Source organism: Planctomycetota bacterium (assembly GCA_039182125.1).
Lineage (GTDB): Bacteria > Planctomycetota > Phycisphaerae > Tepidisphaerales > Tepidisphaeraceae > JBCDCH01.
In genome coordinates this window covers 1-40,787 of record JBCDCH010000033.1, presented here as the reverse complement: position 1 = coordinate 40,787, position 40,787 = coordinate 1, and the positions used below count along the sequence as shown (strand labels likewise).

The window sequence follows — 40,787 nt, the reverse complement described above, 5'->3', positions numbered from 1 at the left end:
GCGAGTGGCCTCCGGTTGCGGGGCACCCCGGCTACTGATTGATTACGTCCATGGAGTCGATCACCTTTCAGCAACGCCTGATCCCGCCGAGCCAACTTCGGTGGAAGCGCTTCATTTGGACGATCGGCTTTATCGGAGCGGGCGCGTCTGCTTTTGGCTTTGCGTCGCTGACCCGCGTCGTGTCTCCTCCTGATGAACCCGCAACGGCAGCCGGCTTCGCTGTGGGGGTTCTGCTCCTGTGCACCATCTTCGCCGTCATCGGACTCGGCATCAACGCGTACATCTGGTGGTCCGAGCGCACCGACAAACCAGCGCGCAGAGCGACCATTACCTTCGACGCGAACGGATGGCGATACCTACGCGGCGATGCTGAAGCTGAGCAAATGGATTGGTGGCCGCATACACGGGTCAGCATCCACCGGAAAGGCTCCGCCGATCGCATTCGACTGAGCATCGAGGGGACAGGTTCGTATGGCACGAACGGGCGGCAATACTGGGTCGAGTTTGTGCCGCCGAAGGGCCTAACCCTCTCGGCCGTGCGATCGCAGATCGGCATTTGGATCGCCCAATCTGGCGATGCTCATCCACCGAGTCTAACCGCCATCAAGCACTGCCCGGCATGCGGGTATCGCCTGGACGTCCCCCGCCGGCTGTCACGTCCGGGCCGCTGCCCCGAATGCGGCTGGACATTCACCACGGACACGATCGTTCTGCGCGGGTTCGCCGGTCGAACCTACAGCAGGCGCATTGGCGTCAAAACACGCAGCCGGCTCGTCGACCGGGGTCTGCTCGCGCTGTCTGCGATTGCACTTTTGGGAGGAATGGTTTTGCTCGCCTGGCTGTTGGGTCAGGTCGGGCGAACGGTTGACGGCCTACACCCGCTCATCCGGCAGACCTGCTTCGCGTTTGTAGTCGTTGGCTTTGTCTTGGTGATGCTCTGGGCGCTGGTCGTGGCACTCCGCAAGGGAGAAACGGCCAACGAGAAGCGGGATCGAAAAGTCGCTTCCGCCGACAGGCCGGTCGGATCCGATGGTGTGGTGCTCACGCCCGAAGGTTTTCGGCAGTTTCGTCGCCGACCAAGCTGGCCCCAAAACGATGAACGCGTCAGCCGAATCCGATGGCCCGGCTGGCATGCGCGGCCTGTCCGCTATCCCAACGGGATGACGCGCTTGTGCGTCGATCGACCCACACCTTCGCCCGTAGGTCGCTGGCTGCGTCGGATGCAGCGACGCGTACCGCTTTGGTCATGGTTCGTTCGTCGACCGGTCGACATCGCCATACCGCTCTCCCGTACCGAGCACCGCAAGCTTCGTCGACGGCTTCGCGCGTTCGATCGGAAAACCCGGTCATCGGGTGATTAAGCGGCGACTTGTTACCATTGCACTTGTGTCGACGGAACCGAGCAGGACGAGTCGCTTTGGTCGATTTCTGATCGGCTTCGGCGCGGTGCTCTGGGCGACGCTCGGCGAACGCGTCGTCGGATTGCTGTTTCTCATTGCGGCTCTTGCGGGTGCGGTCGCGGTGGGGTTGCCGATCTCGATGCTCGCGGGGGTGCCGGTCAGCTGGATCACGTTGAGCATCGTCGGCGGTTGCGTCGCGGTCGCCACCATCGCCGGCTGGGCCGGGCTGAAGCTCTCGAACGCTGTTTGATTCAACGCAGGCATTGCCGCTTCAGTTCGCCTCGAAGAAGTCGGTACCGTTATCCTGCCGGCATGCCTGCCGCCAAAGTTGCCTGCCGCACGCCGACGCCGGGGAAGACGCCGACGAATGTTGATGCGCACAAGTTCAACTTGGTGCGTGACGCGATCCTCGATGTGCTACGGGAGGCCGGCGACGACGGGGTGGCGTTCATGGCGGACCTACCGGACGCGGTGGGGGCTCGCCTGACCGAGGACATCGGCAGCGTCGGGTGGTACACAACGACGGTGAAGCTGGAACTCGAAGTCCGCGGCGAGATCGAACGCGTCCCCGGGTCGAAGCCGCAGCGGCTTCGGCTGGCCGTTAGTTGAGCACGCCGTAGGCGATGATCTTGCCTTCGGGCAACGGTTTGCCGCCGGCTTCTTCGAGGCTGACCGCGACGGCGAGCTTGGCGCCCTGCGTTTGCGGCAGCGGGCCGCTGAAGATCGCATCACCACTGGCACCCATACTCACCATGCCCAGGGACGTCGGGGGCTGGCCTTCGGTGAGGATCCACAACTGGTACGTTTCGCTCGGATCGGTCGGCGCGAATCGGGCCAACGACACCTGCACGCGCTCGGCGTCTTCGTCGACATGCGCTCGTGCCACGGCGTCGGGCGAGAGCGAACTGGTGCTGGCCAGTTCGGCCGTCCGCACCGTCGGCGACATGGCCATGCGGAACTGGTCGGTCATCGCGTCCAGTTGTTCCTGCAACCGCGCGATCTGCTCGGCGCTTGCCTGGTTCGCGTCGATCAGGTCTTGAACCTGAGAGCGTGCGTCGGCGAGGGCTTGGCGTTGTTCGACGAGCCGTTGGTCGTTGCCGCGGGCCATGGGCGCGAGTTCTTCGATCTTTCCTTTCTTCTCGGCGACCTCGGCCTCGAGCGTGCGGATGTGCGGGGCTTGCCAGAGCCAGACGGCCAGCGCGGCGATGGCCGCCGCGGCGGCGGTTCCGACGACATTCCGCCAGTTCACGAAACGGCGTGGCACGTCGGCGGCGCGGCGGGCATCCAGTGCGTCGGTCGCGGCCTCGATCACCTCGACTATCGGCGTCGACTCGGCGGTGCCGAGCTTGGCTTCCAGCGCGGCCCATTGCGTGGACGACGGCGCGATCGGATCGACGGCGGTGGTCATAGCGGCGAGAGTCGCGCGGGCTTCGGCCAGCGCACCGGCGGCCGCAGGATGCCCCGACGCGAGCCACTTCTCGGCGGCGGCGCGCTCCTCCGGCTCGGCGAGATCGGCGGCGTAGAGCAGCATCAGATTGTGGAGGTCGTCGCGCGTCATTCGCCGCCCCCCTTTTCTTTGGTCGGACCGGCGGCGGCGCCGTCCGTATCTGAATCCCCGTCTGAACTACGGGTTTCGCCGGGATTGAGACGCGCGTGAAGCCGATCACGCAGGTGCAGCATCGCCCGACGAAGTCGGCCCTTGATCGTTCCGAGCGGCTCGTTGACGCGCTCGGCGATCTGCTTGTGGGTCATCCCGCCGAAGAACGCCAGGTCGAGCAAATGTCGCTGCTGTTCGGGCAGGTCGGCCAACTCGGACTTCACTATGGATCGTAACTCCGTTCGCTCGGCCGACGCATGCGGCGAATCGCCCACGTCGACGACGGAGGCATCAGGCAACCGCTGGACGATGTGGTCGCCTCCGGCGGATTTGCGGTTCATCGACCGGATCCGGTCGATCGACCGACTGCGCGTCAGCAGCAACAGGTACGTCTGCACCGAACCGCGGTCCTGGGTGAACTGATCCGCCTTCTGCCAGAGCTCGAGGAAGACCTCGTTGACCAGTTCCTCGGCGTCGTGGCGGTCATGCAAGAGCCGGGCGGCAATGCCGAGCATCGAAGGGGCGTGGCGTTCAAAGAGCGCACGCATTGCGTTCGCATCACCGTCGGCGACCCGCTTCATGAGCTGATTGTCAGACGGAACGTGCGACAAAATAGCTGACCGGCAAACGCGGTTGAACGGTCGCGCGGTGGGCCGACGCTAACACAGGTCGACATTTGTGTGAACGGGATGAAATCGACCCGACCGAGGTTGATCGAAGAACGAGCGAAAATCCACGGCGTGCGCATCTGCTCCGAACGCATTGTCGTACCCCAACGGAACCCTCAACACCCAAGAAAGAGAGAACATGAAAATGCATTCCATGAAGGCACTTGCTGTCGCCGCACTCGGTTCCTTTGCCACGGCCGGCACTGCGAACGCCGAAGTGATCTACGGCCTCACGACTCAAAACAGCATCGCGATCATCGACAGCACCGCGCCGTCGAACTCCGTGTCGGGCGGCACCATCACCGGCCTGGCGCAGAACGAGATTCTGCAGATGATCGACTACCGCGCCGCCACCGGCGAGATTTACGTCATCGGCAACCAGTCCAACATCTACACCGTCGACCCGGGCACGTTCGTCGCAACGCAGGTCGGCTCCACGCTCTCGACGCCGCTGGCCGGGACCAGCTTCGCGTTCGACTTCAACCCCGCCTTCGACGGCGGCAGCGGTGACCCGACCGACATCGGCCGGTTCGCCCGCATCATCAGCGACACCGACAACAACCGCGTCATCGACGGCAACACCGGCATGTACCTCGGCAGCGTCGAGAAGACCCCGGTCTTTTACGCGGCTGGCGACGTCAACGAAGGCGCGGACCCGAACATCGTCGGCATTGCCTACACCAACAGCGTACCCGGCGCGTCTAGCACCCAGCAGTACGGCATCGACCGCGCGACGGGCTCGGTGGTCACGGTGGCCAACAACGCCGGCACGCTCGTGACCATCGGCGACGGTGTCCTGCCGGTGCCGACCACCAACGAAGCCGGCCTCGACATCTCCGGTGCCAGCGGCATCGCCTACGCCGTGCTGCAGACCGGGCCCAACTCCAACCTCTTCACCGTCGACCTCGGCGATGGCTCGTTCACGCTCGTTGGCGAGTTCGCCTCCGGCGACCTGATCCGCGACCTGACCGTTGTACCGATCCCCGAGCCGGCGAGCGTCGGCCTGCTCGCGCTCGGTGGCCTCGCGCTGCGTCGTCGCCGATAGATCACGATCTCTCTTCGCAACGCGAGCCCGGCGTCAACACCGACGTCGGGCTCGTTTGCGTTAAATGGACGCCCTGATTTCTCGTCCTACCTGTCGCCGCCGAGGACATGTAGTTGGAGTTTGGTGCTCTTGTCGGCACCGTCGTCGTCGCCGGTGATGCGGGTGTAGCTCACGTCTTCGAGGCCCGGGGCGGAGCCGATCCACGTCTTGTCGTCGAGCTTGTCGACCTTCCGCAGGGCCGGCTCGGGGACGGGCTGAAGGTCGGGGCTGTCGGGGCCGTCGTGGCGTTGCAGGACGTTGTAGTACTGATCGCGTTGTGCCGGGACGAAGCCGGCGTCGCGGATGAGTCGGCAGATCTCACGGACCTGCAGCTTGTACGTCGTGCCGGCGGCGCTGACGACGTTCTCCTCCATCATCGCCCCGCCCATGTCGTTGGCGCCGTAGAAGAGCGCGAGCTGCCCGATCTTCGGGCCCATCGTGACCCAACTGCTTTGCAGCGACGGGATGTTGTCGAAGAACAGCCGGGCGATACCGAGCATGCGTAGGTACTCGCTCGCCGCCGCACTGCGGACGACGCGACCCTTCGCGACGTCGGGGTGTTCGAGCGTGTCGAAGTCGCCATGCACGTCGGGGTCGTACTCCTTGGCCCGGCCCAGCGGTACGTTCTCGCGCTGGAACGGCCAGTGGATGAACGCGATGTAGTTGCCCGGCGCGGTGTGGATCTCTTCGGGGCGGACCTGCGACTTCTCGAAGACGCCGGGCAGGCGCGTGATGGCCTGGCGGGTGATGCCGGTGAGTTCCTTGCGTCCCTGCAAGGCGAGGGCGTAGTCCTGCATGATCCGTAAGCGAGCCATGTGGTCGATGCGTTCGGGGACGGTTTCGATGTGCCCGATCATCATCGTGCAACTGCTCGAAAGCCCTTCCTCGTGGGCGACGCGCATGACACGCAGCCAATCGTCGGCGCTGGCCTTGATGTGACCGATCTTGTCACGAGCCCGCTCGGCGAAGATCTCGCCGCCGCCGCCGGGGATCGTCGCCAGGCCGGCGTCCTTGAACTTGCGGATGATCTCCCGCACGTCCATCCCCCAGAACCGCTCGAACTCGATGAACTCCGGCGGGCTGAACGCATGGATATGCACCGTCGGAAACTCGGTGCGAATGTACTTGAGCAGGTCGAGGTAGTACTCGATGGGCAGGCGGTCGTTCATGCCACCTTGCATGAGGATCTGCGTGCCGCCGATCGCGACGAGTTCCTCAATCTTCTGGCCGATCTGCTCGTGGGTGAGCGTGTACGAGTCGTGATCGTCGTGATCACGGCGGAAGCCGCAGAACGTGCATTTGCTGGTGCAGACGTTCGTGTAGTTGATGTTGCGATCGATGATGTAGGTGCGGTAGTCCTCGGGGTGCATCCGCTCGGCCACGACCGTCGCCCACTCCCCCAGGTCCTGCAGCGAGGCGTGCTTGTACAGTTCGTATGCCTGGGCCTCGGTAAGACGGGCGTTGCCGGCGAGGAGCGGATCGATGTCGAACGAGAGCTTGGCCATCGGACCTGAAGTGTACGTTTCACTCGCGCCAGAATCCGCGCGGGGTATCAAGTTTCGCCGGATGTGACAGATGGCCGGGAGTCGCCTCGCCATGTGCCCGGTCAAACCAACTGGTTGCGGGAAGCTTCGGTGATGGCGAAACCTCGACGCGCTTTGCAGCGTTCGTGACAAATCATGGGCATCGGCCGTGTCGGTGCCGTTGGTAAGTTGTTCTCGGCCAGCGCCGACGCTGAGGGTGTCGTTTCCAACCTCGACGACGTCCGCGGCCACACAGGCAACGACCTGCTCATCGGCGGCAACCCCAATGACAAACTCTGCGGCGACGAGGACGACGACACCCTCCTCGGTGGCAACAGCCGAGACTACCTCTGCGGCTGGACCGGCACCGACGACGACGCGGTGGTGTCGGACATCGAGGAGTTGGTGTGAATCACGAAAGCAGGTCTTCGCGCGGGTCGTAGTCCTGAACCTGTCCGGGGACTTCGCCTGTCGGGTCAACCTGCGGCACCTCCGATGGTGCGCCGATGTTGCCATTGACCTCGTATCCCGCGAAGAGGTCTGGGCCACTATCGCCAAAGATGACGTCAACGCCGCCCCAACCGTTGAGCACATCCGCGCCCCCACCACCACGGAGTGTATCTGGTCTTCCGGTCGAGGGAGAAAACTCAGCACCCTTGCCACCGTCGATGCGATCCAGGTCGTTCCCACCGAGTAGCACATCTGCCCCATCCCGACCGGCCAGATCATCTTTCCCGTTGCCGCCGCTGATGTAGTCGTCATCGCTCCCACCCGAGAGCGTGTCGTCACCGGAACCACCGTAGAGGTACTTCCTACCCGAGCGATCACTGCTGGTGAAGGTGTCATCCCCGGACTCGCCGTAGAACCGGACAACCGGCCCACCGATAATCCCACCGGGCGTGCTCGCGTCGTTGAAGGAGGAGATAGCGTCGTTGCCTCCGCCGCCGTAAACCGTAGTCGGCAAGCCCGGCGGGAGATTTCGTAAGCCCAGTACGTCGTCACCTTCGTTGAGGAAAACGCGCAAACCCGTTAGGTCCCCCAGTAGCGGTTCCCCGAGCACTCGATTCGCAGTGCTGATCTTGAGCGTGTTGCCAGAAGCAAGAATGGTCAGCTGGTCGCTCGCGCTTGCAGGATTCAAGCGGGAACCGTCCGATCCAACCACCGTCACAATGCCATCGCGTATCAGCATGACCGATTCACGCGGCTCGTCGCTATTGACATCGTCGGCGTCGGGGTCGGCGAACAAGCGGTCAAACTGTGGATCGAAGTCGCTATCGATTGCATCCTGTAAATCGATCGGGCTGAAGACATTCAATGGGCCTTTGCCGCCGCGAAGTTTGTCAGCCCCCGGGCCACCATCGAGGACGTCGGAATCGAACGAACCACCGTAGAGTTCGTCTTCGCCGGCACCGCCCAGCAGGACATCACGGGCGGAAAAGCCGTAGAGCTCATCGTTACCATCGTCACCAGAAAGCAGATCGCGACCACTGCCGCCAACGATAAAGTCATCGCCGTCGCCACCGTAGATTGTCGCGCCGACATTGAACGACGGGAAGGTTGAAGCAACGCCGAAGTTGTCGTCTCCAGCTTCGCCGTACAAGCGATACCCGCCCAGAGCGCCTCCGGTGTTCGCAATGGAAACGTTGTCGTTGCCGGCCCCACCGTAAAGCGTAAGCCGTTCTCCTAACTTGAGCGTCGTCAACTCGAACTGCAAGTCGAACTGGTCATCACCATCTCCGAGGAAAAATCGATAGCGTCGGACGCCCGTGAGATCGAAGACACGATCAACCTCTCCGGCTTCGCTGAGTGTCGCGGAGTTGTCAGTGATGACGAGGGCGAGAATGTCGGCGTCTGCGGTGCCGCGGATGCCAAACGTTGCCCCATCGACCACCGCGTCCACTGCGAGCAAGCGGCGTGTTTCAAGTACTTCATGGTAAGTGGCCATAGCAACCGTATCGACGCCGCCGATACGTTGCCGTTACCGCACGCCCATGATGATCTCGGCGGTGAGTTGGTCGAGTTGCTCATACGGCAGCCGGGCCTTGGCAAGCTTGGTACGGTCGAGGTCGGCTTCGCGCAGCTTCTTCATGTTGGTCTTGCTGAACTTCGTGCTGATCTTGGTCAGAGCCGCGTCGTCCTGATTGATCTTCTTGAGCAGGCCCTGGATTTCTTTGTCCGCGTTCCAACGCTCGGCTTTCTGCTTGAGGATCATGTACGTCCGCATGCTGCCGTTGGCGAAGGCTTTCACATCTTCGTAGTCGCTCTGGCGGAAGGCGTGGCTGTCGAAGTGGCGCGGGTTGTCGTAGCCGTGGTCTTCGAGGAGTTTGACCAGGTGGAAGGCGTGCTTGTAGTTGACGCTGCCGAAGCGGAAGTCCTGGTCGTAGCGGCCGAACTCCTGGTCGTTGAGGTCGATGTGGAAGAGCTTCTTCTGCTCGATGGCCTGGGCGACGTGGTGGACGAAGTTGAGCCCGGCCATGTGCTCGTGGGCGACCTCGGGGTTGACGCCGCACATCTCGGGATGCTTGAGCGTGGGGATCAGCGCGAGGTAGCTGCCGGTGACGGCGAAGTAGATGTGGCCACGCGGCTCATTCGGCTTGGCTTCGAACGCGAACTTGTAGCCGTATCGCTGGTCCTTCGAGTAATCACACAGGTAGTCGATGCACTCGCGGAATCGCTTGATCGCGTCGACCGGGTTCTTGGCACTGTCCGTCTCCGCGCCCTCGCGGCCGCCCCAGAAGACGTACGTCTTTGCACCGAACTCCTTGCCCAAGTCCATCGCCGCCATCGTCTTCTGCACGGCATACGCACGAATCCTGGCGTTGTTGCTGGTGAACGCGCCGTCCTTGAACACCGGATCGCTGAACAGGTTCGTCGTCGCCATCGGCACCTTCAGGCCATTGTCACGCAACGCCTTCTTGAAGTCCTTCTTAATCGCCTTGGCTTGCTCCGGCGTGGCGTCGATGGGGATGAGATCGTTGTCGTGGAAGTTGACGCCGAAGACGCCTTCGCATTCGCCGAGCAGATTGACGATCTGCCACGGCTCGAGCTTCTCACGCGTCGGTCCGCCGAACGGGTCGGCCCCGGGGTTGCCGACGGTCCAGAGGCCGAAGGTGAACTTTTGGTCTTTCGTCGGAGCGAGCGCGTCTTGGTTGGTCTTGGCCATGCGGGCCAGTTTGGGTGAAACGTTGTTTCACGCAAGGGCTGCTAGAACCGAATCACCTGCAACCGGTTGTTCCCCGCGTCGATGACGACCACGCGACCCTGCTCATCGACAGCGCTGGCCCACGGGTAGGCGAGTTGTCCCAGACCCCGGCCGGCACTGCCCCACACGCCGCGGCTCGCGCCGGTGACGCGGTCGAGTTTCTGAACACGATTGTTGCCGAACTCGGTCACGACCAGGTCGCCGTCCGGATGGATGTCGAGCCCGTAAGGGAAGTTCAGTTCGCCAAGCCCGGTGCCCTGGCTGCCAAGGTTGCGGCGAAAGTTGCCCGCCAGGTCGAACACCGCGATGCGGTGGTTGATCGCATCAGCAACGAACAACTCATCACCGACAATCAGGATCGACTGCGGCCGAAGGAACTGACCATCGTCTGTGCCGCGCGAACCGATGATCCGAAGCACGTTGCCATCAGGATCGAGAACGGTGATGCGGTCATTGCCGCCATACTCGGCGACGTATGCGTTGCCCGCCTCGTCGAACGCGATGTCCGTCGGCAACAGGTACTGACCGGGCTCGTAGCCGTTCGCGCCGAACCGACGCAACTCCTCGCCCTCGGGGCTGTAAATCACCACCCGGCTGTAGTGCGTGTCCGGCACCCAGAGATTTCCGTCCGGCCCGACGCTCAGACCCACGGGCTTACCGGCGTTCCATTCGGGCATCTGCCAATCGACCACGGCGTTGCCGTCGGCGTCGAGCCGCTGGATGTGGGCGGTGCGATCGACGACGTAAAAGCCGCCGGTCACCGGGTCGAACGTGATGGCCCGCGGATACACCACCTGCCCGAGCCCTCGGCCGCGTTCGAGCCAGACCGCCTCGGGTTTATCGCCGTCACAGCCGAGCGCGACAAGCAAAACCAGGATGAACAACCATCGATGCACGTTCCCCATCATTCACGTCCGGCGCCGAGGTAGCGAATGAATCCCGCCGGCAATCAGGGCGAGCATTCCCACCGACACCGCGAGCACGACCGACGCCTCGGTCATCGCACGGTCGTCAGCGATATGCAGCCAGGTCGCCATCCGCGGCGGAAGCGTATCGGGCACGAGCAGCACCGTCGCCTGAATCTCGCCGAGCGACAACGCCGCCGCGCCCGCGGCAGCGGCAATCAGGGTCGTGGCGTGGAGCGGCAGGGTGACGTGTCGCAGGGTCTGCCACGGTGTCGCGCCATCGACACCCGCCTGCGCCTGCAACGCCCGCATCCCCGGCGTCCATGCCAGCCACGCCGCGGCCAGACCGATCCATGCGAACCGTCCCGAATGCGCCAAGACCACCACCGCGTCGCCGCCGTAGATCCAGTCGGTCAACGCCAGCAACGGCCCGGGTATCGGCTGGTTCAGCAGGCGAATCCAAGCGATTGCCAGCCATTGCCCGCCAAGCAGAAACGCCCCGACGGCCAACACCAGCGCGCCCGTGCCACGCGAAACGAGCGCGGTGACACCGAGACACGCGGAAACCAACCCGACGACAACGGCGACGCCGACGCCGTGAAAAAGTGCCGCAAGGTACGGCCGCGGATCAAACACCAGCGTCGGCAAGTTGCACATCAACACCGTGACGGGAAACAACGCGAGCCCGACAACGATCGGCCACCGCCAGCGTCCTCGTCCTGGCTCGGGTTCGGTGACTTCGGTGCTCGTCACACGCCCCCAAAGCACCGCCAAGCCGGCGGCGATCAAAGTCGCCAACACCGTCGGTAGCAGCGTTGCGATCGCCGAGGCCGCCCGTGCGTTGCCGCTGCTCTGCCCCACCGCGACGCCTTCGACGAACGTGCCGGTGTCAAAGACGGTGCGGACGACGGTGGACGTCACGCGAATGCCCGAGGCGTCCCAAACGGCGAAGGTGCCGGTGGCTAGTGCGAACGCAGCCGCTCCGCCCGCGATCGCGGCAGGCAGGAGCAGCCGCGCCGACACACGCCACCGCCCGCCATCGAGCGCCGCCGCGTCCAACACCGCACGGTCGGTCCGCGCGTGCGCCACCGACATCAGCACCGCCGGCACGGGCCACAACCACAGACCTAACGACACGATCCCCCGAGCCACGTCCGGCCAAGACTGCGGCGCGAACGGCCCGACCCAACGCAAAAACTCCGCTCCGGCATACGCCCAGGCCAGGCCGGGCATGGCCAGCGCCACCGCGGCCGCGACGATCCCGACACGCCGATGCATCGTCGGAAAAACCAACGTCGCAATCCCGACCGCGATCAACGCCGCCGTCCCGTTGACACCGAGCGTCCGTAACAACACCTCTCCCCGCCCGCCCGTCGGCCATGCCTCGCACAGTGTCGCCGGCTCCATTATCAACAACGCCAGCGCCCAACCAATCGGCACCGCGCAGCACAGACCGACGATCAACCACCGCAGCGCCAGCATCCCACGCACGAACACGCCCGCAGCCTATCGCGTCAGCCCGGCAGCATCCGCATGATCCGTGTCACCACCACCGCCCGCGCCTCGTCGAGCCGAACCCGATGTTGCCCAACGAACGGCTCCTCGGCGACGATTTGCTCGAAGATGTCCAACCCCGCACGCCATTCCCCGCGGCGGACCAACACCTCGGCGACCGTGTCGCGGATGCTCGTCGAGTCTGGGGACGCACGATGGGCCGCCATGGCCCAGTCGAGCGCGTCGTCGAGGCTACGATCGACCGATCCCGACAACCATGCGGCGCGGTTGCCGATTAATGGCTCGTCGGGCATCTGCTCCAACCAGCCACGCATCGGCCCCATCTGCTCGGCGTAAACCTCGTCGGCCAAATCACCCAGCCCGGCCTCGTCGAACTTGCGTAACCAGAAAATCGTCACGTCCACGGCACCACCGGGCACACGAACCGCCTCGACTGCCAACGGCAATGCGGCGTCGATGTCGCCGGCTTCCCACTTGGCCAGTGCCGCCTGTGTTCGGCGCTCCTGGTAGAGGCTGATGAACCCTTCGATACGGGTAAACCGGACGGTCGGGACATGCAGGTAAATCGCCATGTCGTCGTAGGTCGCGGCCGCCTCGGCGTGTGCCCCAGCTTCGTCCGCCGCGTCGGCGTAGGCGTTGAGAATGTCATAGGACGCGTACTCGAACGGCACTGCCATGCGTCGCGCCGGACCGAGCAGTTCCAGCAACGCTTCGGGGCCGACATCGCCGGCCGCCGCCCTTAGCGCCGGCCCCGGCTCACCGAGCGGGAGCAGCCGCACGAACGCCTCCCACTTCTCCGGCTCGGCGCTCCGCCGGGCCAACTCAAAAGCGATCGCCGCCGCGAGGTCGGCATCCTGCGCCGCGACAAACGCACGCTCCAACGTGCCGACTGCTGCAGCGCCATCTTGGTGGCCGGACAGCGCGAGCAACGCCTCGGCGTTCCCCGGCTCCGCCTCGGCCCACTGCTCGGCCGACGCCAACGCTTGATCGTGACGTTCGTACGCATCCAGCAACGCGAGCTTCGCAATGCCCGGCGCCAGCGCGTCCGCCACCGCCGAGACAACATCAGGCGGCGCGGTCCCCAACACCACGGCCTCGAGCAGTTCGAGCCGCGTCGAGATCGGCATGTCGTCCTCGAACGCCATCCAGTACGCCGCCCCATGAACCGCCAACGGCGAAAGTCGACTCATCATTTCGGCTGCGGCAGCCATGCGTGATTCAGGAACATGCAACGACTCGAGCAGTTCGACGGCCCGTTCCGGCTGGATCTCGTACAACCAAAACAGGAATCGCTCGGTGTCCTCGCTCATGTCGCCGAGGAACGTTGCGTTCGGCCGAGGACGCGCACCGCCGTTGCCGATCGCGGCAAGCCATCGTCGGGCCTGGTCCGTGTCATCGAGCGCGTCGGACGTCCTCAACGCCGCCCAGGCGAGTTGCAACTCGTCCCCACCGCGTGCCGTGAGGCCGACCTGGTTCCGTGCGCGAACCAGCGCTTCGCGTAAGCCCCGCACATCGCCACGTTGTCGCAACAAGCCAAGCTCGTACGCGATGTTCGGCTCCTGCATCGCGAAGGCTTCTTCAATCCGGCCCCCGAGAAACAGCGCGTCGGCCGCATCGTTCGCTCGGAGACCGCGGTTCAGCCCGGCGACCATGTCGGCCACCGCCCGATCGAAGTCGTCCGCGTCGCCCCGCCGATCGGCATCGTGCACCGCCAGCAGTCGGTTGTACGGGAACGGCAACACGTCCAACGCCAGAGCCGCGTCACCGACCCGGTAGCGCAGCATGAACGTCAGCGGGAACTTCTCGGGATCGGTGGCGAGTTTGCGAGCGGTGCGGCGGAGCGGTTCCGGATCATCGCCGGCCTCGAACGTGAGCAGGTGCTGCTTGGCAACGGCCGACACGAATCGCGGCGGGACGGGTTTGCCCGTCTCCGTGCAGAGCACCGCCATGGCGGACGAGGCCTTTGCCGGTTTGACCTCACTGATAAGTTCGAGCAACGCGAAGGCCGAATCGTGATCTCCCCGCTTGAGCATCCGTAGCGTGGCGTTCGGAATGTCGTCTTCCAACAACATTGCGAGCGCGAGGTCTTGGCCCTCGACCACCGACGCGGCAAGCACCGTCGCACCGCCGGGCACGTCCACGAGGCGGCGGGCGGCCCGCTGGCGCTCGTTGATCATGCCCGGTGGAATTGCGAAGAACGCACTCGCCGACTCCAGCAGCGGCGGGGGCATGTCGGGCGTCAGGCCATGATCTAACATGAAACGGATGTGACGCGCCCGGCGACGAACTTCCGGACGCGGGTCATCGAGCCCCCGCTCCAGCCACACCTCGGCTTCGGGGCCGGCAGCCCACAACGCTTGCGTCGCCGACTCCCGCACCGACGGCTGCGGATGGCCCAGGCCGTCGAGCGGCGTCGTTCCGAACAGACCCGTGAGCAGCAAAACGATCAGCACGGGCGAATCGTAACGACCATGCCTAGCAGAGCACCATCAGATATTGCCCGATCGGCTGCCAAAGCAGGATCACCGCCGCCGTGCCGGCCGCGAGGTACGGGCCGAACGGCAGATGGCGTTTGCCCGTGAAAAGCCAGACCGCCCCGGTCAACGGGAGCGCGAAGAACGGCGCGAGGAAAAACGCCACAACCGTCGGCCACCAGCCCAAACACGCCCCCACGCCGACCATCAGATGCACGTCGCCCAAGCCCATCGCCTCCTTGCCGAAGCCGTAGCTGCCGAGGATGCGGATGACCCAGACGACCCCGCCGCCGGCGAGGGCGCCGAGCAGGACGCCGGCGAATGCTTGGGCCCACGTCGGCAGATCGAAGCTTGGCAGGAAGTAGCCGACCGTCGCCGCGAGGATCGGCGGCAGCAGGAACACGATCTCGTGGCGGATCTCCGCACGCACCTTCGACGCCGGCCACGGCTCGGGCGCGTCGTCACCGCCCACCTCGATCGGCGGAGCATCGTCCGCGAAACTCACCTTGAACACACCCGCTTTCAGCAAGGCGATCGACACCAGCAGCCCGACCGTCCCGCCGAACGCGGCGTTGGCCCAAACGCCGTCGATCAGCAGATTCCCCGGCAGGTCCGCCGAGTCGGCCAACACATGCACCAGCAGCCCGACGACACCGACGAAGTACGGCAGCTCCAGCGGGATGATGAAGTGCTCCGCGTCAATCAACGACGCCGCGAGCAGCACCGCGACGAGCAACAGCACCATCACGAGGATCGGCCAGGCGGCTTCGAGCGGCACATCGCCGAGCGTCGTGAAAGCTGTCGTGTTCCCACGGATCGGATCAACCACCACCTCGCACAACGCCGGCCCCAGTCCGAACCGCGTCAACGCCAGCCAGTACCCGAGAAACAGCAGCGCCGTGATGAGCTCGACCAACGGATACCGCACACTGAACGGCGTCTTGCAATACCGGCACTTCCCACCGAGCGACGGCCAACCGAGGATCGGGATGTTATCGAGCGGCCCGAGCCGATGATCACAACTCGGACAATGCGAAAACCCACCGAGCGACTTCCCCACCGGCAGCCGGTAAACGACGACATTCAAAAACGACCCAATGCACGCCCCGAAGGCGAAGACGAAAGCAGCGAGGATGAGGTCGAACGCGGGCAAGGGGGAACAGCGTAGCCAATCTCCGCCACTTGGCGATCGCAGCCCAGCAGCCGGGCGATTACATCGCCCTCGCCGCGACGACTACCGATACAGCCCACGCTCGCCGTCCCACTTCCACCCACGGTGGCTCGGCAGGTACTCCGACCGAAGGTACGCGAGGTGCGCATCATCCTTCACCGGCGAGAGCCGACCCTTCGCCGTCCACCAAGCTGCCCGTCGTCCCCACGCCAAATTCAAGTCTCGCGTCAATCGTAAGCGAATCGACCGCGCGAGAGCAGCACCATCGCGTTCATGACCCCATGCGAAAACGATGTGAAGATGCGTCGGCTCGGTTGCGATGACGAGTGGGGTCGTGTCGAGAAAACCCATCGAGTCCAAGCTCGATTCGATCAACATTCGCTGCATGTCGCCGTTGAGGTAGACGGTCGCTTCGGCTTGATTCTTGCGGTAGGCACCGGCGAGACCTCGGTTTGTCGGAAGAAGTCCGTGTTGCCGATGGGCAAAACCCTTCGGCTTATCGGGCATCCATGTGCCGTAAGCGTGGAGCGTGATCATGCGGCGACGCATCGAGCTCAGTCTCGGTTCGGTCGTTTCCGTGTCAAACGGAGCCGTCGTGGCCAGGGCGATGTAATCGCCCGGCTGCTTGGTGCATTCTCACTGTCGCAGCAACCGCTCGATCTGTGTCACGATGTGCTCGGGGGTGTGGTGGGTCACGTCGATCGTGTGGGTCGCGACGGCATCGTAAAGGTGAAGGCGTTGCTCGAGCACGGTTGCGACTTCACTCGCGGCGTCGGTGCCGTGTAGCGCGGGGCGTTTGAACGTGTCGGTCTCGATCCGGCGGGCGAGTTCTTCGACCGTACATTGCAGATACACCCGCGGCCGATCGGAGAGCTTGAGCATCTCACGGCTCGGCTCGAACGTCACCGCCCCGCCGCCGAGGCTGATGATGGTCTCGGGCATCTGCAACGCCTCACGCAGTGCGTCGCCTTCGCGGTCTCGGAACAGTGCTTCGCCCTCGTCCTCGAACAGTTCGACGACGGTTCGGCCGGCGTCCTGCTCGATGATCGCGTCGGTGTCGACCCAGCCGCAGCCCAACCGCTCGGCCAACAGTCGGCCGACGGTCGTCTTTCCGCTACCGCGATATCCGATGAGAATGGGTCGCATGCACCACAGTAGCGGTCGCCGTCTGCCGAAACGGGCTTGGTTCCCGCCATCGTCCCTTTCGCTACCATTCGGCCATGGACCATCCGATCAAGTACAACCGCGTGTTGCTGAAAATCTCCGGCGAATCCCTCTCGGGCGAAGGCGGCTTCGGTATTGATCGGGACCAGCTCCACAAGATCGCCCAGCAGTGCGTCGACGTGCAGAAGGCCGGCGCGGAGCTCGCGATCGTCTGTGGCGGCGGCAACTTCATCCGCGGTGCCCAATTCACCCAGGACGGCACCTTCCCCCGTACCACCGCCGACTACATGGGCATGCTCGGGACGGTCATCAACGCACTGGCCCTGCAGGAGACGATGGAGACGTTGTACCCCGGCGACGAGATGAGTGTCCGGGTGATGTCGGCAATCAGCATCAGCCGAGTGTGCGAGCCGTTCATCCGTCGCAAGGCGATCCGGCACCTGGAAAAGGGCCGGGCGATCATCCTCGCGGCCGGCACGGGCAACCCGTTCTTTACCACCGACACCTGCGCCGCACTCCGCGCCGCCGAGATCGAAGCGGACGCCCTGCTCAAAGCGACCAAGGTCGATGGCATTTATGACTGCGACCCCAAGACCAACCCCGACGCCAAGCGGTTCGACAACCTCACCTACACCGAAGCGATCGACAAGCGGCTCAAGGTCATGGACATGGCCGCGTTCACCATGTGCGAGGAACGCGAGATGCCGGTCATCGTCTTCGACATGGGCGTTCCCGGGAACATTCTCAAGGTCGTCAAGGGCGAGACGATCGGGACGACGGTGGGGGTCTGAGCTGGTAGGAGGTAGTGCTTGGAACTTGGAGGTGGTACGTTCACCGCCACGAGCAACCAAGCAAGTAACTAAGCTCTAGGCTCTACCAACTAAGGACTTTCCCAACATGCCCCTCGACGACATCCTGCTGGAAGCTGAAGAAGCGATGGACAAAGCGGTGGACCACCTCCACCAGGAACTGCGCGGCATTCGCACCGGCCGCGCTTCGCCCGCGCTGGTCGAAAACGTGCGCGTCGACTACTACGGCAGCCCGACAGACCTGAAATCCATCGCGGCGATCACCATTCCCGAACCGACGCAGATCCTGATCCGCCCGTTCAGCCCGCAGGACGCCGCGGCGATCAAGAAAGCCATCGACGAATCGAACCTCGGCCTCAACCCGATGATCGAGGACAAGCAGGTCCGCCTGAACCTGCCCCCGATGAGCACCGAGCGCCGCAAGCAAATGGCCGCCCAGGTCAAGGACCTCGGCGAGCGCACCAAGGTCAGCCTGCGCAACACCCGCCGCGACGCCAACAAGCACATCGACGCCGAGGAAAAGGAAAGCCTCCTGACCGAGGACGACGCCAAGCACGGGAAGGAAGAAGTGCAAAAGCTCATCGACGAGCGCGAGGCTAAGGTCACCGAGAACGTCAAGCACAAGACCGACGAGGTGATGGAAGTCTGACAACGTCACTCAACGGAGGGTGCCATGAGCGACGACGAGCAACGGACACTCGACGCCTGGGCAGTCGACCGGCTCGGGCTGGGCGACAAAGTACTGGATCGAGCGGCACAGCGTGCCGCCGACGCCGGTTTGCCGGACATCGCCGTCTCGTCGCTGCAGGGGCACGGCCTGACCGTTCTGGCCAAGATTGTCGGTGCTAAGCGAATCCTCGAAGTCGGTACCTTGGCCGGCTTCTCGACCATCTGCCTCGCCCGCGCCCTGCCACCCGACGGCAAGTTGATCACTCTCGAGATCGACCCGACCCACGCCGAAGTCGCATGCGACAACCTCCAAGACGCTGGCGTCTTGGATCAAGTCGAAGTTCATATCGGCCAAGCCATCGACACACTCGCCAAGCTCGATCCGGTCACCGATGGGCCGATCGACCTCACGTTCATCGACGCCGACAAAGAGAACTGCGTCGTGTACCTCGAACACGCCCTGCGTTTGTCCCGCAGCGGCAGCGTGATCGTGGTCGACAACGCCTTTCGCCAAGGCCGGATCATCGACGGCGACACGCCCGACGTGATCGGGATGCAACAACTCTTCGATGCAATCGCGGCCAACCCGCAGCTCGACGCCACCGCCTTGCAAACCGCCGGTGCCAAAGGCCTCGACGGCTTTATCCTGGCTCGCGTCCGTTGACCTGCCTTGCCTGCGACGGCCCGACCGGCCCGCGTATCATCCGACCGTGTCCAAAGGCGTCGAACTTTCGGAGCGACGCCTCGACGAACTTGTCGAGGCGATTTACGGCAAGGACCCCGACGACGGCCAACGCCGCAGCCCGCGAGTACGGACATCGGAATCAGTTCTTGTCTTGCCCTTCGACAACTCGGGGGCGAAGCGTTCGCTAGTCGCCGAGGTCTGGGACCTGAGCCGCGAGGGCATCGCGGTGCTGTTGGACATGGAGCTGACAAAAGGTTCGAGCTTCGACATCAAGGTGCCGCGTGACGGCAAGCGTGATCTGGAGATGCTCTGCGAAGTGCGTCATGTCCGCCCGCACACCGACGGCCGCTACCTCACGGGCGCGGTGTTCGGCGCGAGCTGGTTCACGAGCATGGCGGCGATGATGCAACCGCCACCACTCGCGAGCGGCAAGCGCGGCAAGGACGCGCCCGTCGCGCGGCACGTCCGAAGCCGGGTGGTCGATCCGTGAAGCATCCGACGCTCACGACCGACCGGCTGACACTCCGGCCGCTGGGCGTGTCGGACCGGGCGGAGTTCGTACGGGTCTGGACCGATGGCCGCGAACACTTCCGGCCGTGGTTTCCGGCCGAGCATCTTTCCATGCGACCCGACCGGCTCTTTGACGATTGGCTGAACCGCCTCGCCGCTACGAAGCGCGACCGCAACGGGCTGCGCTACGCCGCGTTCGAGAATGGTGGGCTTGTCGGGTTTTTCCACATCGCCAACATTGTCATGGGCCCGCTGCGTAGCGGATATGCGAGCTGGAACGTCGCCGCCGACGCGATCGGCCGGGGCATCGCCGTCGAGGCGACGACCGCCCTGCTCCGCCATGGCTTTGCGAGTGGATTGCACCGCATCCAGGCCAACGTCATCCCCTCGAACAAACCGAGCATGCGCCTCGCCGAACGACTGGGCTTCCGCCGCGAAGGGCTGGCAAAAAAGTACCTCCAGATCGCCGGCCACTGGCAGGATCATGTGATGTTTGCGATGCTCGCCGAGGAGTTCTCGCCATGAGCCCACCCCCGAGCCAGACCATGATCGCGATTGACCACGTGCAGCTGACGATGCCGCAGGGCGAGGAAGACAAGGCCCGTGCGTTCTTCGCCGGTGTGCTCGGCATGGAGGAAGTACCCAAGCCCAAGCTCATGGCCGACCGCGGCGGTTGCTGGTTCGTCTCCGGCCCTGTGCACATCCACGTCGGCGTCGAAGACGACTTCACCCCGCAACGCAAAGCCCACCCCGCCCTGATCGTGCCCGACCTCGACGCGATGGCCGACACGCTCGCCGACGCCGGGCACCGCGTCGACTGGGACACGCTCACGCCCGAACGCCGCCGCTTTCACACCGACGATCCGTTCGGCAACCGCATCGAGTTCCTCGGCGAAGGCGATGGGTTTACGCAGAAGCCGTGGTGAGCCGCGGATGTCGGACGGTTGATTCGTTTGGTAGCATTCGGCGATGCGAGTTTCATTCGTCTTGGCTTTGTTGGCGTTGATCTTTTCGGGCGGTTGCGCCAACCCCCTCGTCACTGGCTACACCGGGCAGTCGATGCCTGCCCTCGCGGAAGACGCACCGGTGTTGGTCGTCGGGGCGGATGTTCGTAACCCGGTCGCGATGGCGAAGTTCGTCGACGCGATGGATCGTGCGCGTGGTGATCGCAGCCTGCTCGGGACGTCCACCGCGGTGGCGGCGCGTCCGCTGCGGGACAAGACCGCCGCCGACGCCGCCCGTCAGCTCGGTGCCGATGCGGTTTTCTACACCTACGAGTACGTCACCAGCACGATCGAGCGGTCGACATCGTTTGAACACTCCCGCGATCGAAAAGGCAACGTGGACGTCAGCGAACAGACCGACGACACGACCCGCCACTGGTACGAGTACCAGGCGTCGTTCTTTGGGCCTCCGACTGGGCAGTAACCCGTTCCAGATCACCCCTGCGCGCCGACCGTTGGCGAATCGCACATGGCGAACCCCGACTGGAATCCCGACCTGTACCTGCGATTCGAGCGCGAACGTGAGTTGCCCGTGCTTGATCTGCTGCACCGGCTCGCGGACCGCCCGGTGCGACGGGGGGCGGATCTGGGCTGTGGACCGGGCAACTCCACGCGACACCTGCGACGACACCTCGGTGCCGACGCGCGGCTCGTAGGCGTGGATGTGGACGCGGCGATGATCGAGTCGGCCCGGGCGTCGGACGTCGATGCCAAGTGGGTACACCAGAGCATCAACGACTGGGCACCGACGGAGCCGTTCGACCTGATCTTTTCCAACGCCGCGCTCCAATGGGTGCACGGGCAGGACGCCCTGCTGCCCCGGCTGGTCGAATGCCTCGTCCCCGGCGGGCAACTCGCGGCCCAGATTCCGACGCACACGCACACCGCGGTCCATCAAGCGATCCACCAAACGATCGCCGACGGACCGTGGGCGGACGACTTGCAGCACCTCGCCGACACGTTCGAGATTCGCGAGCCGAGTGACTACTTCGACATCCTCACGCCGCACGCCGACGTCGAGTTGTGGGTGACGGAGTACATCCACGTCCTCGACGGCCCCGACGACATCGTCCGCTGGATTCGCGGCAGCGGCCTACGGCCGTTTCTGCAAGCCTTGCGTGACGGTCAACAAGACGACTTCCTGAACGCCTACACGCAGCGCATCCATGCCGCTTACCCGCAGCAAGCCGACGGATCGGTGCTGTTCCCCTTCCGTCGGCTGTTTTTCATCGCCACCCGCGCCGGATGACCGCAACGGAAAAGCCCCGCGTCACAGGACGCAGGGCTTTTCCTACTTGATTGAGATGACCGTCGGTTAGACCAACACCGGCTCTTCGGTCTTGGTCGCCGCCTGCGGCTCGGGGCGGTTACGGAGCACGCCGTCTTCCATGCGGGCACGGATCTTCACCAGTGCCTTGTTCTGGATCTGACGGACACGCTCCTTGGTCACACCGATGATGCGGCCGACCTGCTCGAGGGTGAGCGGGGCATCCTCTTCCTGGGCCCAGTTGAACCGGCGCTTGAGCACGGTCCGCTCGACGTCGGAAAGATCGGCCAGGTTCTCATCCACGATGGTCTTGAGCTCATCGACGCAGTCGTCCTCGACCAGCTCGCGACGAACCTCGTCCCAGTTGGACTTCTCGAGGTCCGGCTCGAACTCGACCGGGAAGCGCTGGCGGTGACGCGAGTGCTTCATGGCGGTCCGACTGAACGCCTTGAGGATCGCCCGGCAGGCGTAGGTGCTGAACTTGAAACCCTTGTCGACGTTGAACTTATCGACGGCCCGGATCAGCGCCATGTTGCCCTCGGAGACGATCTCGGCGAAGTCGACATCGCCAAGACGCGTCCGCTTGGCCATCGCCAGCACCAGCGCGAGGTTGGTGCGGACCAGGTACTCGCGGTAGTGCTCGAACTTGCGGTCCCATTCGACCAACTCGGAGGCGGTCTTCTTGTCCAAGCCCTTACGTTTCACGCGACGCTGGAGGATGCCCAGCTTCTTCTTGGCGTAGTTGAAGCGGAGGAACATGAGCTTCTCTTCCGCGGGCTTCATGAGCTGCGGCTGGCCCAGGTCCTTCTCGCCCTCGAACGCCTCGTCGCGGGTCGGCTGGTACCACCGGGTAAACGGCAGCGCCTTCTCGGAGTCCTCGACCTCGAAGAGCGCCTTTTCCACGCCACGCTGAGCGAATACTTCGGAGTCCATGAAATCGTACTCGATCTCAAGGACACGCTCCGCGTTTGCGCGCAGCAGACGCGGCACAGGATGGGACTTCTTATCTTTGTTTTCAGTGGCCATAGTCTCGGCCTGTTCTTTCGTTTCAGTTGCCATGGGGAGGCTCCTTCTCATCGTCATACGACCGCGTCGTGCGGTCGGTTTTTCACAATCGCGGGTGATGCCGAACGTTCCCGCCGGGCTGGCGAGGACCATTCGTGCCTCACTTGGAAACGTCGGCCGGGCCGGCGTCTGCGAGGTTGAGCGGCGTCGCCCCGCCGAACACATGGAACGGGTCGTCGACTGCTCGAGGATGTAATGGCTCCGCCGATCGGGTCTCGATCTCGGGCCGCCGGGATGGAAAGCGACAACGCTTGAGCACGGCCAAGTTCGGCCATCGGCATCGGCAAGCGTTCACCTACTTCATACACCCTGTTCGGTCGCGGGTTGCATGACCGGTGGGGGCCAAACTGTGTTTTCGCCGCGTGGTGCAAACGACACGCCGGCCCGAAGCCGAATCCATCGTTCTCACATCTTTTTGTCCCAATAGGTGCCTGGGCCGCTAAAAACGGGGCCGCCGGGGCGATCGGGCGTTTCAGATGTGCCGAGCAGCGCTGACAACGCGTCGCGAACTGGCGGACATGCCGCCCGTCGGACTGTCGTTCTGGCCGGGGCAACGACGGAGCCGGCAGTCGCCAGCACACCTCGCCGCACACAGTCAGACCCCCCGAGCCGACCACCGTTAGCAACATCGAGGTTGATAACGCCAGCTGGACCGTTGGGCAGTGCTTCCTTGTGTCGCCAATCGGCCGTCCGAGAAAATACGGGCCTGCCGATTGGCGGGAAGCGGTTGAGCAACATACAGGGCGGTGCGGGCGCGTCAAGGACTATTCACGTCACCGCCAGATTTCTTCTAATTTTCCGTGAGCCTGTAGAATCGGATAGTGCCCCCCGCGAACTCCAATCCTTCTACCGGCCCGAGGTCCGCGAAAGTCGGCGAGCCCAGTGCAGTCGCACCGACTCCGACGGGGGCAACGCCTGTGCCGGCCACGGCCCCCGGAGCCGGCACCCATCGCAAGCATGCCAACCCGCGCCGCTTGCACTTTGGCGGTACGTTCAATCCCATCCATCTGGGACATTTGATCTGTGCCCGGGCTGCCGCCGAGGCGCTCGGCTTTGACAGGGTGGTGCTCATCCCTTCAGGCCGGCCACCCCACCGCGACGACCCGGACCTCGCCCTCGCCGAACACCGCCTGGCCATGTGCAAGGCCGCCGTCGCCGTCGATCGCATGTTCGAGGTCAGTGACGTCGAACTCCGCCGCGACGGTCCCAGTTACACCTACGCCACCGCCGGGGTCCTCGGCGAGACGCTGGGCCTGCCGATCGACTGGCTCATCGGGGCTGATCAGCTCCCGACGCTACCGAAGTGGAACAACGCCGAGCGCCTGCCCGACCGCGTCCGCTTTCACGTCATGCGCCGCCCCGAACACGCGATCGACTGGTCGAGCATCCCTGCCCCGTGGGACGAGTTCAAGCAGCGTGCCGCCCTGACCCCACGCATCGAGATCAGCGCCACGACCGTTCGCGAACGCCTTCGCACCGGCATGAGCATCCGCTACCTCGTCCCCGGTGCCGTGAACGACTACATCAAGGAACACCGGCTGTACGTGGTGTGAGATGAGCTAACGCAGCCCAAACTCCGAAACCGTGCGTTCATCCAACCGACCTTCTGCCACCGCAAGGATGTTCTCGTGGACCGCGTCGAAAAGGAAGCACTCGACAAAAGCCGGGGCATCCTCATCCATCAGCGCAACGACGTAAATCGTCGCTTCCGGCTCATCCAGCGGCCGCACGGCAAACCAAACATGGTCGGGATGACTCCACGCTTGAAACTGGCAGATCAACGGCACGTTGTTTTCGGCAATCGGCACTGCGTCACTTTCGGATAACTCCGCGAATAGGTCCCCGAACCGATGCACTCACTCAAGCCGAGCGTTGGGCGGAGCCCTATCGGCCGATCTCTCTTTGATTGTCGCTTGGTAAGTTTCGACATAGAGCGGATCACGCCACGAGCCCATGCAACTCGGAGCCCAGTCGACCGGCGCGAGCGTCGGTAAGCCTGTTTCGGCATCGAGGTAGACAGTCGTATCGAACTCGACGATCGACCTCGACACTTCCGTCCAGAGCGCGGCGGCTTCGCCACGATCCCAATCCGCATTGGCATTACTGCGGGCATTCCCGACGATCTGACGTCGCTCCTGCCACTGCGTAAATGCCGGGCGAACCTGGGACCAGCCGAACCACCAAATGAGTTGGCCTGTTACAAGCAGTAGCAAGACAACTGCCACCCGCTGGATGAGACGATTAGGCCGTGGTGTCCGCGCGTAGCAGAGGGCTCTCGGCATAGTGGCTCTGACGTGCCATCGGCGCGAAAGTTGGCAGGAATGTCAAGACGTTTCTACACCTCGCTACCCTCTTGCCGTGCCGACGTTTGCCGACATGGTCTACGCCCCGCTGCTTCTCGGGGCGAAGCTACATCCGACGTGGCGGGCCAAGGCGGCCGAAGCGTTGGCGGAGCGGAATGGTGATGTCGCGCCGATCAACGGCCCTTGCGTGTTGATCCACGCCGTCAGCGTCGGGGAAGCCGCGGCGACGGCGGAACTGATACGGCGGCTACTCGCCGAGCAAGACGAACTCAACGTCGTGGTCTCGACGACGACCACGACGGGCTTTGCCCATGTGCAACGGCTCTTCGGCGAAGAGCCACGGGTGCGGTGCGTGCGCTTTCCGCTGGACCTGTCGAAGTACGTCCGGCGATTCCTCGATCGGCTGCGGCCGTCGGTGGTGATGCTGATGGAGCTTGAGGTCTGGCCCAACTTCATCGGCGAATGCCACCGCCGAGGCATCCCCGTCCTCGTGGGCAACGGGCGCATGACGACCAAGAGCTACAAGGGCTACCGCCGACTCGGGCCGCTGGCGAAGCCGATGTTCCGCAAGATCGACAGGGTGCTCGCCCAGGAGGCGACCTACGCCGAGCGGTTCACGGCGGTCGGTTGCCCGAATGTCGAGGTGGTCGGCTCGATGAAGTTCGACACCGCGAGCACCGAAGCACCCGAAGGTGTCGATGAGTTGCTCGAGGTGATGGGCTTGGGCGACGGTCCCGTGTGGGTGTGCGGGAGCACGGGGCCGGGGGAGGAAACGATCGTGCTCGATGCCTACCGAAAACTGCTCGAACAACGACCGGCGTTGCGACTGGTGATCGTTCCGAGGCATCCGCAGCGTTTTGAAGAGGTGGCAGGGATTATCGAGAAGACCGGTTTCTCGCTGAGCCGGCGAACGACACCTGTCGACAATCCGCAAGCGGTCATTCTCGGCGACACGATGGGCGAGTTGCGCAAGTGGTACGCGCTGGCGGACGTGGTACTGGTTGGTCGGACGCTGGTGGACCTTGGGGTGAGTCAGCGTGGCAGCGATATGATCGAGCCAGCGGCGCTGGGCAGGCATGTCGTCGTCGGCCCGTGGACCCAGAACTTTGCGGCAGCGATGACGGCGTTCAAGGAATCGCGCGCGATCCGTACCGTTGTCGGCAAAGACGGTGGCACGCCGTCGGCCATTGCGATCATGGCCGCCGTGGATTGGCCGCTGAGTCACGACGACGACTTTGCCCTGCGTGCCCGACAGGTGGTCCTCGAACAACGCGGGGCGACGGCGAAGCACGTCGAAGCCCTACAAGCCGCGTTGGGGAGCAGCGCAGCTACGATGTAACGAGAATGCATAGCCGCGTTGCTCCGCTGCACGGTTTACTCCGCCACGGTCGTCGCATTGCGAGCTTCGATCGCCAACGCCAGTTCCTCGGCGATCGGCGTCTCACCCGTGAACGTCCCGGCGTAGACCGTCCAACCCCGCCGGCCACGAACGCGAAAATGGTTGCGGGTCGTGTACGTCCCGCCCTCGACCTCGAACACGAGCATGCGCGCCTCGCCGTCCCAGGATTTATCGAGCACCTTGACGTATCCCTGATCGTCTTTCATCGCCGGCTTGAAGCCGAAGTTGAACGCCGCGTTGTGGCCGAACTCGTTGGCCCAGACGTAGATCGGCGGGGTGAAGCGGACGATGCCATAAGCAGTCTTACCGGTGGGGCTGAGCCAGACGTAGTGAATGTAGTTGTCGCCGGTTTTGACGTCGTCGAGTGCCCAGCCGACGGGCGGAGTCGCGACGGCTTCGAGATTGTCGATGTACTGCCCCGCCGCGGTCTGGGTCGCCGCCCGGGTGGCGGCTTGCTGCTGTGCGGTCAGGGGCGGAGCCTGCTTGGAACAGCCGATGACCAGTAGGAGCAAAAGCACAACGCCCCCGCCGCGGATTGACGGGGGCTTGCGGCAGGGACGTTGAGATGTCATGTGGGTACGCGCTCCTCGGCCAAGGCTTAGGTCTCGGCCGAAGTGCTAGGACTTCTTCCCGAACTTGCTCTTGTAGTTGCCGAACTTCTTCTGGAAGCGGTCCACGCGACCGGCGGTGTCAACGAAGGTCTGCTTGCCGGTGAAGAAGGGGTGGCTGGCGCTGGAGATGTCCACCTTGATCAGCGGATACTCCTTGCCTTCGTGCTCGATCGTGTCGTTGGACGGGGCACAGGAACGGCTAACGAACTTGTAGCCGGCACCGGGGTCCTGGAACACGACTTCGCGGTAGTTGGGGTGGATTTCCTTCTTCATGGTGGCTCGCTTTCGGGGACGGCGACGTTAGGCGCAGCCACGGCAACGGACAAGCGTGCCTCATCCACCGCGGCGATGGCGGACGATCTCACCGCTGGCGATGTAGATCACGTCCTCGGCGATATTGGTGCAGTGGTCGCCGATCCGTTCGAGACTCTTGGCGATCAGAATGATCGAAAAGTCCTGGCTCATCCGGCGATCCTTGCCCGCCTGATCGAGGCCTTCGGTGTCGGTGGGCATGCGAGCGAGCATGCTCTGGACGGTGTCGTGGTAGAGCGCGTCGAGCCGCTCATCGCCGTCGATGACGTCCTGAGCAGCCATCTCATCTTGCAGATTAAACGCCCGAACTGCGTCGCCGAGCAACTTCTCCGCGCCGGCCGCGAGTTCACGTAGCGACGGCGGGAGGTCGACGTCCTCACCGTTGTCTCGGGCCTTGATCAATGGCCGGCCGTTGCGGGCGATGTTGACCGCGCAGTCACCGATCCGCTCGAAATCGGCGTTGGCCTTGATGATCGTCGTGAGCAAGCGCAGGTCCGTCGCGGCCGGCTGGAACAAGGCCAGCAGGTTGATCGCCTGCTTTTCGACTGCGACCTCTTCGACGTCGATGCGGGCATCGGCTTTATGAATCTTCTTCACCAGCCCCGGGTCGCCGTCGATCACCGCTCGTACCGCGCGCTCGACCGACTGCGTCACACGGGCGGCCATGCGGGCCATCCGCTCTTGCAGTTCTTCGATCCCGTGATGGAGCATCATCGGCATAGGTACTTCGGTTCCTTCCCCAACGTGCCGGGCCTGCGCGACCCGGTCGCCGAAACCATGCACAAACATCAATGCTTCGTCAAACCAACGCTCATTCGGATTTCGCACCACGCGGACCGAACACCTCGTCGGCCGTCTTCCGCGCCACCCAGCCGACGTGCTCCCGGAGCTTGGAGCAATCGAAGAGGCTGGCCGCGTCATCCGGAACGGCCGGCCCGGCGTAACCGTTGTGCGCCGCGAGTTGGGCCAGCGTGAACGGGCTGACGTTGTCGACCGCGGCGGCGTGGTAGGCCTCGAAGCCGGGTCGCGGCGTTTCGAGCAGACGGGCGAACACGTCGGTCACATCGTCGATCATGATGTAGGTGCCGTACTCGGCGAAATCTTCGATCGGCCGATCAAGGTTACGACGCTGGCGGAACCACCAACTGTCATTACGCACGACGCCCGGCAACCGCAACGCCGCGACCGACAGACCAGCGTTCTGCGCGAGGTAACGGGCGTAAGTTTCGTTGGCGACCTTCGACGCGCCGTAAGGGTTGGGTGGCTCGACCGGGTGGGTCTCGTCGAACGGAATCACCGCCGGCGCGGGCTTCTTCTCATCAGCACCGAAGTAGCGGTACACCTGGCAACTGCTGGTGTAAACGACACGCCCGATGCCGAGATCGGACGCTGTTTGCAACACGGTCGAGCCGGCGGCGGTGTTGCGGGTGAACACACCGGTCGGCGTGTCGCGATACGCATCGGGCAACTCGCCCAGGTGAGCCACCGCGTCCGCGCCTTCGAGCAGCGGCTGAAGCGCGGCACGGTCGGCAAGTTCCACGTATCGCCAAGGGCTCGGCGCGTCGGCCGGCGGCTTGCGCACATCGAGGTTCAACACGTCATGGCCGTCGGCATGCAAACGCTCGACCAGGGCCGACCCGATCCGCCCGCTTCCACCTGTCACGACGATGCGCATGAGTTCACCTTACGCCGATGCTTTGTGTTTGGGCTTGGATCGCTTGGCCAGCATCGGGGCCAGGTACTTGGCCGTGAAGCTCGCCTTGGTCAGCTTGGCCACGTCCTCGGGAGTGCCTTCGGCGATGATCGTCCCGCCGCCGTCGCCGCCCTCGGGGCCGAGGTCGATGATCCAGTCGGCACACTTGATCACGTCGAGGTTGTGCTCGATGACCAGGACCGTGTTGCCCAGATCGGCCAGGCGATCGAGCACGTCGAGGAGCTTTCGGATGTCCTCGAAGTGCAGGCCGGTGGTGGGTTCGTCGAGGACGTAGAACGTGTGGCCCGTCGGGTTCTTGCCGAGCTCGCTGGCGAGCTTGACGCGCTGGGCCTCGCCGCCGGAGAGCTGGGTGGAGGGCTGGCCGAGGCGGACGTAGCCGAGGCCGACGTCGTTGAGCGCTTTGAGCATGCGATGGATCGCGGGGAAGTTCTCGAAGAACTCGCAGGCCTCCTCGATGGTCATCGCGAGGATGTCGGCGATGGACTTGCCGCGGTACTTCACCTCCAGCGTCTCGGGGTTGTAGCGGGCCCCGTGGCAAGCTTCGCACTCGACGTACACGTCGGGCAGGAAGTGCATCTCGATGAGCTTCTGGCCCTGCCCCTGGCACGCCTCGCACCGGCCGCCCTTGACGTTGAACGAGAACCGGCCGGGCTTGTAGCCGCGGAGCTTGGACTCGCGGGTTTGCGAAAACACCTTGCGGATTTCGTCGAAGCTGCCGGTGTAGGTCGCGGGGTTGGAGCGCGGGGTGCGGCCGATGGGCGACTGGTCGATCTCGATGACCTTGTCGACCTGACCGGCGCCGGTGAGCGACTTGTGTTGGCCGGGTTTGACGCGGGAGCCGTAGACCTTGCGCTTGAGCGCGGGGAGCAGCGTCTGGTTGACGAGCGTGGATTTACCGGAGCCCGAGACGCCGGTGACGCAGACGAAGCCACCGAGGGGGAACTTGGCCGAGACGTCCTTGAGGTTGTTGGCTTTCGCGCCTTTAACCTCGATGCACTTCTTCCTGTCGAGCTTACGGCGTTGCTCGGGGGTGGCGATGAACTTCTCGCCGGTGAGGTATTGAACGGTGACCGAGTGGTTCTGCGTGAGCACGCCCGGCATGTCGCCCTGGGCGACGACGTTGCCGCCGTGGGCACCGGCGGCGGGGCCGATGTCGATGAGGTGGTCGGCGGCGCGGATGCAGTCCTCGTCGTGCTCGACCATGAGCACGGTGTTGCCGATGTCGCGCAGGGCGAGCAGCGTGTTGATCAGTCGGTCGTTGTCACGCTGGTGCAGGCCGATGGTCGGTTCGTCGAGGACGTAGCAGACGCCGACGAGTTTGGAGCCGACCTGGGTGGCAAGGCGGATGCGCTGGGCTTCCCCGCCGGAGAGGGAGCCGGTCTTTCGGGCGAGATTGAGGTAGCCGAGTCCGACGTCGTTGAGAAAGCCGAGGCGTGAGGCGACTTCCTTGCGGATCGGCGCGGCGATCAGTTCGCCCTCCTCGCTGAGACGGAGGTTGTCGAAGAACTCGAGCGCATCGACGACGTTCATGCGGGTCAGGTCATCGATGGAATGGCCCGGCAGTTTGGTCGTGTCGCCCTTGGGGGCTTTGGCGGGCTTCTCGCCGGTGCTGTTGAGCCGGACCGAGAGCGCGTCGGTCTTCAGCCGCTTGCCATTGCACTGCGGACACGGCTGCTCGGACATGTAGCTGTTGAGCCGTTGCTTGACGTAGTCGGAATCCGTCGACTCGAAGCGGCGTTGCAAGTTCGGGATGACGCCCTCGAACCGCATGCCCTTCTTGTTGGTGCCGAAGAGCAAGGCGTCCTTCTGTGCCTTGGTCATGTCCTTGAACGGCGCGTGGTAGTCCACGCCGAACTCCCGGCAGAAGGTCCGCAGCACCCGGGCGTAGTAGATGTTCATCCGCTTGCCGTTACGCCGCCAGCCTTCGACCGCGCCGTTCTCCAGCGACAGGTCCGGGTCGGGCACGACCATGTCCGGGTCGAACTTGAACGTCGTGCCCAAACCGTGGCAAGACTCGCAAGCGCCCTGCGGTGAGTTGAACGAAAACAGCCGCGGCTCGAGCTCGGGCAAACTCACATGCGGATGGTCCGGGCAAGCGAAGTGCTCGGAGTAGAGGTGGTCGACCCACTCGCCATCTTCCTCGACGGTGATGATCACGTTGCCGCGCGTGAGTTGCAGGGCCGTCTCGACGCTGTCGGCCAGGCGGGAGCGGATCTCGTCCTTCAGCACGATGCGATCCACCACGGCGGCGATGTCGTGCTTGTAGGTCTTGGCGAGCTTGGGGAAGTCGCCGTCCTTGATGTCGATGATCTCGCCGTCGACGCGGGCGCGGACGAAGCCCTGCTTGACGATCGCGCCGAAGGTTTCCTTATGCTCGCCCTTCTGCTGCGAAACCAGAGGGGCCATGACCATGAGCTTGGTCTTGGCGGGTCGTTTCATCACGTCATCGACGATCTGGCTCGGCGACTGCGAAGAGATCACCCGCCCACATTCCCAGCAGTGCGGAGTCCCCGCCCGCGCGAAGAGCACGCGCAGGTAGTCGTAGATCTCCGTCGTGGTCGCGACGGTGGAGCGCGGGTTGTGCGAGGAGCCGCGCTGCTCGATGGCGATCGTCGGCGGCAGGCCGTCGATGCTCTCGATGTCCGGCTTCTGCAGCTGATCCAGGAACTGCCGGGCGTATGCGCTCAGCGACTCCATGTACTTGCGTTGCCCCTCGGCGTAGACCGTGTCGAACGCGAGCGTCGACTTGCCACTGCCCGAGAGCCCGGTCACGACGGTGAGCTTGTCGCGGGGGATGTCGAGGTCGATCGATTTGAGATTGTGCTCGGCCGCCCCACGGACGCGGATGGATTTGGTCGGATCGGGCGCGCTCGTTGCCATCGGCCCGTACGATAGCGTGGCGAAACCGTACGGCGTAAGTTCGGGTTACCCAAAATGAAAGTTTTCGCTCAAACGTTCGCGTGAGCCGGCTCGGTCTCGATGTCGGCCCGCTCCACGCTCGCGATGCAGTTGTTGTTGCCCATCTGCTCGGCGGTTTCCATGAGCCGCCAAGTGCCGTGGTCATCCCAGCCGGCCAGGTGGTAGCCGAGGCGTTGCAGTTGCGCAAGCATCAACGCCGCCCGGCCGGCCCCGTGGCTGGCGAGGATCAGCCGCGGCTTGTGCTCGGCCAGTGTCTGCTCCGCGCCGGCGAGGACCAGATGCTCGGCCCCCTCGGTGTCGATCTTGATCACGTTCGGCGGCGGGAGCGTCGGGTCCTCGCGCCGCAGATCGTCGAGCGTCACCAGCCGAACGGTGTCGGCCTTGGCACCGAGCCCGAGATTCGCCCGACCGATCGACGCCTCCCCGCCACTGACTTTCGTGAGCACCGCGCTGCCGCCGGCCATGTCATCGACTTGCAGCTCCACGCCCTCCTCGGTCACGTCCCCCACGGCATCGGCGATGACCCGGGCACGCGGCTCGTCGGCGAGGTTCTTCTCCAACAACTGTCGGTTGGGCGTGAACGGCTCGAACGCGATCAGCTTCGCCACGTCAAGCTTCGCCAGCGTGTACCGGGCGTAGTAGCCGATGTTCGCGCCGACGTCGTAAAACGTGTCGCCGGGCCGAGTCATGTGATGGAACAGCCCGAGCACCGGGGCGTGGCCGCGGAAGGGCGTTTTGCCCAGCAGCCAGCGGTGACGCCGCACGGAAAACGTGAACTTCCCGATGTGCGCGACATCGCGTGTGACCGGCAAGTCGGGAGCCATGCGTGCGGCGATGCGGTTGATCCCAAGGCCACGGAGCGTGTTGCGGAGTTTGACGTACAGGTCAGGCATGCACTGCTTCGGGTTCGGCGACCTTGTCGGTCTCTTCCTCGTCTTCGATCTCTTTCGCCGGTTCGCGGTCACGGAGAATCTTCGCGGGGTTGCCGCCGGCGATCTTGCCGTCGGGGACGTTCTTGAACACGCTCGAACGCGCACCGACGATCGCGCGGTCACCGATCGTGACGTTGGGCCCGACGAACGCGTCGGCCGCGACCCACGCCTCGTCCCCGACCGTGATCGGCGGACGCAACAGCGGGAACTCCGGATCGTTGAAATCGTGCGTTCCGGCACACAGGTGCGCGTATTGGCTGATGACCACGCGCTTGCCGATGGTGATCTTGCCGAGCGAGTAGAGGATGGCCGAGTCGCCGACCATGGCGTGGTCGTCGATCTCGACGTTCCAGGGGATCTCGATGTGGGCCGAGGGGCGCACGCGGACGTGCTTGCCGATCTCGGCGCCGAAGAGCCGCAGGAGAAAACGCCGCCAGCCGTACCAGTTGTGAAAGCTCAGGCGAAACGCGGTGCCTTGGGTCGCCATCCAGAGAACGCGTTTGACGTTCTGGCCGAAGGTCCACGGGCTCTTGGCGGCGACGTCGTCGTTGCCCAGCTGCGGAACACGGCGGACCTGCGGGCGATACGGCCGGGTCTGCAGTTGCTTAGCGCCGCGCGACGTGGTGCCGTTGGTGGCGGCCCCGTTGCCGTGGACAGCAACTTCAGGGAGTTCGTCGGGGACGTTGTCGTCGAGCGCGAAACGCCGGTCGGCTTCGGAGATGCGCTGCACCGCGACGCCGCCCTCGCCGGTAGCCAGGCCCTGCTCGGTCCAGATGCCGCTGTCCTTGAGGCGTTTGAGTTCGCGGAACTTGGCGTGGACCATGTGCTCGTACACCGCGATCGCACTGCTCAAGCCCAGGCCCGCGCGGCCGTCAAGGATGCCCAGGCGGATGATGTACATGTAAAGAAATCGCCAAAGCCACGGCAACGGCACCCACGGCATCACCCGGCTCTTGATGAACCGCAAACGCACAATGCGGTTCTTGAAGAAGTTGCCGCCGGGCCAATCCTCCGGCTCGTCGTACATCTGCCGCGCTTCGAGCGTCGAGTAGCGATTGTGCTTTGCGTAGAAGTGCTCGAGCCCGCGGCGGTCCTCGTGGAGCAGGTGCTTGGCGCGGGGCAGGTAGTCGACCGGGCCGTCGACGACCATGTGCTCGTGGACGAGGCGGTCCTCGTACTCGGCGGTGCCGCGCTTGAAGAGGCGCAGGTTCCAACTCGGGTAGTACCCGCAGTGGCGGATGCTCGCCCCGTTGAAGATGAACAGGCGGTTGATGTAGTACCCGGCAACCTCGGGCTTCTCGGCGTTGCCCGATGCGATCTCGACGATCAGGTCCCGCAGCTCCGGCGTCACCGCCTCGTCGGCGTCGATGATCAACACCCAGTCGCCGGTCATCGGCAGGTTCTTGAGCGCCCAGTTCTTCTGCCCGGCGTAGCCCTCCCAGTCGTGATGCACGAACTTGGCATCGAACGACTCGGCGATCTCGCGGGTGCGGTCGGTGCTGCCGGAGTCGACCACGAACACCTCATCGCACCACCCCGCCAGCGACGCCAGCGTGTGGGGCAGGTTCAACTCCTCGTTGAACGTTTGGATCAGGACGCTCAGAGACATCGGCTTGGGCTGGTCATCAACGTTGGGGTCCCCCGCATGCACGCACACACCCTACCACGTTCGTCGGCGGTTAGCGTGGCGAACTTGGGTGGAAGGGCAGGGAGCTGCGCTATACGTGATCAACGAACGACGGCCGAGGCCCGCCACGCAGCCAGGCGTAGGTTTCCGCAAAACGATCCAGTGCCACGGGCCAGGCATATTCCCTTTCCACGACGGTCCGGCCGCGCTCACTCATGGCCGATAACGTCTCGCGTCCAGCACCGAGGGCTTCGCGGAGGACGGGCTCCAAGTTCGTCGCGTCGACCTGCCAGCCGGCGTTTTCCTTGCCGAGCCAGTCCCACGGGCTGTTGGCCGGGGCGATGACGGGGCGGGCGTGGGCGAGGGCTTCGCCGACGACGACGCCGAAGTTTTCCCAATCGCTGGGCAGGACGAACACGTCGGCGGCATTGAACAGCGCGGCCTTTGCGTCGCCGTAGACCGCGCCGGGCATCTCGGCGGGTGCGTCGCCCAGAGCCACGCGGACCTCGGCCATGTGGCCATCCTGATCCGGGCCTGCAAGGACCAATCGCCAGTCGGGAAACTGACCGCGCAGCTTCCGCCACGTCTCGGCCAATCGGAGCAGTCCCTTCTTCCGATCGAATAGTCCGAGGTACAGCAGCGTCCGCTCGCCGGTCATCGGCTCGACCGACGCCGGCACGTCGACGCCGGGCGCGACCACCGCTACCGGTTGCTTTAGCCCGGCGGCACGGATCGTCTCCAGCTCGGCCGTGCATGTCGCGTGAAACGCGTCAACGCTTTCGAGCAGCTTGCGGTCGTAGAGGACACTCGCGATCGCCTTGCGGCCGCGATGCTTGGCGAGCATTTGCGGATAGAGCGAGCCGTGCGGGCTGAGAATGACCGGGGCGCCTGCGTCGCGTGCCCCGCGCAGGGCCGACACGTTGGCGAGCATCCGCAACCCGCCGTGGAGATGCACGACGCCATCCCCAACACGGTCGGCCACCGTCCGCCGAAGCGCCGGCATGTACGCGAACATCCTCGGCCCGCGCCGACGCAGCCGCACCGCCTCGATCTCCCCGGCGTCGTCGAACCCGTCCTCCATCCCGACCACCGTGTCGCCCCGCCGACCGGCAAGATCAAGCACGACACTCCACACACCGCCACCGAGACGGGAGACATGCGGGGTGACGTGGAGGGCGTGCATGGGGGAGCGTTGGTAGTTGGTAGAACTTAGTTGGTAGACCTGCTAGCGAGACCGCAGGACGCATCGAAGCAGGTCTACCAACTAAGTTCTACCAACTACCGACTATGCTTCTCCCCATGCAGCCGGACTTCTGGTCGGAACTTCATGGGGAGGCGTTCGCGGGCGTGCCGGTCTTGGTCACCGGGGGTGCGGGGTTCATCGGGTCGCACCTGAGCGAAGCGCTCGTCGCGCTCGGGGCGGACGTGCGGGTGTTCGACAATCTCAGCGAGGGCGATCGCGACAACCTGCCCGACGGGGTCGAACTCATCGAAGGCGATCTACTGGATGCGGACGCGGTCAAAGACGCGGCGATGGGTCGGCGGACGGTGTTTCATCTCGCCGCGTTGGTCAGCGTGCCGCGGAGCGTGCTGCACCCGGCGGAGTATCACACCGTCAACGCCACCGGCACGCTCAACGTCCTCGAAGCCGCCCGGCTCGGCGGGGTGCAGCGCGTGGTCTACTCCGCCAGCAGCAGCGCTTACGGCGACAGCGAAGTTCTGCCCAAGGTCGAGACGATGCCGCCCGCTCCGCGTAGTCCGTACGCCGCGACGAAGCTCGCCGGCGAGGAGCTGGTCCGCAGCTACGCCCACTGCTACGACCTCGACACCGCGGCCCTGCGTTACTTCAACATCTTCGGCCCGCGGCAGAAGGCCGACAGCGCCTACGCCGGTGTCGTCGCGGCGTTCGCCAAGGCGCTGCTCAACGGCGAGCATCCGAAGATTTACGGCGACGGCACCGCGAGCCGGGACTTCACGTTCGTTGCCAACGTCGCCCACGCGAACCTGTTGGCAGGACGATTCGATGGTCGCCTCAACGGCGGCCTGTTCAACGTCGCCACCGGCGTGCGGCACACGATCAACGCCTTGGCCGAAACCATGGCCCGGCTCATCGGCAAGTCGGAACTCACGCCCGTGCATGGCCCGGAGCGTGCCGGGGATGTGATGCACTCACTGGCCGACCTCGAGCACAGCCGATCGGTGCTGGGGTACGAGCCGGTCGTACCCTTCGATGATGGGATGCGAAAAACGGTCGCGTGGTATGCGGAGCAGTTTGGGAAAACGACTGAAGCCGAGGGATGAGTCTGCGAATCCCCGGATCGTGGCCGGACGCGCGTTCGATCCGGGGATTCGCAGACTCATCCCTCGGCTTCATGCTCACACCACTTTCTTGGCTTTGTTCCAGTAGCGCGAGAATCGTTTGAGGTCGACGACGCCGTCGATAGCCGCGAAGGGTTCGTCGTCGATGACGGCGATGTGGTGCTGCTCGACGAGCTTTTTGTGGGCCGGGTCGGGGCTGCGGAGGGTGACGAGTTTCGCATTGGGCAACTCGTCGACGACCTCGACGCCGGGCAGTTCGGCCAGGCATTGATCGACGAAGGTCTTGCGCTTGTCGGTCCAACCGTTGGCGTTCCACATGAAGACGCCTTTGCCGCCGGTGGCTTCGAGCGCGGGGTTGGTCTCGCGCAGGGCGTCGTCCCAGACGAGGGCGACGTCGCCGCTGGTCGTCTGCTGGCTCGGCTCGACATCGACCTTCCAGTTCACGTTCTGCCCGTCGCCGCCTTCGCCGTTCGTGAAGTAATCGTCGTTGAGCTGTTCGTAGCTTTTGTCGGTGGGGTCGTTCTTGGCGTGGGTGTCGAAGCGGTCGCCGCTGTACTTCACCACGTTGCCGCGGTTGGCAATGTAGGGCTTGTGGCTGAAGGTGCTCGCGACCCACTGCCACGAGAGGCTGTTGCTCGCCTCGTCACCGTCGAGCAGGTGTTCGAGGAACCATTCGGCACCGGCTTGCCATTTCACGCGCCGGGCGTGGACGACGTAGGCGGCGATCCACATGCGGGCGTGATTGTGCAGGTAGCCCGTCTCGTGGAGCTCGCGGGCGAAGTGGTCGACCCAATCAACGCCGGTCTCGGCGTTCAGGATGTCCTCGGGCAACTCGTCCGCATAATCGCCCGGCCCATGCCCGGTCTTCCACGGCTCCAGGTCCTTCCACACCTTGTCGCCCACATGGTCCCACACCCGCTGGTAGAAATCCCGCCAGCCGAGCTCGTTGATGAACTTCTCGACCTGATGCCGTTTGTGGTTCTGCAACGCGTGGTCGCGGCACTCGGCGAGGCTCAGGCAGCCGTGGCGGAGGTAGGCCGATAACCGTGTCGCGTCACCGTCAAGGCCGTTGCGAGTCTTGGCATAACGGACCGGGTCGATGGCGTGCAGGCGCTGCAGGGCGGCCTTGCGACCGCCGGCCAACGGCAGGGAATCGGCTTTGGGTGTGGATCGGGCGTACTCGGGCATCGCCAAACCCTCCCGCAAAGCCAACGCCCGCCCAACGGCGAATCGTGTTTCAATCCTCAAAGAAACCTCTTGCCGCGCCCACTGGGTCGGCTATGCTCCAAGCATTCATCCGTTCAGCCGGATGAACGGATTGACGACATGCCCGCCCTTGCGACGAAAACTTCCGCCCCCGACGCCCTGCTGGGCTGGATGGGCTCGCTCTCGGACCCGACGCGGCTGCGGCTGCTTCGGCTGCTGGAGCGTGAAGAGCTTGGCGTCGTCGATTTGTGCGATGTGCTGCAGATGCCCCAGTCCACCGTCTCGCGGCACCTGAAAGTGCTCTCAGACCAAGGCTGGCTCCGCTCACGCCGACGCGGCACCACCCGGCTCTACCGCACCGTCCTCGACGAACTCGAACAACCCGCCCGCGAACTCTGGCTCGTCGCTCGTGGCCAGACCGACGCCTGGGCCACCACCCGCCAGGACGCCCTGCGGCTCAAGACACGCTTGTCCGAACGCAACGCCGCGGCGAAGCAGTTTTTCAGCGGCAAGGCCGGCGAATGGGATCGGCTCCGCAGCGAGTACTACGGGGCCGGCTGGGAGACCGCCGCCCTGCTCGCGCTGTTGCCGGCTGATTACGTCGTGGCCGACCTCGGCTGCGGCACCGGCTCGACCCTCGCCGCCTTGGCCGGCAACGTCCACACCGCCGTCGGCGTCGACAACAACGCCCAGATGCTCAAGGCCGCCGCCCGACGCACCGCGAACTTCGACAACATCGACCTCCGCACCGGCGACCTGGAAAACCTCCCGCTCACCGACGGCGAAGCCAACGCCGCCATCCTCTCGCTCGTGCTCGGCTACCTCGACGAACCGACCGACGTGTTGGCCGAGATGGCCCGCGTGATTGAGCCCGGCGGCAAGGCCGTCATCGTCGACCTGCTCCCCCACGACCGCGACGACATCCGCGACCAACTCGGCCAAGTCCACGCCGGCATCAGCGAGGAAATGCTCGGAGAAGCCTTGAAAGACGTCGGCCTCGTGCCGATGAGCTACACCGCCTTGCCGCCGGCCGACGACGCAAAGGGGCCGGCCCTGTTCCTCGCTACGGCAACCCAAGGAGGCTTGTGAGCCAGCCGCTCGACTATGAAAAGGCGAAACACGGAAAGCGGAGTCACGCCAGAGGCTGGATAACTTTCGCGATAGTCGTTGCCGTTGTTCTTGTCACTGCACTGCTGTTGCTCGGGTCTTGGGGCAATGCGATGAGGAAGATTCAGAACAAGAAAACGATTAACAGCACTACTGCTCCCGCAAACCTTCCTCAATGACCTCAGCTGACGCGACCAGTCGCGTCGCACCTTCCGACCTCTACCAACTAAGTTCTACCAACTACCTACTTCCCAACACCATGACCCAACTAGCCACCGAACCGACCAAGTCCATCAACGCCGACACTGGCTTCGAGTACAAGATCGCCGACATCTCGCTGCACGAGTGGGGCCGCAAGGAGCTGCTGCTTGCCGAGCAGGAGATGCCGGGCCTAATGGCGTGCCGCGAGGAGTACGGGCCGAGCAAGCCGCTCAAGGGCCTGAACATCGGCGGCTCGCTGCACATGACCGTGCAGACCGCCGTGCTCATCGAGACCCTCGTCGAGCTGGGCGCCAACGTCCGCTGGTGCTCGTGCAACATCTTCTCCACCCAGGACCAGGCCGCCGCGGCCGTCGTCGTCGGGCCCAACGGCACGATCGACAACCCGCAGGGCGTGCCTTGCTTCGCGTGGAAGGGTGAGACGCTCGAAGAGTACTGGGCCTGCACCGAGCGCATGCTCGACTTCGGCGACGGCCAGGGTCCCGACCAGATCGTCGACGATGGCGGCGACGCGACGCTGCTGATCCTCAAGGGCAAGGAGTTCGCCGAGGCCGGTGCCGTCCCCGGCCCGGAAACGACCGACAACGCCGAGTACAAGGAAGTCCTCAAGATCCTGGCCAAGACCATCGCGGCCGACAACCAGCGCTGGGTCAAGGCCGCCGAGACCTGCAAGGGCGTGACCGAGGAGACCACCACCGGCGTGAAGAACCTGGTCAAGTATGCCAAGGAAGGCACGCTCGCCGTCCCCGCGATCAACGTCAACGACTCCTGCACCAAGAGCAAGTTCGACAACATGTACGGCTGCCGGCACTCGCTGATCGACGGCCTGTTCCGCGCGACCGACGTCATGGTCAGCGGCAAGGTCGCGGTCGTCTGCGGCTACGGCGACGTCGGCAAGGGCTGTGCCCAGTCGCTCAAGGGCCAGGGTGCCCGCGTGATCGTCACCGAGATCGACCCGATCTGCGCCCTGCAGGCGTCGATGGAAGGTTTTGAAGTCAAGCCGATCGAGGACACGCTCGAGGAAGCCGACATCTTCATCACGACAACCGGCAACTACAAGATCATCACCGCCGACCACATGGCGAAGATGAAGGACAAGGCCATCGTCGGCAACATCGGTCACTTCGACAACGAAATCGAAATGGCCGAGCTGAAGAAGATGACCACGCGCACCAACATCAAGCCGCAGTACGACATGTTCACCTTCGAGGACGGCCACTCTGTTCTAATTCTCGCCGAGGGTCGTCTGCTCAACCTCGGCTGCGCCACCGGCCACCCGAGCTTCGTGATGTCGAACAGCTTCACCAACCAGGTGATCGCCCAGATCGAGCTGTTCAAGAACACGTCGAACTACGACAACGCCGTCTACGTGCTGCCGAAGCACCTGGACGAGAAGGTCGCGCGCCT

The 40,787-nt window shown here is 64.4% G+C and carries 41 protein-coding genes; 18 read left to right on the top strand and 23 right to left on the bottom strand.

The window, feature by feature from the left end; translation table 11 throughout:
- The first annotated feature begins 50 nt into the window (after window positions 1-50).
- The 3 genes from AAGD32_10320 (at window position 51) to AAGD32_10310 (ending at window position 2,009) form a co-directional block, all read left to right on the top strand.
- Complete coding sequence (locus AAGD32_10320) at window positions 51-1,361, top strand: hypothetical protein (GenBank protein ID MEM8874642.1); 1,311 nt, start codon at window positions 51-53, stop codon at window positions 1,359-1,361.
- 25 nt (window positions 1,362-1,386) lie between these two features.
- Entirely contained in the window at window positions 1,387-1,650 is a 264-nt protein-coding gene (locus AAGD32_10315; GenBank protein ID MEM8874641.1) for a hypothetical protein, read from the top strand.
- 62 nt (window positions 1,651-1,712) lie between these two features.
- Window positions 1,713-2,009 carry a hypothetical protein gene (locus AAGD32_10310; protein MEM8874640.1) on the top strand — a complete coding sequence of 99 codons (297 nt, stop codon included), beginning with the start codon at window positions 1,713-1,715 and terminating at the stop codon, window positions 2,007-2,009.
- Here the strand turns inward: AAGD32_10310 and AAGD32_10305 are convergent.
- Both AAGD32_10305 and AAGD32_10300 read right to left on the bottom strand, forming a co-directional pair.
- Window positions 2,002-2,958, bottom strand: a complete 957-nt coding sequence (locus AAGD32_10305; GenBank protein ID MEM8874639.1) for an anti-sigma factor — start codon at window positions 2,956-2,958, stop codon at window positions 2,002-2,004. The genes AAGD32_10310 and AAGD32_10305 overlap by 8 nt on opposite strands.
- On the bottom strand, window positions 2,955-3,578 hold the full coding sequence (locus AAGD32_10300; GenBank protein ID MEM8874638.1) for a sigma-70 family RNA polymerase sigma factor: 624 nt from the start codon (window positions 3,576-3,578) through the stop codon (window positions 2,955-2,957). The genes AAGD32_10305 and AAGD32_10300 overlap by 4 nt, the downstream gene beginning before the upstream one ends.
- Window positions 3,579-3,819: 241 nt before the next feature.
- Between AAGD32_10300 and AAGD32_10295 the strand changes: the two genes are divergently transcribed.
- A complete protein-coding gene (locus AAGD32_10295) occupies window positions 3,820-4,710 on the top strand; it encodes a DUF4394 domain-containing protein (GenBank protein ID MEM8874637.1) in 891 nt (296 codons plus the stop codon).
- Between the two features lie 86 nt (window positions 4,711-4,796).
- On the opposite strand, the gene AAGD32_10290 is transcribed toward AAGD32_10295, so the two are convergent.
- Window positions 4,797-6,254, bottom strand: coding sequence for a radical SAM protein (locus tag AAGD32_10290; GenBank protein MEM8874636.1), 1,458 nt, complete (start codon window positions 6,252-6,254; stop codon window positions 4,797-4,799).
- Between the two features lie 174 nt (window positions 6,255-6,428).
- On the opposite strand from AAGD32_10290, the gene AAGD32_10285 reads away from it, so the two are divergent.
- Complete coding sequence (locus AAGD32_10285) at window positions 6,429-6,683, top strand: hypothetical protein (protein ID MEM8874635.1); 255 nt, start codon at window positions 6,429-6,431, stop codon at window positions 6,681-6,683.
- Window position 6,684: 1 nt separating this feature from the next.
- Here AAGD32_10285 and AAGD32_10280 read toward each other — a convergent pair whose 3' ends face one another.
- The 8 genes from AAGD32_10280 to AAGD32_10245 form a co-directional block, all read right to left on the bottom strand.
- Window positions 6,685-8,217 (bottom strand): calcium-binding protein, encoded by a 1,533-nt coding sequence (locus tag AAGD32_10280; GenBank protein ID MEM8874634.1) that lies wholly within the window; start codon window positions 8,215-8,217, stop codon window positions 6,685-6,687.
- Window positions 8,218-8,250: 33 nt separating this feature from the next.
- Window positions 8,251-9,435 (bottom strand): xylose isomerase, encoded by a 1,185-nt coding sequence (gene xylA, locus AAGD32_10275; protein ID MEM8874633.1) that lies wholly within the window; start codon window positions 9,433-9,435, stop codon window positions 8,251-8,253.
- Window positions 9,436-9,476: 41 nt separating this feature from the next.
- The gene (locus AAGD32_10270) at window positions 9,477-10,370 is read right to left on the bottom strand and encodes a 6-bladed beta-propeller (protein ID MEM8874632.1); all 894 of its coding nucleotides are present in this window, start codon (window positions 10,368-10,370) and stop codon (window positions 9,477-9,479) included.
- Window positions 10,371-10,382: 12 nt separating this feature from the next.
- A complete protein-coding gene (locus tag AAGD32_10265; GenBank protein MEM8874631.1) occupies window positions 10,383-11,876 on the bottom strand; it encodes a hypothetical protein in 1,494 nt (497 codons plus the stop codon).
- A gap of 17 nt (window positions 11,877-11,893) precedes the next feature.
- A complete protein-coding gene (locus tag AAGD32_10260) occupies window positions 11,894-14,347 on the bottom strand; it encodes a hypothetical protein (protein MEM8874630.1) in 2,454 nt (817 codons plus the stop codon).
- Window positions 14,348-14,369: 22 nt separating this feature from the next.
- Window positions 14,370-15,521: a prepilin peptidase gene (locus AAGD32_10255; GenBank protein MEM8874629.1), complete on the bottom strand. Its 1,152-nt coding sequence runs from the start codon at window positions 15,519-15,521 to the stop codon at window positions 14,370-14,372.
- Between the two features lie 81 nt (window positions 15,522-15,602).
- A complete protein-coding gene (locus AAGD32_10250; GenBank protein ID MEM8874628.1) occupies window positions 15,603-16,088 on the bottom strand; it encodes a hypothetical protein in 486 nt (161 codons plus the stop codon).
- An 87-nt stretch (window positions 16,089-16,175) separates the two neighbouring features.
- Window positions 16,176-16,685, bottom strand: a complete 510-nt coding sequence (locus AAGD32_10245; protein ID MEM8874627.1) for a shikimate kinase — start codon at window positions 16,683-16,685, stop codon at window positions 16,176-16,178.
- 74 nt (window positions 16,686-16,759) lie between these two features.
- Here AAGD32_10245 and pyrH point away from each other — a divergent pair, with 74 nt between their 5' ends.
- The 8 genes from pyrH to AAGD32_10205 all read left to right on the top strand — a co-directional run bounded on the left by pyrH (window position 16,760) and on the right by AAGD32_10205 (window position 21,629).
- Complete coding sequence (pyrH, locus tag AAGD32_10240; GenBank protein MEM8874626.1) at window positions 16,760-17,494, top strand: UMP kinase; 735 nt, start codon at window positions 16,760-16,762, stop codon at window positions 17,492-17,494.
- Window positions 17,495-17,600: 106 nt separating this feature from the next.
- Window positions 17,601-18,161 (top strand): ribosome recycling factor, encoded by a 561-nt coding sequence (gene frr, locus AAGD32_10235; GenBank protein ID MEM8874625.1) that lies wholly within the window; start codon window positions 17,601-17,603, stop codon window positions 18,159-18,161.
- Between the two features lie 24 nt (window positions 18,162-18,185).
- Complete coding sequence (locus AAGD32_10230) at window positions 18,186-18,845, top strand: O-methyltransferase (GenBank protein MEM8874624.1); 660 nt, start codon at window positions 18,186-18,188, stop codon at window positions 18,843-18,845.
- Window positions 18,846-18,891: 46 nt separating this feature from the next.
- On the top strand, window positions 18,892-19,356 hold the full coding sequence (locus tag AAGD32_10225) for a PilZ domain-containing protein (protein ID MEM8874623.1): 465 nt from the start codon (window positions 18,892-18,894) through the stop codon (window positions 19,354-19,356).
- Window positions 19,353-19,901, top strand: coding sequence for a GNAT family protein (locus AAGD32_10220; GenBank protein MEM8874622.1), 549 nt, complete (start codon window positions 19,353-19,355; stop codon window positions 19,899-19,901). The genes AAGD32_10225 and AAGD32_10220 overlap by 4 nt, the downstream gene beginning before the upstream one ends.
- Window positions 19,898-20,302, top strand: coding sequence for a VOC family protein (locus tag AAGD32_10215; GenBank protein ID MEM8874621.1), 405 nt, complete (start codon window positions 19,898-19,900; stop codon window positions 20,300-20,302). Before AAGD32_10220 ends, AAGD32_10215 begins: the two co-directional genes overlap by 4 nt.
- Window positions 20,303-20,345: 43 nt before the next feature.
- Window positions 20,346-20,804, top strand: coding sequence for a hypothetical protein (locus AAGD32_10210; protein ID MEM8874620.1), 459 nt, complete (start codon window positions 20,346-20,348; stop codon window positions 20,802-20,804).
- Window positions 20,805-20,849: 45 nt separating this feature from the next.
- Window positions 20,850-21,629: a methyltransferase domain-containing protein gene (locus AAGD32_10205; GenBank protein MEM8874619.1), complete on the top strand. Its 780-nt coding sequence runs from the start codon at window positions 20,850-20,852 to the stop codon at window positions 21,627-21,629.
- 66 nt (window positions 21,630-21,695) lie between these two features.
- Here the strand turns inward: AAGD32_10205 and AAGD32_10200 are convergent, their stop codons facing one another.
- On the bottom strand, window positions 21,696-22,580 hold the full coding sequence (locus AAGD32_10200; GenBank protein ID MEM8874618.1) for a sigma-70 family RNA polymerase sigma factor: 885 nt from the start codon (window positions 22,578-22,580) through the stop codon (window positions 21,696-21,698).
- 1,049 nt (window positions 22,581-23,629) lie between these two features.
- Between AAGD32_10200 and nadD the strand changes: the two genes are divergently transcribed.
- Window positions 23,630-24,265, top strand: a complete 636-nt coding sequence (gene nadD, locus AAGD32_10195; protein ID MEM8874617.1) for a nicotinate (nicotinamide) nucleotide adenylyltransferase — start codon at window positions 23,630-23,632, stop codon at window positions 24,263-24,265.
- Between the two features lie 6 nt (window positions 24,266-24,271).
- Here nadD and AAGD32_10190 read toward each other — a convergent pair whose 3' ends face one another.
- Window positions 24,272-24,520 (bottom strand): hypothetical protein, encoded by a 249-nt coding sequence (locus AAGD32_10190; GenBank protein ID MEM8874616.1) that lies wholly within the window; start codon window positions 24,518-24,520, stop codon window positions 24,272-24,274.
- A 48-nt stretch (window positions 24,521-24,568) separates the two neighbouring features.
- A complete protein-coding gene (locus tag AAGD32_10185; GenBank protein ID MEM8874615.1) occupies window positions 24,569-24,937 on the bottom strand; it encodes a hypothetical protein in 369 nt (122 codons plus the stop codon).
- 133 nt (window positions 24,938-25,070) lie between these two features.
- Between AAGD32_10185 and AAGD32_10180 the strand changes: the two genes are divergently transcribed.
- Window positions 25,071-26,354, top strand: coding sequence for a glycosyltransferase N-terminal domain-containing protein (locus AAGD32_10180; protein ID MEM8874614.1), 1,284 nt, complete (start codon window positions 25,071-25,073; stop codon window positions 26,352-26,354).
- A gap of 35 nt (window positions 26,355-26,389) precedes the next feature.
- Here AAGD32_10180 and AAGD32_10175 read toward each other — a convergent pair whose 3' ends face one another.
- The 8 genes from AAGD32_10175 to AAGD32_10140 all read right to left on the bottom strand — a co-directional run bounded on the left by AAGD32_10175 (window position 26,390) and on the right by AAGD32_10140 (window position 35,712).
- Window positions 26,390-26,932: a hypothetical protein gene (locus AAGD32_10175; protein ID MEM8874613.1), complete on the bottom strand. Its 543-nt coding sequence runs from the start codon at window positions 26,930-26,932 to the stop codon at window positions 26,390-26,392.
- A gap of 99 nt (window positions 26,933-27,031) precedes the next feature.
- Window positions 27,032-27,298, bottom strand: a complete 267-nt coding sequence (locus tag AAGD32_10170; GenBank protein MEM8874612.1) for a type B 50S ribosomal protein L31 — start codon at window positions 27,296-27,298, stop codon at window positions 27,032-27,034.
- A 60-nt stretch (window positions 27,299-27,358) separates the two neighbouring features.
- Entirely contained in the window at window positions 27,359-28,051 is a 693-nt protein-coding gene (gene phoU / locus AAGD32_10165; GenBank protein ID MEM8874611.1) for a phosphate signaling complex protein PhoU, read from the bottom strand.
- 97 nt (window positions 28,052-28,148) lie between these two features.
- Window positions 28,149-29,012, bottom strand: a complete 864-nt coding sequence (locus AAGD32_10160) for an NAD(P)-dependent oxidoreductase (GenBank protein ID MEM8874610.1) — start codon at window positions 29,010-29,012, stop codon at window positions 28,149-28,151.
- 9 nt (window positions 29,013-29,021) lie between these two features.
- A complete protein-coding gene (gene uvrA, locus AAGD32_10155) occupies window positions 29,022-31,931 on the bottom strand; it encodes an excinuclease ABC subunit UvrA (protein ID MEM8874609.1) in 2,910 nt (969 codons plus the stop codon).
- A gap of 68 nt (window positions 31,932-31,999) precedes the next feature.
- Window positions 32,000-32,863 (bottom strand): FkbM family methyltransferase, encoded by an 864-nt coding sequence (locus tag AAGD32_10150; GenBank protein MEM8874608.1) that lies wholly within the window; start codon window positions 32,861-32,863, stop codon window positions 32,000-32,002.
- Window positions 32,856-34,553, bottom strand: coding sequence for a WcaF family extracellular polysaccharide biosynthesis acetyltransferase (locus AAGD32_10145; protein MEM8874607.1), 1,698 nt, complete (start codon window positions 34,551-34,553; stop codon window positions 32,856-32,858). The genes AAGD32_10150 and AAGD32_10145 overlap by 8 nt, the downstream gene beginning before the upstream one ends.
- Window positions 34,554-34,620: 67 nt before the next feature.
- A complete protein-coding gene (locus tag AAGD32_10140; protein MEM8874606.1) occupies window positions 34,621-35,712 on the bottom strand; it encodes a glycosyltransferase in 1,092 nt (363 codons plus the stop codon).
- Between the two features lie 116 nt (window positions 35,713-35,828).
- On the opposite strand from AAGD32_10140, the gene AAGD32_10135 reads away from it, so the two are divergent.
- Window positions 35,829-36,830, top strand: coding sequence for an NAD-dependent epimerase/dehydratase family protein (locus tag AAGD32_10135; GenBank protein MEM8874605.1), 1,002 nt, complete (start codon window positions 35,829-35,831; stop codon window positions 36,828-36,830).
- A gap of 75 nt (window positions 36,831-36,905) precedes the next feature.
- On the opposite strand, the gene AAGD32_10130 is transcribed toward AAGD32_10135, so the two are convergent.
- A complete protein-coding gene (locus tag AAGD32_10130) occupies window positions 36,906-38,036 on the bottom strand; it encodes an FAD-binding domain-containing protein (protein ID MEM8874604.1) in 1,131 nt (376 codons plus the stop codon).
- A gap of 138 nt (window positions 38,037-38,174) precedes the next feature.
- Between AAGD32_10130 and AAGD32_10125 the strand changes: the two genes are divergently transcribed.
- Complete coding sequence (locus AAGD32_10125; GenBank protein MEM8874603.1) at window positions 38,175-39,143, top strand: metalloregulator ArsR/SmtB family transcription factor; 969 nt, start codon at window positions 38,175-38,177, stop codon at window positions 39,141-39,143.
- A 277-nt stretch (window positions 39,144-39,420) separates the two neighbouring features.
- Window positions 39,421-40,787: adenosylhomocysteinase (ahcY, locus tag AAGD32_10120; protein MEM8874602.1), on the top strand; the 1,367-nt coding region annotated here is incomplete at its 3' end.

Bases quoted from the DNA above. Each gene is read 5' to 3' on its own strand.
- AAGD32_10320 (MEM8874642.1), top strand. From the start codon at position 51: ATGGAGTCGATCACCTTTCAGCAACGCCTGATCCCGCCGAGCCAACTT.
- AAGD32_10310 (MEM8874640.1), top strand. From the start codon at position 1,713: ATGCCTGCCGCCAAAGTTGCCTGCCGCACGCCGACGCCGGGGAAGACG.
- AAGD32_10305 (MEM8874639.1), bottom strand. From the start codon at position 2,958: ATGACGCGCGACGACCTCCACAATCTGATGCTGCTCTACGCCGCCGAT.
- AAGD32_10300 (MEM8874638.1), bottom strand. From the start codon at position 3,578: ATGAAGCGGGTCGCCGACGGTGATGCGAACGCAATGCGTGCGCTCTTT.
- AAGD32_10295 (MEM8874637.1), top strand. From the start codon at position 3,820: ATGAAGGCACTTGCTGTCGCCGCACTCGGTTCCTTTGCCACGGCCGGC.
- AAGD32_10290 (MEM8874636.1), bottom strand. From the start codon at position 6,254: ATGGCCAAGCTCTCGTTCGACATCGATCCGCTCCTCGCCGGCAACGCC.
- AAGD32_10285 (MEM8874635.1), top strand. From the start codon at position 6,429: ATGGGCATCGGCCGTGTCGGTGCCGTTGGTAAGTTGTTCTCGGCCAGC.
- AAGD32_10280 (MEM8874634.1), bottom strand. From the start codon at position 8,217: ATGGCCACTTACCATGAAGTACTTGAAACACGCCGCTTGCTCGCAGTG.
- xylA (MEM8874633.1), bottom strand. From the start codon at position 9,435: ATGGCCAAGACCAACCAAGACGCGCTCGCTCCGACGAAAGACCAAAAG.
- AAGD32_10250 (MEM8874628.1), bottom strand. From the start codon at position 16,088: ATGCGTCGCCGCATGATCACGCTCCACGCTTACGGCACATGGATGCCC.
- AAGD32_10245 (MEM8874627.1), bottom strand. From the start codon at position 16,685: ATGCGACCCATTCTCATCGGATATCGCGGTAGCGGAAAGACGACCGTC.
- pyrH (MEM8874626.1), top strand. From the start codon at position 16,760: ATGGACCATCCGATCAAGTACAACCGCGTGTTGCTGAAAATCTCCGGC.
- frr (MEM8874625.1), top strand. From the start codon at position 17,601: ATGCCCCTCGACGACATCCTGCTGGAAGCTGAAGAAGCGATGGACAAA.
- AAGD32_10230 (MEM8874624.1), top strand. From the start codon at position 18,186: ATGAGCGACGACGAGCAACGGACACTCGACGCCTGGGCAGTCGACCGG.
- AAGD32_10215 (MEM8874621.1), top strand. From the start codon at position 19,898: ATGAGCCCACCCCCGAGCCAGACCATGATCGCGATTGACCACGTGCAG.
- AAGD32_10210 (MEM8874620.1), top strand. From the start codon at position 20,346: ATGCGAGTTTCATTCGTCTTGGCTTTGTTGGCGTTGATCTTTTCGGGC.
- AAGD32_10205 (MEM8874619.1), top strand. From the start codon at position 20,850: ATGGCGAACCCCGACTGGAATCCCGACCTGTACCTGCGATTCGAGCGC.
- AAGD32_10200 (MEM8874618.1), bottom strand. From the start codon at position 22,580: ATGGACTCCGAAGTATTCGCTCAGCGTGGCGTGGAAAAGGCGCTCTTC.
- AAGD32_10170 (MEM8874612.1), bottom strand. From the start codon at position 27,298: ATGAAGAAGGAAATCCACCCCAACTACCGCGAAGTCGTGTTCCAGGAC.
- phoU (MEM8874611.1), bottom strand. From the start codon at position 28,051: ATGATGCTCCATCACGGGATCGAAGAACTGCAAGAGCGGATGGCCCGC.
- AAGD32_10160 (MEM8874610.1), bottom strand. From the start codon at position 29,012: ATGCGCATCGTCGTGACAGGTGGAAGCGGGCGGATCGGGTCGGCCCTG.
- uvrA (MEM8874609.1), bottom strand. From the start codon at position 31,931: ATGGCAACGAGCGCGCCCGATCCGACCAAATCCATCCGCGTCCGTGGG.
- AAGD32_10150 (MEM8874608.1), bottom strand. From the start codon at position 32,863: ATGCCTGACCTGTACGTCAAACTCCGCAACACGCTCCGTGGCCTTGGG.
- AAGD32_10140 (MEM8874606.1), bottom strand. From the start codon at position 35,712: ATGCACGCCCTCCACGTCACCCCGCATGTCTCCCGTCTCGGTGGCGGT.
- AAGD32_10135 (MEM8874605.1), top strand. From the start codon at position 35,829: ATGCAGCCGGACTTCTGGTCGGAACTTCATGGGGAGGCGTTCGCGGGC.
- AAGD32_10130 (MEM8874604.1), bottom strand. From the start codon at position 38,036: ATGCCCGAGTACGCCCGATCCACACCCAAAGCCGATTCCCTGCCGTTG.
- AAGD32_10125 (MEM8874603.1), top strand. From the start codon at position 38,175: ATGCCCGCCCTTGCGACGAAAACTTCCGCCCCCGACGCCCTGCTGGGC.